Genomic DNA, 56,848 nt, shown 5'->3' with positions numbered 1-56,848 from the left:
TCTTCATGACGCGCCAGGCCTTTCCCGCTGGCGATCAGCAACCGCCCTTTCGCATCCACCAACAACGCCTTGACGCGGCCTCCGGGCAATTGTTTCGCGATGCCCTCTCCAGGCCTGAAGCGCGTGATCTGTTCGGATCGATCGACCCGATACAGATCACCGTTCGTGATGCCCACCCAGACCGAACCGTCGGGTGTAGCGGCCAGCACGGTGCCATCCACCGAGCAACCGCTGTCGCTGACCGGAACATTGACGCGCACGAACTCGTGCCGATCGCGGCCAAGCCGGCTCAGGCTGGAACAACCGGCCACCCAGACCCGATCCAGCGCATCCACCAGCACGGCAACCGTATCGTTTTCCGGCAACGACCCGGGCTGGCCGAGGGTGCGCCGCCACAGTTTGAAATCGACACCGTCGTACCGGGCCAGGCCGTCCGAGGTCGCGATCCACAGATAACCCTGCCGATCCAGCGCGATGTCCCAGGCCGTGAGCGGCAGCCCCTGCTCGGGGCCAAAGCGCCGGAAGCGCGGTGTTTCCGGCAACGCGGCCAAGGCCTGCCCGATCATCGTCAAGGCAAGCAGCAGCACACCGATCGCAACGCGCAGTCTCATTCGTTCCCCTCGCGTTGCCGGAATGCCGGATATCAGCTCGTCTCGACTCGGATCGTCTCGATCGTCGACGATCCGCGCGCGGGCGCGGTGCCCCATCCTGATTCCGGCATCACATTTAAACGGCCGTTCACGAGACATGCTCGCAACACAGCGTTGTCGGTGCAACCATGGCAACGGGCATCCACGCCGGCATGTTCATGCGCGCCGGACTAGACTCGTCCCGTCGCCATCCTCCCGGACACCCACGATGTTCCCTCGCCTGCTCCCGCCACGGTCTCTGCTCGGCCTGCTGGTCCTGGCCGGCGCGCAGACTGCCGTGGCGGCAGAAGCGGACATCGCACACTACCGTCTGGACCCCGTGCATACCCGCGTCATGTTCGCGATTTCACATGCCGGTTTCTCCAACGCGATCGGCACCGTCTCCGGCAGCACCGGCACGCTCGCCTTCGATCCGGAAGATTGGAATACCACAAAACTCGAAGTCAGCGTTCCATTGGACCGCCTCGATCTCGGCGACGAAAAATGGAACCGTGCTGCCCTCGCCTCCAACCTGCTGGATGCCAAGGACCATCCGACCGCGACTTTCACCTCGACCCGGATCGAACCGAAAGCCCCTGATGCCGCCTCTGTCTGTGGCAACCTGCAATTGCGGGGCGTCACTCGGGAGGTCTGTTTGGACGTGAAACTCAACGCCTTGAAGCGGCATCCCCTGCCGCCGTTCCGCCGCACCGCCGGCTTTTCGGCGACGGCGACGCTCAGCCGCAAGGAATTCGGCATCACGGCCTGGCCGAGCGTGATCGGTGACGGCGTCGAACTGCGGATCGAGGCCGAGGCGACGCGCACGCGCGGAACCCGGCATCAGGAAGATGACAACAAGTCGGACGACGCACCTGACACCGAGCAAGACATTCCCAACCCCACGCCCCCATCGAACGAACCCACTACAGAGCCAGAGCCGACGCCATGACCCTGAAGAACACCTCCGATCGCTGGGGCGCGGTCAGCCAGACACTCCATTGGCTGATCGTGCTGCTGATCCTCTGCCTCGCCGTCGTCGGACTGACGATGACCGAGCTGCCGAAGACACCGAAATATTTCTGGGTCTACACCCTGCACAAATCGTTCGGGATCACCGTGCTGACCCTGGTGCTGGTGCGGCTGGGCTGGCGCCTGTACGCAGGTGCGCCCAAGCCCGTGCCGGGTACGCCGCACTGGCAGGAACGCATCGCTTCGCTCACGCACTGGGTGTTGTACGCGCTGATCCTGGCGATGCCGCTGTCCGGCTGGCTGTACGACTCGGCCAGCGGCCTGCGTCCGTTCAAGCTGTTCGGGCTGATCACGATGCCCAAGCTCAGCGGGCCGAACGAATCGATCCGCGACTTGTCTCATGGTGCGCACGTCTGGCTGTTCTGGGTGCTGGTCGCGCTGGTCGTCCTGCACGCGGGCGCCGCGTTCTATCACCACCTGTTCCAGAAAGACGACACGCTGACGCGCATGCTGCCGCGCAGGCGCTCCAGGACTCTCCCGCAAACGCCCTCCCAGGAACCCGATCATGTCCCGTAATTTCAATTCGCCCCTGGCCGTCGCCACCGCTTTGGTCGCGATGATGTCCGCGTCGGTTGGCAGTGCATTCGCCGCCGACTACGTGCAGGCCTCCGGCTCGACGCTCGCCTTCGCCAGCAAGTACGACGGTGAAGTGTTCACCGGCACCTTCCCGGGCTTCGCCACCAAGCTCAGCTTCGATCCCGCCAATCTGGCGACAGCGAAGCTCGACGTGACGATCCCGCTGGCCGGCGCCAAGACCGGCAACAACGATCGCGACAGCACGCTGCAGGGCGCGGACTTCTTCAACGTGGCGAAATTCGCCCAGGCGCGCTACACGGCCAGCAAGTTCCGCAGTCTCGGCGGCAACCAGTACGCCGCCGACGGCACCTTGAGCCTGCGCGGCGTAAGCAAGCCGGTCACCCTCACCTTCACCTGGACGCCCGGCGCCAAGCCGACGCTCAGCGGCAAGGCCACCGTGAAGCGCCTGGATTTCGGCGTCGGTGGCGGCGACTGGACCGATACCGACACGATTCCGAACGAAGTCGCGGTCAGCACCAAGGTGCTGCTGACGCCGGCGAAGTAACGCGGCAACAGCCGCCCATCGCCATCAGGTGATGGGCGGATTTTCACGGCACGGTCTTCGCGGGACTATCTCCGCGCCACTCTCAAGGTAGCGGCTCTGGAGGAAGGGGCTCCGGCGGGTCCTGCGATACGCTGGCGTATTGCCCGCAGAACTGCGAACCGGCAGGCCCGATCAACTTGCCCATGCGATAGCCGAGCGCCCCCAGTACGTCGCCGGTTCTCCGCTGCTTGTGGCATTCCAGGCAGGACGATCGCGCCCGGATCGGCCCCGTCACCCGCACCTCGTCGCCTTCCGACTTCACGATGAGCTGCCATCCTTCCGACAGCATGCGCACGGCCTCGCGCTCCGACGCCGTCAGGTCGCGCGTCTCGCCGCCCGACGGGCTGTCCTCGTTGCGATCGGTGTGCTGGAACCCCGAGAACGGACTGGGCGGATAGACCACCGGCGGATCGTGCTTGGCGATGCCGATCAGCTCGACGCTCATCACGCACAGGCCGGTATCGCCCACGGCCATGCCGCTGTTTTTCATCATCAGCCGCATCATCGGCGGGGATCGGGTCACGCCGAATCCCTCGCTGTCGACAAACGCCTCGACGAACTGCGCATGCATGCGTTGCAACGCCTGTTCGGTCGCCGCAGGCGCGGCCGCCTGGCCCGGCGTGATCCACGCCATGGCCAATATCCACGAAATCACTCGACGCATCCGGCATCCCCCAATCCTGGAGCGCGAGCTTACTCCGGCGATTCCACGGGCTTTGCGACCGCCTCCTCGTTTCGCCCGCGACTCACCCGGCCAGCAGAAAGGCTTGCAACTGGCCTGGATCGAACGGCCAATCCAGTTCCCTGCCCGTTCCCCGATCCTGCAAGACCGGCACGCGCGCTCCGTAGCGCTGTTCGAGATCGGCATCGTCGTCGATGAAGACGCTCTCGAAATCGGGCACGCGCGCCACCGCCAACACCTCGAGCGCCAGATCGCACAGCTGGCAGTCGTCGCGCTGGTAGAGGATGAGAGAGATGCGGCCGTCCGGCATGCGGTGATCCCGTGTGAAAACATCGCGCACCGCAACACGGAGTCCCAGCGCGTGGGATTAGAATAGCGCGATGGCAGTCAGCACCTTCGACCTCTACAAGATCGGCATCGGGCCGAGTTCCTCGCACACCGTCGGGCCGATGCGCGCGGCGGCGCGTTTCGTCGATCGCTGGCTGACCCAACCCGACCGCCTTCAGGACGTCGCCCGCATCCGCGCCGAAGTCTTCGGCTCGCTCGCGCTCACCGGCCGCGGCCACGGCACAGACAAGGCGGTGCTGATGGGCCTGGAAGGACATCTGCCGAACGAGATCGACCCCGACATCATCCCGGACGCGCTCATACGCATCCGTGGCGAGAAGCGCATCCAGCTCGCCGGCACGCAGCCGGTCGCGTTCGACGAGAAACGCGACCTGGTGATGAACAAGCGTCAGAAACTGCCCTACCACACCAACGGCATGCGCTTCTCCGCCTTCGACGGCAACGGCGAACTGATCGCCACGCGCGACTACTACTCCGTCGGCGGCGGTTTCGTGGTCAACCAGGACGAAGCCGCGGAAGACCGCATCGTCGCCGACACCACGCCGTTGCCCTATCCATTCCACACCGGCGAAGAATTGCTAGCGCAGGCGCGTGCAAGCGGACTGAGCATCGCGCAGCTGATGTTCGAGAACGAAAAGTCCTGGCGCAGCGAAACCGAGATCGTTGCCGGATTGCGCGAGCTGTGGGCTGCAATGCAAAGCTGCGTCGCGCGCGGCATCCGCGAAACCGGCACGCTCCCGGGCGGGTTGCACGTCTCGCGCCGCGCGCCGTCACTGCACGCCGAGCTGTCCACCAAACCGGAAGCGGCGATGCGCGATCCGCTCACCGTGCTCGACTGGGTGAACCTCTACGCGCTGGCGGTGAACGAGGAAAACGCCGCCGGCGGCCGCGTCGTCACCGCGCCGACCAATGGTGCCGCCGGCATCCTGCCCTCGGTGTTGCACTATTACGATCGCTTCTGTCCGGCCGCAAACGAGAAGGGCGTGTTCGACTTCCTGCTCACCGCCGCCGCGGTCGGCATTCTCTACAAGGAAAACGCCTCGATCAGCGGCGCGGAAGTCGGCTGCCAGGGCGAAGTCGGCGTGGCCTGCTCGATGGCCGCCGCGGGACTCACCGCCGCGCTCGGCGGCACGTCGAGCCAGATCGAGAATGCCGCCGAGATCGGCATGGAACACAACCTCGGCCTCACCTGCGACCCGATCGGTGGCCTCGTGCAGATCCCCTGCATCGAACGCAACGCGATGGGCGCGGTGAAGGCGATCAACGCCTCGCGCATGGCCCTGCGCGGCGATGGCAAGCACAAGGTCAGCCTCGACAAGGTGATCAAGACCATGCGCGACACCGGCCGCGACATGCAGGACAAGTACAAGGAAACCAGCCGCGGCGGACTGGCGGTGAACGTCATCGAGTGCTGAGCGGATGATCCGCGCGCTGGTCCTGCCGGGCATGGATGGGACCGGCGAACTGCTCTCGGATTTCGTTGCCGGACTCGCGCCGGAAATCGCCGCCGAAGCCGTGTCGTATCCCGTCGACCGCGCGCTCGGCTACGACGCCTTGAGCCGGATCGCCGAGGACGCGCTGCCCGCGCAGGGCAAATGTCTTCTGATCGCGGAGTCGTTTTCCGGACCGGTCGCCGTCCGTCTTGCGCAGACGCATCCGGAAAGATTGCTCGGACTCGTGCTCGCCGCGTCGTTCGCGAAAGCACCGCGGCCGCCAGGCTTGTCCATCCCCAGCGCCGCGCTCGGGCGGATCGTCTCCCATCTGCCCGTCCAGCGGATGCCGCAGGCGCTGCTGTCGTTCTTCATGATGGGACGATGGACGACCCACGAATATCGCGCACGCCTGGACAAGGCCTTGCGCACCGTGGAGCCGCATGTCATCCGCCGGCGCATCCTGGAAGCGACGCGCGTCGATGCGCTCGGCTCACTAAGGAATCTTTCCGTGCCGATGCTGTATCTCCTGGCGAGGCACGACCGGATAATTTCCCGCACGAGCTGGAAAACCATGCGGGCGGCGCTGCCACAAGCAACGCTCACCGAAATCGACGGGCCGCACTGCCTGTTCCTGACCAGACACGATGTTTGCGCCGAGACGATCAAACGCTGGGCAAGGGAAACCATCCGCTAGAGCGGACATCCTGAGCCGCGGTCTCAGTGGGTCGCGTAGTACAGGGCCTTCCCGAACACCTGACCAAAATCGTAGAGGACGTAGATCGCCGCCAGCGCGCAGGCCACCAGCACCGCTCTCATGACTTCGGGACTGAGGCTGTGCTGATGCTGCACCAGCACCGGCGATTCGGCGTCCTGCCGCGCCTGCCCCGGCCGGCTCGTGTCCGCCGCGTCTTCGACCGCATTGAGCTCGACGGGTTCGACGCCGAAGGCGGCGGCCAGCGCCAGCCTGGACTCATGCGACGCCTTCCCGTCCGCTTCCAGGCGCTGGATGGTGCGCGCGCTCAAGCCGGTGACGGCCGCCAGATGCTCCTGCGACCAGGCCCGCTCCTCGCGCAGCTGCTTGATCAGATCCTTGTCGACGTTCATTGCTGGAATCACGATGATCGCTCCCGGCGATGATAAGAAACGTCCGAAAGCTAGTCCACACGGCAGGATGGCACCACGACAGAAGCACGACACGGCGCCGACAAGGCCTTCGTGGCGGTGCCAAAGCCCGTTTGTGGCGATGCGGCGTCAGGTGAAGACCGGGTCAAACCACGCGAGCGTCATCGGAAAACAGCATCGCATCGGCGCATACGTATTCGTGTTCGCGCGATCACGATTCCGGCGTACCATGCTGCAATGCAGCAAAACCCGCTCCTGCAACGCCCCCTGCTCTCGCTCTCGGCCGCCGCCTTTGGCATCGGCACCACCGAATTCGTCATCATGGGCCTGCTCCCCGACGTCGCCGCCGACCTCGACGTGAGCGCGCAAAGCGCCGGCATGCTGGTTTCCGGCTACGCCCTGGGCGTGGCTGTTGGCGCGCCGATCCTGGCCATCCTCACCGCGCGTTGGCCGCGTCGCGCGGCGCTGCTGGCGCTGATCTCGCTGTTCACCCTCGGCAACGCCCTGTGCGCGCTGGCGCCGGGCTACAACACGCTGATGGTGGCGCGCGTGATCACCGCGTTCTGTCACGCCGCCTTCTTCGGCATCGGCGCGGTGGTTGCCGCCCAGTTGGTGCCACCGAACCGCCGCGCGCAAGCGGTCGCGATCATGTTCACCGGCCTCACCCTCGCCAACGTGCTCGGCGTGCCGTTCGGCACCGCGCTCGGGCAATGGCTCGGCTGGCGCGCGACGTTCTGGGCGGTGGTGCTCATCGGCCTGGTCGCGCTGGCCGCGCTGTGGCATTGGCTGCCGCGCACGATCGCGATGACCGCCTCCGGCGGCCTGGTGCGCGAGTTCCGCAGCCTGGTGCGCCCGCAGGTGCAGCTGGCGCTGCTGATCAGCACGCTGTCCTCGGTCAGCCTGTTCAGCGTGTTCACCTACATCGCCTACATCCTGCGCGATGTCAGCGGCTGGCCGACATCCGATCACAGCTGGATCCTGCTGATCTTCGGCACCGGCATTACCGTCGGCGGCCTGCTCGGCGGCCGTCTCGCCGACTGGCGTCTGCTGCCGGCGATCGGCATTTCGCTGGCGGCGGTGATCGTGGTGCTGACGCTGTTCGCCTGGACCAGCCAGTCGCCGATCCCGACCCTGCTCACGTTGTTCGTCTGGGGCGTGGCCTCGTTCTCGGTCGGTCCGGGCACGCAGACGCGCGTGATCGACACGGCGCGCGAGGCGCCCAACGTGGCTTCGACGATCAACCAGGGCGCGTTCAATCTCGGCAACGCCACCGGCGCCTGGCTCGGCGGCATGATGATCGGCGCCGGCGTTTCACTGACGCGTTTGCCCCTGCTCGGCGCGGCGATCGCGGCGGTCGCGTTGCTGGCGCTGCTGCTGTCGATCTTCCTGGAACGGCGTGAAACGCGCCTGACGCTGCAATCCGAAGCGCTCGCCGATCAGGAATGCGCTTCGGGTTAGCATCACGCCTCGCTCCACACGGCCCACTCTGCACGGAGACTGTGATGACCCTGGCTTCGCGCCTCGTACTGGCCGCGCTGTTCGCGCTGCCCTGCAATACCTTCGCCGCCGAACGCATGGATGCCACGCCTCGGTACGGCATGCAGCTGGAAGGGTTCGACTATCCCTACGAAGTGAAGCGTTACGCGTTCGACTCGCAGCGGCAGCCGTTGTCGATGGCCTATCTCGATGTCGCGCCCAGAAAACCCAACGGCCGCGTCGTGGTGCTGCTGCACGGCAAGAACTTCTGCGCGGCGACGTGGCAATCCAGCCTCCAGGCGCTCGCCAAGGCCGGCTATCGCGTGATCGCACCCGACCAGATCGGTTTCTGCAAATCCAGCAAGCCCGAGCGCTATCAGTTCTCACTGGCGCAGCTCGCCGACAGCACGCATGCGCTGCTGCATTCCCTCGGCATCGAGCGCGCGGCCGTGGTCGGCCATTCGATGGGCGGCATGCTGGCGATCCGATACGCGTTGCTCTACCCGAATGCGGTGGAACAGCTGCTGCTGGTCAATCCCATCGGCCTGGAGGACTGGAAGGCGCTTGGCGTGCCCTGGCGCAGTGTCGATACCTGGTATGCGCGCGAAACGAAGACCAGCTTCAACACCATCAAGCAGTACCAGCTGACCACGTACTACGGCGGCAAGTGGAAGCCGGAATATGATCGCTGGGTCGGCATGTTGGCGGGCATGTACGCCGGCCCCGGCGGCGATCGCGTGGCGTGGAACCAGGCGCTGACCTCGGACATGGTGTTCAACCAGCCAGTCATCTACGAACTGCCGAATCTGAAAATTCCCACCACTTTGTTCATCGGGCAACGGGATCGCACCGCGATCGGCAAGGATCTGGCATCGCCCGAGTTGCGCGAGAAGCTCGGCGACTATCCGGCTCTCGGCAAGCGCGCCGCGGCGGCGATCCCAGGCGCGCAATTGATCGAGTTCGACAACCTCGGCCACTCGCCGCAGGTCGAAGCGCCGAAGCGCTTCAATGCCGCGCTGCTCAATGCCTTGCGGACTGTCCACTAGAAACGCCCGCACGACTCCCGTCGGCGCGACGAGGCATGCCATGGATTCCGCGCCAGCATTCCGAATGCGGTTCCGGCCAGATCACGCGCCTCGAAAATTCCACGACAGGATCGATGAAGACAACCGCGTGCCGCTTCACTCCAACAGCAAGCCATCGCCGGGACATGCAGCAGTCATGACCCGCTTCCGCCCTGTCCAAGTGTGCAACGCATCTCGCGATTGACGGGACTGCGCGCGGATTTTTCGTCGCTGCATCCGCACATTTTTACATGCCGCTCCTAACCAACGTTGTCATAGGCAAAACGTGCATTACTTCGCATTAAACGACGAAATCTTCTGACAACGTTGTCACGCACGACGGTTTTCGCCGCCATGCCCTCCGGGGAAGCGCCGCCGCAACCGATGTAGTCGCCGAGGCGACGTGCCCCCGATCAACGCACGCGTTCGTGAACTTGCACGGGAGAGAAAGCTCATGAGACACGCATTACGTTGCACACTGTCATCGTTCCTCTTGTTGATCGCCTCCATTCCAATCGCACACGCGCAAACCGCTTCGTGCAGTGGCGTACCGGCCTGGAACGCCTCGACCATCTACAACCCGGGTGACCGGCTGGTCTACGAGAACCGCCTGTACGAAGCGAAGATCCAGATCTGGAACGCGCCACCGACGCATTGTCCAAGCTGCGGCTGGTATCAGGATCTTGGCGCTTGCGGCACCGGCGGCAACCAACCACCCACGGTGGCGTTGACTGCACCTGCCAACGGCTCCACGCACACCACCGGCAGCAACATCGCCGTCAGCGCCAACGCGTCCGATAGCGACGGCAGCATCGCGCAAGTGGAATTCTTCCGGGGCAGCGCTTCGCTCGGCGTCGATACCACATCGCCGTACAGCGTCACCTGGAACAACGCCAGCGCCGGCAGCCATAGCTTCACCGCCGTCGCCAAGGACAACCAGGGCGCGACGAAGACGTCCACCGCGGTGAGCATCACCGTCAATGCGCCGTCCGGCGATACCACGGCACCGAGCGTGCCCGCGGGCCTGTCGTCGCCGTCGCAGACTTCAAGCAGCATCACGCTGAGCTGGAGCGCCTCCACGGACAACACCGGCGGCAGCGGCGTGGCCGGTTACGACGTCTATCGCAACGGCGGCCTGGTCGGATCGCCGACTTCCACCGGCTACACGGATGCGGGCTTGTCCGCGAACACGACGTACACGTACCGCGTGCGTGCACGCGACAACGCTGGCAACGCGTCCGCGCAAGGCACGCAGATCAGCGCCACCACGAAGACCTCCGGTGGCGGCGGAAGCAAGCGTGTAATCGGATACTTCGTGCAGTGGGGGATCTACGGCCGCAACTATCGGGTGAAGAACATCGACACCAGCGGCTCGGCGGCGAAGCTCACGCACATCAACTACGCCTTCGGCAACGTCCGCAACAATCGTTGCGAAGTCGGCGTGACGCAGCCATCCGATCCAAACACCGGTGCCGGCGGTGATGCGTTCGCCGATTACACGAAGGCCTTCCAGGCCGGTGAAAGCGTCAGTGGCGCCTCCGACACCTGGGATCAGCCGTTGCGTGGCAACTGGAACCAGCTCAAGCAGCTCAAGGCCAAGTATCCAGGCCTGAAGGTGCTGATCTCGCTGGGCGGCTGGACCTGGTCGCGCGGCTTCTCCAGCGCGGCGCGTCCGGAAAATCGCCAGGCCTTCGTCGCTTCGTGCATCGACGCCTACATCCGCGGCAACCTGCCCGTCACCGACGGTGCCGGCGGCACGGGCGCGGCGGCGGGCGTGTTCGACGGCATCGACATCGACTGGGAATATCCGGTCGCCTGCGGCCTGAGCTGTGGCACGCCCGAGGACAACGCGAACTTCACCGCGCTGCTGGCCGAGTTCCGCCGTCAGCTGGATGCGGTGCGTCCGGGCCTGCTGCTCACCATCGCGGCCGGCGCCGGCATCGACAAGATCCGCGTCACCGATCCCGCCGCGTATCAGGCTTCGCTCGACTACATCAACGTGATGACCTACGACTTCCACGGCACGTGGGATCCGCAGACCAATCATCATTCGGCGCTGTTCGATTCGCCGAACGATCCGTCGACCGGCGACCAGCGCCTTTACAACTCCAACGACGCGATCGAAGGCTTCCTCTCGCGCGGCGTGCCGGCGTCGAAGCTCAATCTCGGCATCGGCTTCTACGGCCGTGGCTGGACCAACGTCTCCAGCGCCAACAACGGCCTGTACCAGAACGGCAGTGCCGCGCCGGGCACATACGAGGCCGGTAACGAGGACTACAAGGTGCTCAAGAACCTGCCCGGCACGATATACATCGACGCCAACGCACGTGCGAGCTGGAAGTACAACGGCACGACGTTCTGGAGCTACGACACGCCGGAAATGATCACCGAGAAGATGTCCTACGTGAAAGCGCAGAGCCTTGGCGGCGCGTTCTTCTGGGAGTTCAGTGGTGATGATGCGCAAGGTAGTCTGGCGACTGCCATCAGCAATGGGCTGAAGTAATCCGCGACTGAACTTGTTCAAAAGCGAAAGAGGCGCCGGCTTCAGGCCGGCGCCTCTTCAAGACAACGCAAAAAAACCAATCGCCACCCCGGCGAAAGCCGGGGTCCAGCTTTTCAGTCGTTCACCGAAGAACTGGATTCCGGCTTTCGCCGGAATGACGGCCCAATATCTCAATGTCGCTTCTGATCTCTTTACTGCTGATGCAGGGCTGGGGAAGCAGATCAGACGACTATCCTCAGCACATCATCGATCAACGCGGCTGCCGTCACCTCCGCGCCCGCACCCGGCCCCTGGATCACCAACGGCTGATCGCGATAACGATCGCTGCGGATCGCGACGCGGTTGTCGGTGCCGCTGCCAAGGCACAAGGGATGATCGGCGGGCAACGCCTGCAATCCGACCCTGGCGCGCTCGGCATCGAAACGTCCGATGAAACGCAGCTTCGCGCCCGCGCGCGAGGCTTCCTGGAAATGCCGGAGCAAAGGCGCGTCCAGCGCTTCGAGATTCGCATCCACGGCATCCGCGCTGACCGACGCCAGGGATTCGGGGACCAGCGAGGCCACTTCGACTTCGTGCGCTTCCAGCGCCAGACCGGCGGCGCGCGCCAGGATCAGCAGCTTGCGGCGCACGTCCTCGCCCGACAGGTCCTGCCGCGGATCCGGTTCCGTGTAACCGGCATCGCGCGCCTCGCGCACGAGCCCGGAGAACGCACGCGTACCGTCGTAACGATCGAACAGCCAGGCCAGCGAGCCAGACAACACGCCTTCCACCGCATGGATGTGATCGCCGCCGGCGACCAGTTCGCGGATCGAGCGCAGCAGCGGCAATCCCGCGCCGACCGTGGCTGCGTCGCCGTAGCGCGCGCCGCCCGCACGCGCGGCGCGGACGATCGCCTGCGCACGCAGCAGATCGGCGCCGTTGCCGAGCTTGTTCGCGGTCACCACGTGCACGCCGTGTGACACCCACTCGGCATGGCGCGCGGCGACGGCTTCGCTTGCCGTCGCGTCGACGACGACGTCGCCTTGAACGAGATGCGCATCGCGGACGTTCTGTGGATCACGTCGAGCATCATCCGCATGTGTCGCCAATTCCAACGCATGATGCGGATCATCCTCGCAGGAGAACGCGCCGCGCGAATTGGCCAGCAACGCCAGTCGCGGCAACACTAGGCCACGCGCCGCAAGACGCTGCCAGCGCGAAACGAACGCCGCGCCGACCGTGCCGGTGCCGATCAGCGTCAAGCGAGGCGCGCGCGCGGCGGTTGCCACCACGCTGGATTCGGAACGGACGCCGACGGAGCTCACGCATCCACCCGTTTCAGACGTTTATGGTCGATCGCCGCCTGCGCGCGATCCAGCGCCGCGGCGAGATCCGCCCGCAGATCGTCCAGCGCTTCGATGCCGACCGACAGGCGCAGCAGCCCATCGGAGATGCCGGCTTCGGCGCGTGCTTCCGGCGTCATCGCCGCATGCGTCATCGTGGCCGGATGCGCGATCAGGCTTTCGACACCGCCCAGCGATTCGGCCAGCGTGAAGCATTGCAGGCCTTCGATGAAGGCGCAGACCACATCCTCATCACCATCCAGCTCGACCGACAGCATCGCGCCGAAGCCCTTCTGCTGGCGCGCGGCCAATGCATGGCCCGGATGGTCGGCGAGACCGGGGAAATACACCTTCGCCACCGCCGGATGCGCATCGAGCTGCGCGGCGATCGCCGTGGCGTTTTCCTGATGCACGCGCAGGCGTGCATCGAGCGTGCGCAGGCCGCGCAGCGTGAGGAAGCTGTCGAACGGCGAGCCGGTGATGCCGAGCGCGTTCGCCCACCACACGAACTGCTCGTGCAGGCCCGGATCCTTCGCCACCACCGCGCCACCGACCACGTCGCTGTGGCCGTTGATGTACTTGGTGGTGGAATGCACCACGACATCGGCATCGAAATCGGCGATCGGCCGCTGCAATGCCGGCGACAGGAAGGTGTTGTCAACCACGGCCAGCGCACCGGCCTTGTGCGCGGCGTCGATGACGAAGCGCAGGTCGGTGATGCGCAGCAGTGGGTTGGACGGCGTTTCGATCAACACCAGCGTCGGCGACTGCGCCAGCGCATCGGCCAGCGAGCGGGGATCGGTCAGATCGGCGGTGATCAGCTCGAAATGGCCCTTCTTTGCCAATGCGTTGAACAGGCGCCAGCTGCCACCGTAGGCATCATGCGGCACCACCAGGCGATCGCCGGGCTTGAGCAGCGCATGCAACACAAGTGTGATCGCGCCCATGCCGGTCGCGGTGACCACGCCACCGGCGCCGCCTTCGAGCTCGGCCAGCGCTTCGCCGAGCAGATCGCGCGTGGGATTGCCGCTGCGCGTGTAGTCGTACTGGCGCTTCTGGTTGAAGCCGGTGAAGCTGAAATTGGAGGAGAGCACGATCGGCGGCGTGACCGCGCCGAAGGCGGTATCGCGATCGATGCCGGCGCGCACGGCGCGGGTTGCTTGGGCGGCGCTGTTGGGAGTACGCCCATCGCCCTCGTTGGTATCGCGGCTGTCGTTGTCACGGATGCTCATGCGGAGTCTCCTTTGTTGCGCAGTGCCGCGGCCAGGATGGCGTCGATGCGGTCGGTTTCTTTGAGAAAGGCATCATGGCCGTAAGGCGAGCGCAGCACGCGCAGCTGGCCGTAAGTGCCGAGGCCTTCAACCAGGGCGACGGAGTCGCTCAGGGGGACGAGGCGATCGCCTTCGACGGCGACGACGGTGGTCGGAATGCGCACCTCGGCCGGATCGACGCGATGCAGATCGATCGATTCCGACAGCCGCAGCCACGCCGTCACCGGCGTGCGCGCGACGTACTGCGCACCGGCAGCGTCAAGATAATCCTCCGCGGCCACGCGCACGCGGCCGTTGACCACTTCGGGCGGCGCGTCGAAGCGCTCGGCGAATTCTTCTGGCGTGCGGTAGCTCAGCATCGCGAACTGGCGCGCCAGCGAGAGACCCTGCGCATCCGCGCACTGCAACTGGCCCAGCGCCACGGCCTTGCGCTGCAACGCGCGCCACGCGGCGGCATAGGGATGCGCGCGATGCGCACCGCTCACCGCGATCAGCTTGTGCAGGCGCGAGGCATGGCGCACTGCGAACTGCAATCCGACCAATGCGCCGTAGGAGTAACCAACGAAGGCGCGCAGCCGCTCGATGCCGAGCACGTCGAGCAACGCCGCGATCGCATCGGCCTGATCGACGGTGTCGATCGGTGCGTCGAGTTTGCCGTCGGTCCCGACATAGTCGAAGGCGAGGATGCGGTTGCGCGCCGGATCGAGCGTGCGGCCGGCGCCGGCCAGGCCTTCCGCCCATCCCTTCTCGGCGAAGACGGTGTTGGAGGAGACGTGCTTGTGCGCGGAAATGCCGCCGGCCACGAACGTGACGGGTGCGCCGACGGTGCCCACGAGTTCGTAGGACAGGCGCAGACGCCGCGTTCCGGCATGGCGCATCGACAGTTCGATCTCGACATGACCGCGCACCGCCTGCGCGCCGGCCGTACCGGCGTACGAAATCGCATGCAGGGGCAGCGGCGGGGTATCGAAAGCGAGAGGTTGCGCGGCGGTGTCGACGAAGCTCATGGCGATATCCGGTTTATTGAAAAGTCCGCACAGGGATGTGCGGGCTTTTGCGGAGGGATCCGCATAAACCATCGATGCGCGCGGGGAGACTGGAAGAAGCCGACGCGGAGGTCGGCGGAAGCGGGAACGCGCCTGGGCGACGAATCCGCAACCATCTTCCGGTGGACGCTCAGGTCCCCGCAGGACTTGGCACCGCGACAGAGCGCTGCTTGTTGAGCAGCGGCTCCATCAGGTTGCCCCGGCGTCTTCGGGCCTGTCCCTCAGCCGGTCTCGATGGATGGCGCACAGATTGCCAGCGGATTTTGGCGATGTCAATCTCTTCATCGGCATGAAGCGATATGATTTCGAATGAAACCGCTGGCTACCCATCACCCCCGAGGCGGCGGCGGACGTAGGGTTTCTGCGCCAAAGTGTGTTGATTTACAAAGAGTTTCAGCCGAAAGCTGCTCCTCTCTCCCTTTTGTTCATCCGCCGTGCGAGCGGCGCCCCCAACTCCCGCATAATTCCCCCATGCCGCTCCCCGCCCCCAGCCAAGCCTGGCGCGACCGCGCCGGATCCTTCCGAACCTGCGCCGCGTCCACGGCGACAGGGGCGGAAAACGGCATGCCTCCCCGCCGCTCGAAACGGTTTTCCTTCGCCAGAGCGCGCATCAAACGCGCCTCGGCGCATCGCTTCGCCCTGCTCTGCCTGGCATCGACCGCGCTCGCGGCCTGCACCTCGGTCCAGGTGACCAGGCCCGTTTCGCCCCCCCCACCACCGGCACCATCCGGCGCACTCGTTCCCGAACGCTACATCGCCGCGGGCGATGCGCATGCCCGGTTCGATGCGCTCGCCACCTGGCCCACCGAGAATGGCGGCGCCTGGCTCATCGCGGGTTCGGCCACCGGGCACTCCCTGACGGTGTTCGACGCGGACAGCGGCGCGCGCATCCGCGACATCGACGCGCGCAAGGAGGCGCCCGGGCCCATGCTGGAACCGGCTGCTCTCGCGGTCTTTGGCAACCACTTGTTCGTGACCGAGACGAACGCCCATCGCGTCGGCGTGTTGTCCCTGCCCGACTTCACGCGGATCGGCACCTTCGGCGAAGGCGAATTGGTCAAGCCCGGCGGCATCTGGGTCCGCGAACGCGGCCCGCAGGAACTGGCGGCCTATGTCACCGACGAAAGCATCGGCAAGGCGGGCGGAAGGCGCTACCTCGTCGAATTCGACGACGCAGGACAGCTGCGCGCGCGATCGGAAGCCGCGTTCGACCACATGGGCGCGCCCGACACCGGTGGCGACCTGCCGTGGGACAGTTACCACGACACCGCCAACCGCATCGTCTGGTGGTCGTGCGGTACCGATGTCGGATATTGGATCGCGATTGATCCCGGCACATCGCCGACCCGTTTCCTGCTGCTCGATCGGCACGGGAAGCAACTCGGCGCCTTCCATGGTGAAACCACCTCAGGCGGCAAGGCCATCGCCTTGTACGCCGCGGGCACCATGCAATTCCCGTTCGGCGTGTTGTTCGCCGTGCACGAAGGTGGTTCGGTGGCGGCATTCGATCTCAGCGATGTGGTGCGCGCGCTGCAACTCGATCCGGTGTGTACGCAATGACGATGCGCATCCAGCCAGCGCTGCTCGCGCTCGCCGTGAGCGCGATCATGATCACGCTCGCCCTGCCCGCCTCGGCCGGACAGGTCTATCGCTGGACCGACCGCGACGGCATCGTCCACTACGACGGTGATCGCCCCGACGCGCCCGGCGCGGATGTCACCGTGCTGCCGTTCCAGGCCGAGCCGAGCGCGATCGCGCGGCTCCGGCTCGAAACCGGCGACGGCGTCTATCTCGCCTATGCCGACAACATGCTGGCGGGCCCGATCGAGGTCATGCTGCACAGCGAAGGCGGCAACGCCGCGATCGTCGGCGAACCCGCGCTCCCCGCGCGCGCCACCGTGCCCGCGCGCGGCAGCACGCTGGTGGCGCGCCTGCAGGCGGCGCCGGGAAGCCGCGGCGGCAGCTTCAAGGTGCGGCTCCAGGCCGTTCCCGGCTCGCCGAACGCCAAGCCGCAGGACTACGAATACGCCTACCCACTGCAGACGCGCACGCTGCGCGTGGAACAGGGTTTCGGCGGCGGCTTCAGCCACAACAGCGTGGAAAACCACTACGCCGTCGATTTCGCCGCCGACATCGGCACCACCGTGCTCGCCGCACGCGAAGGCACGGTGATGCAGATCGCCTCGGACTTCGACAAGTCCAGCCTGGATGCCGAACGTTTCGGCGGACGCGCCAACTTCGTCCGCATCCTGCACGACGACGGCAGCATGGCCGTCTACGCGCACCTGTCGATGGAAGGCGTGCTGGTGCGCGCGGGCCAGCGCGTCCGGCGCGGCCAGCCGATCGGCGTCTCCGGCAATACCGGGTTCAGCACCGGCCCGCATCTGCATTTCGTGGTGCAGGTCGATCGCGGCATGCGGCTGGAGTCGATTCCGTTCCGCATGTTCGGGCCGGCGGGGATCCTGCGCTTCAGCGAAGTACGTCCCAGCGAAGCACACCCCGGCAAAACGGCCGGCGCGGGCCGATAACGCGGCCGCAACGCGTATAATCCGCCTCCTTTCCGTGACCGAACCCGCGCCAGCACGGCGCTCCTCGCCATGTCTGACGTTTCCCTTGAGGCTTCCCGCCGCCGCACCTTCGCGATCATCTCGCACCCGGACGCCGGCAAGACCACGCTGACCGAAAAGCTGTTGCTGTTCGGAGGCGCCATCCAGATGGCCGGCTCGGTGAAGGGCCGCAAGGCCGCGCGCCATGCCACTTCCGACTGGATGGCGCTGGAAAAGGAACGCGGCATCTCGGTGACCAGTTCGGTGATGCAGTTCCCCTACGAGGGCCGCATCGTCAATCTGCTCGACACGCCCGGCCACGCCGACTTCGGCGAGGACACCTATCGCGTGCTCACCGCGGTCGACTCCGCGCTGATGGTGATCGACGTCGCAAAGGGCGTCGAAGAACGCACGATCAAGCTGATGGAGGTGTGCCGCATGCGCGACACGCCGATCATGACCTTCATCAATAAGCTCGACCGCGAGGGCCGCGAGCCAATTGAACTGCTCGACGAAGTCGAACGCGTGCTCGGCATCCAGTGCGCGCCCGTCACCTGGCCGATCGGCATGGGCCAGCGGCTGAAGGGCGTGGTGCATCTGGTGACCGGCGAAGTACATCTGTACGAACCCGGGCGCAATTTCACGCGCCAGGACTCGACCATCTTCACCTCGATCGACGATCCGCAGCTCGAAACACGCATCGGCGCCGACATGCTGCGCGAACTGCGCGATGAGCTCGAACTGGTGCAAGGCGCCTCGCACCCGTTCGATGCGGACGCCTATCTCGCGGGCACGCAGACGCCGGTGTTCTTCGGCTCGGCCGTCAACAACTTCGGCGTGCAGCCGCTGCTGGATTTCTTCGTCCAGCACGCGCCGCCGCCGAAATCGCACGAAACCACCACGCGCGACGTGCTGCCGCAGGAAGAGAAGCTCTCCGGCTTCGTCTTCAAGATCCAGGCCAACATGGACCCGCAGCATCGCGACCGCGTCGCCTTCATGCGCGTGTGCTCGGGGAAATTCAGCGCCGGCATGAAAGCCTTCCACGTGCGCAGCGGCAAGGAGACCAAGCTCGCCAACGCGCTGACCTTCATGGCCAGCGACCGCGAGATCGCCGCCGAGGCCTGGCCGGGCGATGTGATCGGCATCCACAACCACGGCACCATCTCGATCGGTGACACTTTCACCGAAGGCGAGGCGCTGGCGTTCACCGGCATTCCCAACTTCGCGCCGGAACTGTTCCGCCGCGCGCGCCTGCGCGATCCGCTCAAGCTCAAGCAATTGCAGAAAGGGCTGGCGCAGCTGTCCGAGGAAGGCGCCACGCAGTTCTTCCGCCCCTTGATGAGCAACGATCTGATCCTGGGCGCGGTCGGCGTGCTGCAGTTCGATGTCGTCGCTTATCGGCTCAAGGATGAATACGGCGTGGATGCCAGTTTCGAGCAGGTGAGCGTCGCCACGGCGCGTTGGATCCGCTGCGACGACGCCAGGAAGCTGGAAGAGTTCCGCGACAAGAACGCGCTGAACCTCGCCATCGACGCCGCCGGCGAGCTGGTTTATCTGGCGCCGACGCGTGTCAACCTGCAGCTGGCGCAGGAACGCGCGCCCGGCGTGCAGTTCAATGCCACTCGCGAACACGCGCAATCAGTCGGCGAAGGCTGAGCGGGCCGCTTGGTAACGACTGAAACGGTCACGTAAAACGAGTATGTAACCGCGTAAGATTTGTTGCGTTCACGCTATCGCCAGCGGCAATGGAGTATTTACTCTGAAATTGCACGGCAAGGTACCTGCATGCGCACCGCGGTTTCGTCCCCACGCTCCCCGGAGGAGTTTTCCCGCGAGGAACTCGCCAGCGCGCTGACGCACGGCGTCGGCGCGGTGACCGCGTTGGCCGCCGGCGCCGTGCTCATCACGCTGGCCGCGCGCGACGGCAATGCCTGGCAACTGTCGGCGGCGATCGTCTTCGGCGTCTGCCTGCTGCTGCTCTACGTGGCCTCCACGCTCTACCACGCCATTCCATACCCGACGGCGAAGACGCGGCTGAAGGTCTTCGACCACTGCGCGATCTATCTGCTGATCGCCGGCACCTATACGCCTTTCACTCTCATCGGCCTGCGCGGCAGCCTGGGCTGGTGGCTGTTCGCGGCAATCTGGACGCTGGCGCTGGCCGGCGTGGTGTTCAAACTGTTCTTCACCGGCCGCTTCAAGCGGCTGTCGACGCTGATCTACGTGGCGATGGGCTGGCTGGTGCTGATCGCGATCAAGCCGGTGATGGCCGCCCTCGACGGCTGGACCTTCGGCTGGCTGCTCGCCGGGGGCGTGTTCTACACCCTGGGCACGGTGTTCTATCACCGCGAGTCGCTGCGCTACTCGCACGCGGTCTGGCATCTGTTCTGTATCGCCGGCAGCGTGTGCCACTACATCGCGGTGATGGCGCAGGTCCTGCCCTACTGAGCGAAGCCGGTCTCGCGCGGGACCATACCGCCATCACATCGCGATCCCCGGCCATCGCATGGGCCGCGGAGATTTTCGCGACTCCCATGATTCGTGAGATGCGTCACGGCGGAATTTCATGGAATTCCCAATCCTGAATCGAGGTCGGGACGCGGTACGGCGCCATTCGCCGCCCGCCCCCCAGCCGCGCAGGCGCAGCCCCCGATGCACCTTCGAACTCTACGGCAATATCGCGAGTCAAGGAGCTCACTGTGAACGATTCACTCCCCTCGGCCGCCGCAAGCCGCCTGCGTATTCACGCCGCGGCGGCGATCGACAGCCGCCGGCCCCAGGCCTTGACGAGCGCCCGCCATGAGTAACGTCCGCATGGAACGATCGGCTGCCGAGGCGGAGCTGGACCGGATGCTGACCGACTATCACCAATCGCTGCCGTTCTTCCTCCGCGTTCGGTTTCTCGGCAAGGAACCCTTGCGCGACGCGATCAACGCCTCTCCCGATCTGAAAAACAGGCTCGTCGAGGCGGTCGGTTCCTATTACCTCACCAAGATCACCAACGCCTCACCGGCGGAGGGCGCGGGCGCCGCGTACCTCGTCAAATCCAAGGAAATATGCGTCCCGGAATCGGCGCTGGCCAACCGCAGCGCGTTGATCTTCACCCTTGGACACGAAACGCAGCATGCGCTCAGCACGAAAGGAGAGAACCACCGGCAAACACTGCTCGCCTCCGGCCTCCAGGAGATCGTCCTAACCTCGCCGACGCCGCACGATTACACCGCCCCGATCAACGACTACGTCAAACACGTTCTCACCGAAGAGGCACAGGCGCATATCGGCGGATTCAACGCCGCTGTCTCGGCCTTGGTTGCAAAGGGCAAAGCGCCAACGCCGGAGAAACTCTTCGCATTTTGCCCCTCCGAGATGCACAGCTTCATCACGACCGAGGGCACCTTTCCCAACCGGACCTATCAACTCAAGCCGAGCCTCACCCAGGAGTTGGACGGCAGCATGGCCATGACTCAGGGCAACACGGAGGCCATGACGCGCTACTACGCGGATCAATTCCCGGGGACATTCGGCAGCAACCAATTTTTGAATTACAGGCAACTGACGATCCTGGATGGCTGGCAGCTGGCCCACGAGTACGAGCGCATCGGAATTGCGACCCTCAACAAGAGTTCCGATCAGGTCTACAAGATCGATTTCAACCAGCTTGGGGCGGATACACGACTTCTCGACGTGCCGCACAACGGAGAAACCATCGCCAGCAACCCGATCCGGACGGGAACGATCCAGAACGTGCAGGATGTCCTGAGCCGCAGGGTCGACCTCGATGTACTGCTCGACGACTTCCCACCCAATGTCGTGGTGAACCGGCAAGCGGCGGTGCAGCGCATCCATGCGGCGGCGGACGCGGCTGCTCCGCAGCCGTCGACGACAACCGCCCCTGATCCCGCGCAAAACCCACTGTATGCGCAGGCGCTGAACGGGCTTCGCTGGACCGGGCATCAGGGCATCGCCTCCTATGAGCAGATGACAAACGTTGCCGCCGCGCTCGCCCTGGAAGCACACCGATCCGGGTTGACCTCGATCGATCGCGTCATGAAGGGCGACAACAACAATATTTTCGCTGTGCAGGGAAGCGATCCAAACGCACCCACGGCGCAGCGCGCCCATGTCGAAGTCTCCACGGCCCGGCAGCAATCCTCGGAAGAGAGCCTGGCAAGCCTGCAAATGTCCCTCGCACTGCAACAGCAGACCAGCGCTCCAATACAACAGGCGCAACTGACCAAGCTCTTCCTCTGACACGACGGGCTCACGACGCCTTCCTCACGATCGAGGCAAGGCCGTTCAATCACACAACCGGTTCCACACTTAATATGAGTAACGTGCGTCTGGACAGGAACACGGCCGAGGCAAGGCTGGAAAAAATGATCGTCGACTATCGCGACTCCTTGCCGCTCTCCTACCGCGTTCCCTTCTTTGGCAGCGATCCGTTGCGCGATGCGATCAATGCTTCTCCCGATCTTAAGGAAAGACTGATCGACGCGGTGAGCAACGGCTATCTCGCCGGCTTCACCAACATCAACGCGCCGGAAGGCGCGTCGGCCGGCTATGCCATCAAGACACGTGCCATGCACCTGCCCGAGTCGGCATTGAAGGACCCCAAGGACCTGATCTTCGTCCTTGGGCACGAGACCCAGCACGCCTGCAGCCAGAAGGGGGTGAATTATGTCTCCGGCACCCTGCAGCCGAGCATTGCCGCAATCGCCATGAAATCGCCGCCGCACGATTACACCGTGCCGATCAAGGAGTACGTCGACCGCACCCTCGCGGAAGAAGCACAAGCGCACATCGGCGGATTCAATGCGGCCGTCTCCGCCCTCACCAAGAAGGGCACGCCTATCACCGCGAAGAATCTCCATGACTTCGAGCCGGGCCGCATGCGCGACTTCATCGACATACACGGCACCTTTCCCAATCAAACCTTCCAGCTCAAGCAGGGGCTGACCCAGAACCAGGACGGAAGCCTGGCCTACGACAAGGGGAACGTCGATGCGATGAAGCAGTACTACGCGGACAAGTTCCCCGGCAGCTTCGGCGACAACGGCCTGCTCAACTACCGTCACGAGAAGGTGATCGAAGGCTGGCACATGGCGCACGAGCACGAACGCATCGGAATGGCTGCGCTGCAGACGCATACCCCACAGAAATACACCATCGACTTCGGACAGCTCGGCACCAACCCGGCGCTGTTAAACACGCCCCAGAACGGCGAGATCACCACACGGAATCCGATCGATACCGGCACGATTCCCGGCATGCATGTCGTAAAGAACCGCACGCTCCAACTCACCACCCTGCTCGACGATTTTCCGGCCAACACGGTGATCGATCGTCAGCAGGCACTGGCAGGCATCCGCCAGGCGACCGTCCCTCAGCAGACGACTACCTCCACCATCCAACAACCGCCGCAAAACGTCGTCACCTCCAGCAACAACCTGGGAAGCAATACAAATTCGAGCGTGACGAACGCGCACAATGCCGGATCGATGCATTCAAACCTGTACATGCAGGCGCTGGAAGGCGTGCGCAACGCCAAGCTCGACGGCGTCAAGGATCGCGAGCAGATGATCAACGTCGCCGGTTCGCTGGCCTTGGAGGCACACAAGGCCGGACTGACCTCGATCGATCATGTGATCAAGGGCGACAAGGGCAACGTCTTCGCGGTGCAGGGAGACAGTCCCCACGCCAGCACCGCGCTACGCGCCAACGTCGATGTCAATACGGCAAAACTGCAGCCGATCGAGCAGAGCAATTCGGAACTCTATGCCTCGCTCTCGCGGCAGAACAGCAATACCACCCAGGTGCAGACCGGCAATCCCTCGCAGCAGCCGCAAGGCATCACCCACTGATTCCGCTCGACCCGGCCAGACTCATTACCGGAGAACAATCATGAACGGTCCGCAATTGCAGACGGCCGCGGACGATATCTCCGCCCGCATCCTGAAGCTGATCGAGAACGCGCACGGCGCGGACGATCTCGCTCCCGACAACGTCGAGCGCGTGACTGGTATCCACGTCGAGCACGACCCCAAGGATGCCAGGATCTACGGCTTCGGCGCATACATGGACAAGGACTGGTGCTACAACCTCATGTCCCTGCCGGATGACGAGGACAGCCAGTCCAGGCGCCTGATCTTTTCCTTCGACGATCAGACCGGCCATTCCTTGCCGCCGCCTGTCGGCGAACTGGACTACGACGCCTATGCACGCGCGCTGGGCGCTTCCGGCTACGCGGGAAGCCTGAGGATCGGCCCACGCGGCGCCTTCGATGGCTTCACCTTCAAGCGCGGCAAGGTTTCGGTGAGTGTCAGTGTTCGCGGCAACGAGGCCGATCCGCAGCACCTGCGTGTATCCAGCTTGATCATCGACGCGCGGTAGCCGGCCATGAGCACCGTCAGGATCTCTCGCAGCGCGGCGGAAGCCCGGCTGGACAAGATGCTGGCCGAGTATCACGACACCCTGTCCTTCTTCCCCTATCGCGTCCCGTTCCGCACATCCGACCCGTTGCGCGATGCGATCGAAGCCTCTCCCGAGCTCAAGGACCGGCTCATCGACTCGATCCAGCAGGGCTACCTGCACAAGTTCACCAATGCCGAACCGGAAGCCGGCGCACGCGCCGAGCACAAGGTCGGTACCCGGGAGATTCTCATCCCGGAAAGAGCACTCGACGACCAGCATGATCTGATCTTCGTCCTGGGCCACGAGAACGCGCATGCGCTGAACGCCAGGGGTGTCAATGCCAGGGATCAGATCAAGAGCGAGATAGAGGCCGTCGCCCGCGGACCGGAGCCGCACGACTACACCGCGCCGATCAAGAAACTGGTCGAGCACACCCTCGCGGACGAAGCACAGGCCCATATCGGCGGCTTCAATGCCGCGGTCTCCGCGCTTCGCAAGGCGAATATCGACCCCACCGAGAGAAACCTCTACGCCTTCGATCCGGCGCGCATGCGCGACTTCATCGAGGTCAAGGGCCAGCATCCCGACATGCAGTTCGTGCTCAAGGACGGACTGACGCGCGACCTGGGGACCAGGATGCTGCCGCGCAACGCGGAAAACATCGAGTCGATGAAAAGCTACTACCCGGACAAGATTCCCGGCACCTTCGGCGAGAACGGACTGCTGAACTACCGGCATACCGCGATCCTGGACGGCTGGACGGCGGCCGATGGCGCCGAACGCAAGGTCAAGATCGAAGCCGCACACGCGAAAATCGAGGAACTCGAGAAAGGCAAGATGCCCGAGCCAGCTTCCGGGCCGGGAGGCCTGCCGGACAAGCTCACGCTCCCCGGTGGCCTCGTGCTCGTCGGCATGGATGTTCCGGATTTCGAGGAACCCGACCTTCCCAAGGTCTTCAGCGATGCCGGCCTCGACCGTGCGCAGTACAAGATCGATTTCAAGCAGCTTGGCGTCAGCCCGCTGCTGCTGGATGTGTCCCGATTCGGCAAGGACGGCATCATCCCGATCCAGATCGACATGGCTCCCGACCAGCCCGAGAAGTCGCGCGCCAAAATCAACAATCACCTGGACTATCTCGACATCGTCGTCTCGACGGGTCTGTTCCATCGGCTGCAACAGGCCGCTCTCGCCGAAAATGTTTCACCGCAGCCGCGCGCTTCCTCCGTCACGACGACAACGACCACACCCGATGCGGCCACATCGCCGTCCCGCACGGAGGCATCGCCGCCACGGCTGTACGAACAGGCGCTCGATGGCATCGGCAGGGCCAGGATCGAGGATCTCAAGGGACAGGACCGCCTGAATGTCGCGGCCGCACTCGCGCTGGAAGCGCACAAGCAAGGCCTGCCATCGATCGACTACGTCGTGGCGGGCGCCAAGGGCAACGTGTTCGCCGTGTCGGGAGACAGCCCCCATTCGGACATCGCATTGCGCGCCAACGTCGACATCGAATCTGCCCGGCAGCAACCCGCCCGGGACAGCAATGCGCAATTGCTGTCCCTGCTCTCGCAGCCGACGCAGGCAACCGACAACCACGGGCAGCAGCACACGCAAAAACTCACGCAATAGCCATCCCCCCTGTTCCCCATTTGCAACGAGATATCCGGAGAGAGCGCCATGAACCAACCGCAACTTCCCACGAGCGCGGACGACATCGCCACGCGCATCCTGCAACTGATCGGAAATGCGCACTCCCCGGCGGATCTCGCGCCGGAGGGCATCGAACGCAGCACCGGCATCCACGTCCAATACGATCCACGCGACCAGCGCGTCTACGGTTTCGGCAACCGCATGGACGACACCTGGTGCTACAACCTGATCGCGATGCCGAAGGACACCGACGACCAACCCACCCGGCTGGTGTTCTCCTTCGACGATCAGACCGGACGCTCCCAGCCCCCGCCCGCGGGCAGGTTCGATTTCGAAGCCTACGCCGAGGCGCTGAAGGCCGCGGGCTACGTCGGACGCATGCGGCTCGGCCCACGCGGCGCCTTCGATGGCTTCACCTTCGAGCGCGATGGCGTCTCGGTCGACGTGCAGGTGCGCGGCAGCGAGGCCGACCCCGGACAACTGCGCGTGTCCAGCCTCGTCATCGACGCGACGGAGGTGGGCCATGGCTAATCTCGTCATGAACCAGCAGCAGGCCACGGCCAGACTGGAAGTGATGCTGAAGGAATACCACGACGCGCTGCCGATCAAGTATCGCGTGCCTGTCTTTGGCAGCGATCCGTTGCGCGAAGCGGTCAATGCCTCGCCCGACCTGAAAGCAAAGCTCATCGATGCCATCAGCGACGGCTACCTCACCAAGTTCACCAACGAGGCGGCCCTTCCCGGCGCAGCCGCGGAATACCGCGTCTCGACCCGAGACATCAAGGTTCCGGAAAGCGCACTCGACAACAAGAACGATCTGATCTTTCTTCTCGGCCACGAGAATCAGCACGCGCGCAGCCTGCAGGGAATCGATTACCGCCAAGCCGTCCTGAAGCCGGATACGCTTGCCATCAGCCAGAGCCCGCCGCCACACGATTACACCGCCCCCATCGCGGCCCTGGTCGAGCGCACACGCGCCGAAGAGGCACAGGCGCACATCGGCGGATTCAACGCCGTCGTCTCCGCCTTGACCGCGGAAGGCAAAGGCACCACGCCGGAGGACATCTATCGCCACAACCCTGGCCGCATGCGTGATTTCATCGACGTCGGGGGCGTCTTCCCCAACCTGACCTACCAGATGAAGGCAGGCCTTACCCAGCAACCCAACGGCAGCCTGGATTGGACTCCGGCCAACGTCACGGCCATGAAGGGTTATTACGCGGACAAGATCCCCGGAAGCTTCGGCGACAACGGCCTGCTCAACTACCGACATGATTCCGTCATGGAAGGATGGCGGCTCGCACACGGCTATGAAAGCGTTTCGCTCGCGGGGACAAACACCAGCCAGAACTACACGATCGATTTCACCGGCATGGGCATCAACCCGGGAATGTTGAATGTACCGAACGGCGGGCCAGGCGGTGTCGGAGTGATCAGCGCGTCCGACCCCATCCCCAATGCCATGAACCCGTTCCACGACTTCCCGACGAACGCGGTCGTTCCCCGACATACCGCTTTGACAGCGCTGGGAATCCCGCATGGACCGCAGCCGGCTGTGGTACCACCTCCACTGCCCACCCCTTCCCTCACGGATTCGATCTCATCGCTGTGGAACAAGGTGACGGGAAATGCGATCGAACGCCTCAGCCCGGAAACGCCGACCACGCCGGCCCCCAAAGAGCCGCCTTTGTTCGCGCAGGCGATCGACGGTCTGGGCAAGCTCGGCAAGGACAGCGGCGTGCAGAACCGCGAGGAATTCCTCAACGCCGCCGCCGCGCTGGCGGTGGCGGCGGAAAAGAACGGCCTGACGTCGATCGATCACGTGGTGAAAGGCGGCAACGGCAATGTGTTCGCGGTGCAGGGACAGGACGTCGCCTCGCCGCTCGCGCAGCGCGCTCACATCGAGATCGGGCAGGCGGTACAGCAGCCTTCTCAGCAGAATCTCTCGCAATTGCAGCCGCCACCGCAGGTTTCGACGCCTGAACTGCAGCCTTCACAGCAGAAACCGCATTCGCTCTGAAAGCCAGGCACGCGTCCGGAGGTGATGCGGAGACAGCCGTGGCGATCAACATCGCTCAATCGCACGACCGCCTCCGCATCCCTCGGGCCCGCTTCGGATCATCAGTGCCACCGCGCAAGGAGACGCTCATGAACGCCCCGCAATTCCCCATCACCGCAGACGGCATCGCCGCCCGCGTCCTGGATCTGATCACCAGGACGCACGATGCGGACGATCTCGCACCCACCGCCGTCGAACGGACCACCTGCATCCAGGGAGCCACGCCATGAGCAACGTTCGCATGGAAAGAGCCCAGGCCGAGGCGGCGCTGGACCAGATGCTGTCCGATTACCGCAAGACGTTGCCGCTCACGACCCGCCTTCCGATCTTCGGCAGCGATCCGCTGCGCGATGCGATCAATGCCTCGCCCGAGCTGAAGGACAAACTCATCCAGTCGGTGCAGGCCGGTTATCTCACCGGATTCAAGAACGAGCCCGCCGAGCCCGGCGCTTTCGCCTCGCATAGCGTGGTCGAACACAAGATCACTGTCCCGCAGACTTCCCTGGACAACAAAAACGAACTGATCTTCGTGCTCGGACACGAGAACGCGCATGCGCTGAACCTGAAAGGCGTCAATTTCCGCGAAGGCCTCAGGCAGGAAATCCAGGGAATCGCCACCGGTCCGCAGCCGCATGACTACACCGCCACGATCAAGAAGCTGGTCGACCACACGATCCAGGACGAAGCCCAGGCCCATATCGGCGGCTTCAATGCCGCGGTCTCCGCCCTGGCGCTGGATGGCAAGCAACCGACGCCCAAGAATCTCTATCAGTTCAGTCCCGGACGCATGCGGGATTTCATCGAGGTCCATGGAGCGCATCCGAACTGCGAGTATCAGATGAAGCCGGGACTGACCGTGAACAATCATGGCTTCCTGCCCCGGACGCCCGAAAACATCGAAGCGATGAAGGGCTACTACCCGGAAAAGATGCCCGGCACCTTCGGCACCAACGGCCTGTTGAACTACAGGCATCAAGCCGTCATGGACGGAGTGACGATGGTGCACAACATCGAACGCGTCGTGCTGACCGAAGCCACCGGGGTCAAGGTCCAGGAATGGGAAGATGCGCAGGAGGCGCAATTCAAATCCGCCATGGCGGCGGCGAGCGCGGCCCAGTCCAACGGGGGCGGACTGGTCGGCGTCGACATGTCCAATTTCCAAGAGGCCGACCCAGCTCAGATCGTCAGGAACGCCAACCTCGAGAGAAGCGAATACAAGATCGATTTCGGACAGCTGGGCGTCCATCCCGCATTGCTGGATGTCTCCAAGCTCGGACAGGATGGGAAGATCACGGTCACCAACCCTGTCACCAACCCGCAAGTGCTCCCCGACATCGTGGTGCAGAGGCATACGGGCCTGGAGCAGCTGAAACAGGAAGCCGAAGCCCGGCAGGCCGCCCTCGCGCAACCACCACAGCCGCAACGGCCGGCGCCGACGGAGAGTCCCGATGAGGCGCAATCCAAGCTGTACCTCCAGGCGATCGGCGGAATGCGCGGCATCAGCGTGACACCCGAACTCAGCCGCGGGCAGATGCTCAATGTCGCCGCGTCACTCGCGCTGGAGGCGCACAAGGAAGGACTGACATCCATCGACAAGGTGATGTCAGGCGAGAAGGGCAACCTGTTCGCCGTGCAGGGAGACGGTGTCACTTCGCTGCGCGCCCATGTCAACGTCGCCGAAGCCAAGCAGCAGCCATCGGAAGACACTCTGGTGAAGCTGCATGCCTCGCTGACGCAACAGCAGCAGGAGTTCAAAGCCGCCACCGTGGAGCATCAGCAGTCGCCCAGGATCGTGCAATAGCCGACTCGCGGGAATCGCGGCACCATGAGACGGTGTCGTGATTCCCTGCCGGGCTCTGACGGCCCGAAGCGTCGCGGACTCCGATACGAGGTATCGGGACGCTTCATCAAAACCCTTCGTCAGGGCGCTTCTTCAGAATCGGAACGCGCCCTTCATCCCAGGTTTACCCGGCGCGAGGAATGGTGACAGGCGGAGAAGAGAATCCGCATGTCCACACCCTCGCCCACGCCACGTGCCAGCAATCCGATCGCCAGGCATCCCTGGTGGAGCGCTTTCGCGGCCCTGCTGGCAACCGTGGCCATCGCGGTGCTGGTACTGGTGCTGATCTGGGATTGGAACTGGTTCAAGGGACCGGTCGAGCGCCAGGTACAGACGCTCACCGGCCGCAGCTTCGTCATCACCGGCAATCTCGATGTCGACCTCGGCCGCGTCACCACGATCCGGGCCGATGGTCTGCAACTGGGCAACGTGGCGTGGTCGAAACAGCCCACGATGGCTTCGCTCGACCGGCTGGAATTGCGCATCGAACCCTGGCCACTGATCACGAAACGCGAAGTACGCATTCCAGAAATCCGCCTGCTGCGTCCTCGCGTCTCGCTGGAAACCGGACCGAAGAAAGGCGAGAACAACTGGACATTCGGCACCTCAGGCGGCGGCGAGGTACCAAAGCTGCAACGCATCTGGATCGACGACGGCCAATTGCGCTACGTCGACGCGCGCGGCAAGACCGACATCGACATCAAGATCGCCAGCGTGCAGCCGCGCCGCGAGGATGCGGCACCGCCCATCACCGTCGAAGGCGGCGGCAAGTGGAGCAACAACCGCTTCACACTGAACGGTCGCGCCGAATCGCCGCTGGAATTGCAGAACACCGAACAGCCGTATTCGATCAACCTGAGCGCCGCGGCCGGCACCACCCGCGCACGGGCGCGCGGGAAGCTGATCAATCCATTCCAGCTGGAAGGCTTCGATCTGCAGTTCGCGCTGGCCGGCAAGAATCTGGCCGATCTCTATCCGCTGATCGGCGTCGCCATTCCGCCGACGCCACCCTATGCGCTCGACGGACGGCTGAAGCACGAGAAGAAGCTGTGGAAGTACGAAGGCTTCACCGGCAAGGTCGGCGACAGTGATCTGTCCGGCTCGGCGAGTGTGGCCACGGGCGGGCCGCGTCCGTTCCTGCGCGCGAACCTGCTGTCGAAGCGGCTGGATTTCGATGACCTCGCCGGCTTCGTCGGCGGCGCGCCACAAGCCAAGGGCAAGGAATCGACCAATCCCGAACTGCAGGCGCTAGCGGCGAAACAGGCCGCTTCCTCGCGCCTGCTTCCCGATACACCCTATCAGCTCGACAAGCTGCGCACGATGGACGCCGACGTCACGCTGAAGGCGCGTCGCATCAACGCGCCGTCGCTGCCGATCGACGACATGGACGCGCACCTGTTCCTCGACGATGGCGTGCTGCGGCTCGATCCGCTGAACTTCGGCGTCGCCGGCGGCGACATCCGCTCGCGCATCCGCATGAACGCGCGCGAGGCCGCGATCCGCACCCGCGCCGACGTCACCGCGCGCGGACTCAACCTGGCCAGCCTGATGCCGGATGCGAAACTGGCCGAGGACGCCGTGGGCAAGGTCGGCGGCAAGTTCGCGCTCGACACGCACGGCAATTCGATCGCGAAGATGCTGGGCAATGCCGATGGCGACATCGCCGTGGGCATGGGTCAGGGCCAGATCAGCAAGCTGCTGATGAAGCTGGCCGGCTTGAACCTGGGCGGCGCGCTGCGCACCAAGCTCTCGGGCGACAAACCAATTCCGATCCGCTGCGCCTACGGCGATTTCGCGGTGCGCGACGGCGTGATGACGACGCGCGCGCTGGCATTCGACACGACGGATACCGTGGTCACCGGTACCGGCAACATCAGCCTGCGCGACGAAACGCTCGATCTGATCATGCGACCGAAGCCGAAGGTGCGCAGCCTGCTGTCGCTGCGTGCGCCGCTTTATGTTCGCGGCACGTTCAAGAATCCGACCTTCAAGCCGGACTACATGCGGATCGGCCTGCGCGGCGCCGCGGCGATCGGGCTGGGTTTGATCGCACCGCCCGCGGCGTTGCTGGCGACCACCGAGCTGGGTGGCGGCAAGGATGTGGATTGCAGCGGGAAGCTGGCGGTGAAGTAGCTGTTCCTTCTCCCTCCGGGAGAAGGTGGCGCGCAGCGCCGGATGAGGGAGGGAGAATTACTTGCCGGGGAACATTTCCTTGGGTCTGAATCCCTCCTCCCTCATCCGCCCCTTCGGGGCACCTTCTCCCGGGGGAGAAGGAAAGGCATTATCCCGCGATGTATCGCTGCAACTGATCCAGCTGCAATTGCTGATCCTCGATCACCGCCTTCACCAGATCGCCGATCGAAATCACGCCGAGCACGCGATCGCCCTCCAGCACCGGCAGATGGCGGATGCGTTTCTCCGTCACCAGACGCATGCAGAAATCTGCGCTGTCGCCGGGGCCGACGGTGATCACGTCCGCGGTCATGATGTCGCGCACCGGCGTGTCCGACGAGGAGCGTCCTTGCAGCACGATCTTGCGCGCGTAATCGCGCTCGGACAGGATGCCGGCCAATCGTCCCTGCCGCAGCACCAGCAACGAGCCGATGCGTTTCTCGGCCATCAGGCGGATCGCGTCGATCACCGGTGCGTCCGGGTCGATCGCGAAGATGTCAGGCGCCTTCGCCTCCAACAGCTGACGTACGGTATGCATGGGATCGCTCCTCCACCGATGGCCTTGCTTCCGAAGAGTCTCCCGCTGCCGGGTGCCAGCGGTCAACCAGATACAGCGGTCGCTGTTTCGATTCTTCGTACAAACGGCCGAGGTACTCGCCGATCATGCCGAGCGCGACCAGTTGCACGCCGCCGAGGAACAGGATCACCGCCATCATCGTCGGCCAGCCCGCGACCCGGTCGCCCCACAGCAGGGCCTTGGCCACGATCCAGATAGCGTAGAGAAAGGCGATCAAGGCCGTGGCCACGCCAAGATACGTCGCCAGACGTAACGGCGCGGTCGAGAAGCTGGTGACGCCCTCGAGCGCGAAGTTCCACAGCCGCCACAGGTTGAACTTGCTGCGCCCGGCCAGGCGCGCCTCGCGCTGGTAGGGGATCGCGACCTGCTCGAAACCGATCCAGCCGAACAGGCCCTTCATGAACCGGTGCCGCTCGCGCAGCTGCCGCAGCGCCGCCAGCGCGCGCGGCGAGAGCAGGCGGAAATCGCCGGTATCAGTGGGAATCGGCGTCTTCGACAGCCGTCCCATCACGCGATAGAAAGCGTGGGCCGTGGCCTTTTTCACCCAGGTCTCGCCCTCGCGCACGGTACGCGTGCCATGCACGTCGTCGTAGCCCTCGCGCCATTTGGCGACGAATTGCGGAATCAGCTCCGGCGGGTCCTGCCCATCGGCGTCGAGGATGATCGCCGCGCCCTCGACGACATGGTCGAGACCGGCGGTCAGCGCCGCCTCCTTGCCGAAGTTGCGTGACAGCCGCAGCAGCGAGACGCGGGCGTCGCCATTGGCGATGCCCTGCAGGATCGTCCACGTCCCGTCGCGGCTGCCGTCATCGATGTACAACACGCGCCCCTCGACCCCCTCCAACGCGTCAAGCGCGGCGGCGATGCGCGGATGCACGACGGGCAGCGCATCGGCCTCGTTGAAGGCGGCGACGACGACGGTGAGCAAGTCTCGGGGCATGCCGCCATCGTACAAGCTGGCGCCTGCTGCCGACCAATCCGCCGGGACGCGACACGCGGAACTTAATCGAGCCCCTTCACATAGCCATTCCCGCCGATCCGCTGCACATTGCGCTGGATCCACACGGCGCGCCGCTGCACATAGGGCCCGGGACGGACGGCGCTGTAGCGCTTCGGGTTCGGCAATACCGCCGCCAGGCGCGCGCTTTCGGCCGGAGTCAGCCGCGACGCGTCCTTGCCCCAGAAGCTGCGCGCCGCCGCCTGCGCGCCATAGATGCCGTCGCCGAACTCGGCCACGTTGGCGTAGACCTCCAGGATCCGCCGCTTCGGCCACAAGGCCTCGATCAGCACCGTGTACCAGGCCTCGACGCCCTTGCGCACCCAGCTGCGCCCGCTCCACAGGAACAGGTTCTTCGCCAGCTGCTGGCTGATCGTGCTGGCGCCGCGCACCTTGCGGCCACGTGCGTTGTTGGCGCGCGCCTTTTCGATCGCCTTGAAATCAAAGCCGTTGTGATTCGCGAAGTTCTGATCCTCCGCCGCCACCAGCGACGCCGGCAGGCTGGGCGCGATCTCGTCGAGATCACGCCAGTCGTAGGCGACGCCGAAGCGGAAATCCCCTTCGCCCCAGGCCTGCAACTGCCGCGCGGCCATGAACATCGAGAACGGTGGATCGATGACGCGCAGCGCCAATACCTGCAGCACGCTGAGCACCAGCAGGATCAGCGGGAGCTTCCACAGCCAATGCAGCCAGCGACGCCGCGGGCGCGCGGCCGCCGCGAATCGGGACGCGCCCTCGTTTACGCTCATGTCCCGCATCGCGCGCGCGCCTTGTCCGGCCTGGACGCCATCCCCATTCTCGTCGCATCCCAAAAATCACCGGACAGCATTATTCTGCGATGCTGGATGCACGACAACGCCTGATGCCTTCGATCTCCGACAACCACACCGCGCCGGCCGACGACGATCGGCTGCTCCGATTCCTGCTCGAACACGCCGGCGTCCGCGGCGTGCACGTCTCGCTCACCGACACCTGGGCGCAGATCCGCAGCCGCGACCACTATCCGCTGGCCGTGGCCGAGCTGCTCGGCGAAGCCACGGCGGCGGCCGCGCTGTTCACCGGGCACGCCAAGGTCGACGGCCGTCTTTCCGTGCAACTGCGCGGAGACGGCCCGTTGCGCACGCTGTTCGCCGAATGCACGGCCGCCGGCACGCTGCGCGGCATCGCCCAGCTGGCCGAAGGTGACAGCAGACCGGTCTCGCGCGACCTGCGCACCTTCGGCCCCGAAGCGGTGCTGGCGATCACCATCGAGAACCATGGCGCCGCCGGGCGCGACCCGATGCGCTATCAGGGCATCGTGGCGCTGTCATCGGACGCGCTATCCGGCGCCTTCGAACAATATTTCGTGCAATCCGAGCAGTTGCCCACCCGCCTGCTGCTCGCCGCCGACCCCGAGCCGCGCCATCCACGCGGCGAGATCCGCGCCGCCGGGCTGATGCTGCAGAAGCTGCCGGGTGATGCCGGCGATGACGATGGCTGGACCCGGGTCGGGGCCCTGTTCGACACGCTCGGCCCCAGCGAACTGCTCTCAGTCCCGGCCGAGACCTTGCTGCGGCGCCTGTTTCACGAGGAAACGCCGGCGCTGCTGGGCGCCAAGCCGCTGCGCTTCGCGTGCTCCTGCTCGCGCGAGCGGGTCGCCTCGATGCTGCAGTCGCTGGGAGCCGAGGAAGCCCGGGCCGCCGTGGTCGACGGCAGGGCCAGCATCCGCTGCGAGTTCTGCGGCCAGACCTACCTGTTCACCCCGGCCGACATCGACGCCCTGTTCACATCCCGCGAGCATCCAATGGAGGCACCGGAACGGCTACAGTAGCTAGACAGGGGCCCCCAAGGGGGATTGTTAAAGAACCATAAATCAAATAGAGTCGGAAGCGCCTGTACGGGGGAACTTCCTGCCTGGGAATGGGGTCGGTTTTTAACCAATGTTTCGCGATTTCGCTCGACTGTCGTGTGCCCTGCTGCTCGCCCTAGGCGTGGCCACGGGCGCATATGCGCAGGAAAAACCGGCGGACCGCAGCGACAAAAGCGCCGTACTGCCGGTCCTGGACCATGCCAGCGGCAAATTGCAGGGCTATCTCCTGCTCGAACCCACCAGCGTTCCCCAGAGCGGCGGCCGCTGGCATTTCGGCGGCAATTCGCTCGATGCCGCATTCGGTCTGAATGCGGGCGATTCGCTCGGATTGCTGTGCGATCGCCGCAGCGGCCTGGCCGCCGCGATCGGCAGCCTCGCCAACAACTGCATGCTTGCCACGCTCAATGACGATGGCACCAGCCATCGCACCAGCGCCACGGCCGCGCTCACCCGCGACGGCAACCGTGTCGGCCTGAGCGCCGGCACCGGCCGCGACACCCTGCCAGCCTGGCTGTCCGGTGGACGCGGCACCGCGCAGGTGGACGTCAACGATCTCACCGTCTTCGCGCAGAAGACCATCGGCGGCGAAGGCGTCGTCGAAATCGCCGGCACGGTCGCGAAGGCCCGCCTGCTCTCGCCGGCGGAAGCTTCCAACTTCGGCATTTCCGACCAGTGGAGCAGCCGCTCGCTGTCGATCGGCGGCGGCTACGGCGCGTTCAGCGCCAACATCATCGGCCGCGTCGTCGACACGCCCGGCCAGCCGAAATGGGAAGGTATCGGCCTCGGCCTGACCTGGCGCACGCCCTGGAGCGGACAGCTCACCGTCGGCGCCGACAACCTGATCACGCGCGGCAAGAATCCATTCTCGCCCAATACCGATGCCAAGCAGGACGAGGGCGCAGTTCCCTACGTGCGCTACGAGCAGGATCTGTAACCAGATCTCCGAGAGACATCACGGTCCTCTGCATCGCCCAACACGCAGCGACGCTTGCTCCCTACCTCGACCCTTCTGTCAGCATGCGTTAAGCAATGCTTACCAGCGTTACAGTGGCGTTACACGTCACATCTGGCCTGATTCCAGAGTTTTTACTCGCAAAAATGTGAAGAAGCGCATGCTTTTCATCGCAGCATGTATTTTTTCGCCTTCATTCACATACATGAAGGTTTCTTTCGAAACATTAACAACACTTTAATTCTCTCCCCCCGGCTTCTACTATCGGCCGGCCATACCGCATTTGGGCGGCTGCTTGTCGCCATCGGCGTGGTTTTTGCATTGGGTTACCCCCTCCACGGAGAGAGAAATGACTTTTAAGACCAACAAGCTGCGCGACGCGATCGCTTATGCGCTCGTCGCGGGTGTCACCGGTTTCGGTGGGATCGGCATTGCTGCCGCCCAGGAAACCACCCCTCCCCCGGCAGAACAGAAACAGCCGACCGAACTCGATCGCATCCAAGTCACGGGTTCGCACATCCGCCAAGCCAGCCTTGAGACTTCCAAACCCGTCATCATGATGACGCGCGAGGATATCCAGAAGCAGGGCTTCACCAGCGTCGGCGACATCCTGCAGAACATCACCACCACCGGCTCGCCGGCGATCAGCCGCGCCAACGCGCTGTCCTCCGGTGAGGAAGTCGGCGGTCAATATGTCGACCTGCGCAACCTCGGTCCCGAGCGCACCCTTGTGCTGCTCGACGGCAAGCGCATGGGCATCACCTCGTCTGGTTTCTCCGATCTCGCCTCGATCCCGACCTCAGTGGTCGAACGCATTGAAGTCCTCACCGACGGCGCCTCCGCCATCTACGGTTCGGACGCCATCGCCGGCGTGATCAACATCATCACCCGCAAAAACTTCGACGGTCTCGAGGCCAGCGGCTACGTCGGCCAATATGGCGAAGGGGACGGCCAGGTCCAGACCTATAACTTCCTTCTGGGCTCCACCGGCGAGCGCAGCTCGATCACCCTGGGTGTCGAGTACACCAAGGAAGATCCTGTCTACGCGCGTGACCGCGAATTCTCCAGGTATCCGAGCGGCCCCTTCCACAAGCTCCCGAACGAGACGGAAGGTTCGAATGGCTGGAGCGGCAATACCGACAAGGGCCGGATCATCCTGCCGAATGGAGATCAGTGGGTCCTCAACCCCGGCGCTGATCCGAGCAATCCCGCCAACTATCATCCCTATGGTGAAGGCGAGAACTTCGATCTGGTCAATCCGAACGAGCAGATGTTCCTGAAAACCGGGATCGAACGTCGATCTGTCTTCGCTTCGGGCAGCTTTGACTTCAGCGACAAATTGCGTCTGAATGCCAATGCGCTGTACACCCATCGCGAAACGCTGCAGCAGATCGCAGGCTACCCCTTCAGCTCGAACAGCTTCAACGAAGGTGGCCCGATCCTATGGTCGGCCGACAACGTCTACAACCCCTTCGGCGAAGACGCGGAATTCATCCGTCGCACCTCGGAAGTACCGCGTCAAACCAATAACGAACTGACTACTTATCGCTTCGGCGCAAGTTTGGAAGGCGTCTTTGATATTGGCGAGAAATCCTGGAACTGGGATGTCGGCTACATCTACAACCAGAACAAGGGCCTCCAGACCGGTACCGGCAACCTGTTCATCCCGAATGCACGCAACGCTTTGGGCGCGAGCTTCATCGATGCGGACGGCACCGCCCGCTGCGGCACTCCGGACGCTGTCATCAGTGGGTGCGTCCCGTGGAATCCCGCCCTGCCATACGGTCAAGCCGGCTCTGGCGGGCTCACCGGCAATCAGGCGCTGCAGAACTACCTCTTCCTGCCGACGCATGACACCTCCGAGACCACAACCCACATCTACAGCCTCAACCTGAGCGGCGCTCTGGCAACCCTGCCCGCTGGTGACCTGGGCATGGCGGCCGGTTACGAGCACCGCAAGGAAGATGCGCGCTTCGAACCCGACGCGCTCAAGCAATCCGGCCTCAGCACCGACCTGGCAGGCGGCGTCACCTCGGGCGGTTACTCGGTTGACGAGTTCTATCTGGAGTTCAACATCCCGATCCTGGCCGACAAGCCGTTCGCCAAGGAATTGTCGGTTGACGTGGCCGGCCGCTACTCGGACTACAGCACCTTCGGCGACACCACCAACGGCAAGTTCGGCGTGAAGTGGCGCCCGATCGAAGACCTGCTGATCCGCGGCACCTATGCCACCGGCTTCCGTGCTCCGACTTTGCAGGACCTTTACGGCGGTAGCTCGCAGACCTTCGCGTTCTACACGGACCCCTGCGATACCAGCTTCGGTTCGGCGGCCAGCAATCCTGAAGTCGCTGCCCGTTGTATCGCTGCCGGCGCTCCTGCGGATTTCCGCCAGATCGCCTCGGGTGGCACGGTCGCATCCGGCCCGAACCAGCAGGCCGACTGGCCCTTCACCGTCACCTCGAACCCGGACCTGCAACCGGAAACCTCGAAGTCCACGACCTTCGGCGTGGTCTACAGCCCGAGCTTCGCAGAAGGTCTCGACGTCAGTCTTGACTGGTGGAAGATCAAGATCGAGGACGTGATCGCCGCCGAGACAATGACGTCGATCCTGAACAGGTGTTACGTGCTGAACATTGCTTCCTCGTGCACCAGCTTCACCCGTGACACCGACGGAACCATCGGTACCAGCCAAGGCGAGATCTACGATGCCACTGTCACTACGGTGAACGGCGGTTATCAGGAAACTGCGGGCTACGATTTCAACGTCCGCTACCGCCTGCCAGAAACCTCGTTCGGTAACTTCACGATCGACTGGAAGACTTCGTACGTCGACTACTGGGAATACAAGCGCGACAGCGAAGCCGTCACCCCGGTCGAGCAGAAGAACAGTTGGAGTGTGGATAGCACTGCCTACTTCCGCACGCGTTCGAACTTGAACGTGGATTGGAGCTATCACGACATCGGCGCCACCTGGGGGGTCCGCTACTACTCCGGACTCAAGGAAGCCTGTGCGTTTGAAGGCGAGTGCAGCGATCCGGATTTCGCCTCACCGTACACCGCGAAACAGGCAGTGAACGAGACCGGCGCCAACACGTTCCACGACGTGCAGTTCCGCTACACCGCACCCTGGAACGCCACGATCTCGATCGGCGCCAATAACGTGTTCGACCATCGAGGCACGTACTTGTACACCAGCCCGAACTCAGACTTCGGCATGTACGGCGGTTTCGACATCGGTCGCTTCGTATACATGAAGTACGCTCAGCGTTTCTGATCGATCGCAACCTGCAATAAAAACTACGGCCCCTCTCGGGGCCGTAGTTTTTTATGGGTCTGATTCCGCACTTAAGAAGGATGCAGCGAGGCGCGCCGCACTGAAGAATCAGCCGAGGCCTTGCAGGATCCTGACCTGCTCCGCATGCAGCGTCCGCGGCATGCGCGTGCCGTAGTCTTCGAGGTACCGGCCAATGCTGACGAGTTCATCGCGCCAGCCTTCGCGATCCATGGCGAAGAGCTTTTCCTTCGCCTCATCGCTCAGCTCGACGCCATCCAGATTGAGATCATTGACAGCCGGCAGCGCGCCGATCGGCGTATCGACCGCACCGGCCTCGCCCTTCACGCGACCGATCATCCACTCCAGCACGCGCAGGTTGTCGCCGAAGCCGGGCCACAGGAACTTGCCGTTGTCGCCCTTGCGGAACCAGTTGACATGGAAGACTTTCGGCAGCTTCGCACCCGGCTTGTCGAACGACAGCCAGTGGGCGAAGTAGTCGGCGAAGTTGTAGCCACAGAAGGGTTTCATCGCCATCGGGTCGCGGCGCATCACGCCGACCTGGCCGGTGGCGGCGGCGGTGGTTTCGGAGCCCATCGAGGCACCGACCAGCACGCCGTGTGTCCAGTCGCGCGCTTCGAAGACCAATGGCACCAGCGAGGCGCGGCGGCCGCCGAAGACGATCGCCGAGATCGGCACGCCTTGCGCGTCCTCGGCATGCGGCGAGTACGACGGGCACTGCTTCGCGCTCACCGTGAAACGTGAGTTGGGATGCGCAGCCGGGCCGTTGTCGGCCTTGTAATCGCGGCCTTGCCAATCCTTGGCGGGAACGCGGTCGTCGAGACCTTCCCACCACGGCTGGTTGTCGGCGGTCGTGGCGACGTTGGTGAAGATGGTGTCGCGCTGGATGCTGGCGAGCGCATTGGGATTGGAGTTGGCACTGGTGCCCGGCGCGACGCCGAAGTAGCCGGCCTCCGGGTTGATCGCGTAGAGACGGCCGTCCGCGCCGGGCCGCATCCAGCAGATGTCGTCGCCGACGGTCCAGACCTTCCAGCCTCGCTCGCGATAGCTCTCCGGCGGAATCAGCATCGCCAGATTGGTCTTGCCGCAGGCACTCGGAAACGCCGCGGCGATGTAATGCACCTCGCCTTGCGGATTCTCGATGCCGACGATCAACATGTGCTCGGCCAGCCAGCCCTCATTGCGCGCCTGGTGCGAGGCGATGCGCAACGCATGGCACTTCTTGCCGAGCAGCGCATTGCCGCCGTAGCCGGAGCCGTAGGACTTGATGGTGAGTTCTTCCGGAAAATGCATGATGTAGCGGCGCTCGGGATCGAGCTCGCCGATCGAATGCAAGCCACGCACGAAAGTTTCTTCCCTTTCAATGCGCGCCAGCGCATCCGCGCCCATGCGCGTCATGATGCGCATGTTGGCGACGACGTAGGGCGAGTCGGTGATCTCCACGCCGCAACGCGCCAGCGGCGAGTCGATCGGGCCCATGCAGTACGGGACCACGTACATGGTGCGGCCGCGCATGCAGCCCTCGAACAGGGCGTCGATCTTGGCGTGGGCTTCGGCCGGCGCCATCCAGTGGTTGTTGGGGCCGGCGTCTTCCTCGTGCTCGGGGCAAACGAAGGTGAGGTGCTCTACGCGCGCCACATCGTCCGGATGCGAACGGTGCAGCCAGCTGCCGGGATGTGTGTCGGCGTTGAGCGGCAGCAGCGTGCCGTCGGCCTGCATTTGCTTCAGAAGCGCGGCATATTCGGCATCGCTGCCGTCACACCAGTGGATGCGATCCGGCTGGGTCAGTCCGGCGACGGACTGGACCCAATCGTTGAGCGCCTCGAGCGAACTGGGGGAGGGAGTCGACGGGGCGATCGCAGCATTCATTACGAGGTCTCAGGTTTGGGATTTCGGGGGAATCACCACGGCCATCATGTGCTCGACATAAGCTTCCAGTTCTTCACGTGGCGGCTTGGCCTGCTGCAACTGTAGTTGCAGTTGTAGAAAGCCCACGTATGCGGCGTAGACCAGGCGCGCCCGATGCTGGGCGTCGCTGCGGGTCAGTCCGGCCTGGCGGAACGAAGCGGTGAGATAGTCCAGGCGCCGTTGCGAGACGCGCTCCATCACCGGTCGCACGATCGGATGATCCAGCGCCTTGAGCAGCGCGCTGAAAATGATGTGGGAGGTGACTTCGTGGGCGACCATCTGGAACAGGTCGCGCAGGCGCTGGCGCGGATCCGGGACGGCTTCGAGCATGCCGAAGACGGACTGCTGCTCGATGCTTTCCCAGCGTTCGAGCGCCGCCTGCAGCAGCGCGTCGCGCGAGGGGAAGTGCCAGTAGAAGCTGCCCTTCGTTACCCCGAGGCGCCGCGCGAGCGGTTCCACCGCCACGGCGGCGACGCCCTGCTCGGCGATCAGGTGGAGAGCCGCCTGGGCCCAGTCCTCGGCGCTGAGGCGCCCTTTTCGTTCCGGTTTTTCGGCAACCGGGGCCGTATCGGTGGCGGTCGTCATCATGGGCAGTTTAACCATACGCAGAGGCATGGAAAAGTATCGTTCATGAATCGGCGTTCATTCCCGGGCTTCACCGGGACTTCGCCAGAACTTCGATTGACAATTCAAAAAATACTGCTCCATACTAGGCCGTATGGTAACCTCAGCGGTCGCGCCACGGTAACCCGACACGGCCTAGTCTCTCCTTCTTAAGTAGTTCCCGGAGTGCACAGATGAGCATCGCGCTTCCCTTCCTCGCCTTTCTTCTCGTTGGCGCCTTCGCCGCCTACCACCGTCTGCGTCTGGCGTACTGGGCCGCGATCACCGCCACGCTGCTGGTGGCCTGCTGGCTGCTCGGCGTCAACCAGACGGCCGTGATCGTGGCCGCCGCCCTGGTCGCGCTGATCGCCGTGCCGCTGCTGCTGCCGCCGATCCGCAAGGCCCTCATCACCGCGCCCCTGCTCAAGGGCTACCGCAAGGTGCTGCCGCCGCTGTCGCAGACCGAGCGCATCGCGCTGGAAACCGGCTCCGTCGGTTTCGAAGGCGAGTTGTTCTCCGGCGACCCGGACTGGAAGCAACTGCTCTCACAGCCAAAGGCGCAGCTCACCGCCGAGGAGCAGGCCTTCCTCGACGGCCCGGTGGAAGAAATCTGCAAGCGCACCAACGATTGGGAAGTCACCCACATCCTGGCCGACCTGCCGCCGGAGACCTGGGAGTTCATCAAGAAGCACAAGTTCTTCGGCATGATCATTCCGAAGGAATACGGCGGCCTCGGCTTCTCGGCGCTGGCGCACCACAAGGTGATCCAGAAGCTGGCCTCGGTGTCGAGCGTGCTCAGCTCCACCGTTGGCGTGCCCAATTCGCTTGGCCCGGGCGAACTGCTGATGCACTACGGCACGAAGGAACAGAAGGACTACTATCTGCCGCGTCTGGCCGACGGCCGTGAAGTGCCCTGCTTCGGCCTGACCGGCCCGTTCGCCGGCTCCGACGCCACCTCCATCCCCGACTACGGCATCGTCTGCAAGGGCGAGTGGAACGGCGCGCAGGTGCTCGGCGTGCGCCTCACCTTCGACAAGCGCTACATCACCCTCGCCCCGGTGGCGACGCTGATCGGCCTGGCCTTCCGCCTGTACGATCCGGACGGCCTGATCGGCGACAAGCGCGACGTCGGCATCTCGCTGGCGCTGGTGCCGCGCGATACCGCCGGCGTTGAAATCGGCCGTCGCCACTTCCCGCTCAACTCCACCTTCCAGAACGGCCCGATCCGCGGCCACGACGTGTTCGTGCCGCTGTCGCAGCTGATCGGCGGCGAAGAGTTCGCCGGCAAGGGCTGGATGATGCTCAACGAGTGTCTGTCGATCGGCCGCTCCATCACCCTGCCCTCCACCGCCAGCGGCGGCGGCAAGATGGGCGCGGTCGTCACCGGCGCCTACGCGCGCATCCGCAAGCAGTTCGGCCTGTCGGTCGGCCGCTTCGAAGGCGTCGAGGAAGCGCTGGCCCGCATCGGCGGCAAGGCCTACACGGCCAGCGCGCTGGCGCAGGCCACGGCGATGGCGGTCGATCGCGGCGAGAAGCCCGCGGTGCCGTCGGCGATCGCCAAGTACCACTGCACCAGCATGGGCCGCGAGTTGTCGTCCGACATCATGGACGTGCTCGGCGGCAAGGGCATCATCCTCGGCCCGCGTAACTTCGCCGGCCGCGCCTGGCAGGCGGCGCCGATCGGGATCACCGTGGAAGGCGCCAACATCATGACGCGCAGCCTGCTGATCTTCGGCCAGGGCGCGATCCTGTGCCATCCGTGGGTGCTGAAGGAAATGAAGGCGGCGCAGAACACCGACGTCAAGGCCGGGCTCGCCGAGTTCGACCGCAGCCTGTTCGGCCATATCGGCTTCGCGATTTCCAACGCCGTGCGTTCGCTCTGGTTCGGTCTCACCGCCGCGAAGATCGGCTCGGCGCCTGGCGACGACTACACGCGCCGCTACTTCCGCAAGCTCGACCGCTATTCCGCCAACCTGGCGCTGATCGCCGACGTGTCGATGCTGCTGCTCGGCGGCAAGCTGAAGTTCAAGGAATCGCTGTCGGGTCGCCTGGGCGATGTGCTCAGCAACCTCTACATCACCAGCGCGATGCTCAAGCGCTACCACGACGAGGGGGCGCCGGTCGCCGACCAGCCGCTGCTGGCGTGGGCCTTCCACGACGCCGTGCACAAGATCGAACTGGCGCTGTCGGGCGCGCTGCGCAACTTCCCGATCCGTCCGGTCGGCTGGCTGCTGTGGGCGCTGGTGTTCCCGTGGGGACGCCGCGCGCAGGCTCCGAGCGATCGTCTCGGCCATCGCGTCGCGGCCCTGCTGATGGCGCCGAACGAAGCGCGCGACCGCCTCGGCAACGGCGTGTTCCTCACCCCGTGCGAGAACAACCCGGCCGGTCGCATCGACAGCTACCTCGCCAAGGCCGTGCTGGCCGAACCGGTGGAGCGCAAGTTCCTCAAGGCGCTGAAGAACAGCGATATCGAGGCGCTGGAATTCACCCAGCAGCTCGACGAGGGCGTGCGCGAAGGCTGGATCACGGCCGAGGAGCGCAAGCAGTTGGAAGAACTGCGCGCGATCACGCTCGACACCATCACGGTCGACGACTTCGATCCGCACGAACTGCGCGCGGCCACCTACTACGACCGCAAGCAGCCGCAGCCTTCGCGCGAAGCGGCATAACTGGCCGCGATCGTTCGATCGCTGGTCTCAGTAAACACCCACAACGGCGAGCCTCGGCTCGCCGTTGTGCTAAGAGGATTCCATGTCCGCATCCGTCCTGTCCTTGTATCGCCGCGTGAGCCGCTGGCCCGCGGGCCATTGGCTGTTCTCGCGGCTGGTCTGCGTGAAGGCGCCCTACTTCAGCAGCATCTCGCCGCGCATGACCGTGCTCGAACCCAACCGCGGCGAGGCGACGATCACGCATCGCCGCCGCGTCACCAACCATCTGGGCACGGTGCATGCGATCGCGCTGTGCAATCTGGCCGAATTCGTCGGCGGCCTGACCACCGACGTCAGCATTCCCGCGTCGATGCGCTGGATTCCCAAGGGCATGACCGTGGAATACCTGAAGAAAGCCGTCGGTACGCAGCGCGCGGTGGCGACACCGGAATTCCCGCCGCGCGAATCGGCGGAGGGCTACGAACTGCCGATGAACGTGGTGGTCACCGATCCGCAAGGCGATGCCGTGTTCAAGGCGCGCATCTCGATGTGGGTGTCACCGAAGCCGGCGCGCGGCTAATGTCGTCATCCCAGCGAAAGCTGGGATGACGATCCTGTAGACAACCGCAGGAGCATCCATGATGTCAAAAGACCTGCTGGTGCAATTGTGCGGCCTGCACAGCTTCGGCTTCGCCGCGTTCCATCTCGCGTTCTGGAAACTGTTCGACTGGAAGCGCGACCTGCAACGCGCCAGCTTCGCCACGCGCGCCGTCACGCAGATCCTCAATCTGCGGCTGATCTACGTCTTCCTCGGCATCGGCGTGCTGTGCTTCGCCTTCACCCGCGAATTGCACGAGACGCCGCTCGGCCGCGCCGTGCTGGTGTTCATGTCACTGTTCTGGGTGGGGCGGACCATCGAGCAGTTCGTGTTCCTGCGCATCAACCGGCCGCTGGTGCACGTGCTGACCGTACTTTTCGTGCTGGGCGCAGTGCTGTTCGCGGCGCCGCTCTTCCTCTGATCGCCGCGCGATCAGGCCGGGTAGCCGGCGCCCAGCCACAACACCGCGGCGATCGCCAACAACGCCGGCCCGCCCTGCACGTAGAAAATGCGCTTGCTAACGCTGTAGGCGCCATACAGGGCCGCCACGACCACGCAGCCCAGGAAGAACAGCTGCACATCGCGCTGCCCGCTGCACAAGCCCCACAACAGGCCAGCCGCCAGGAACCCGTTGTAAAGGCCCTGATTCGCGGCCAGCACGCGCGTGATCTCCGCCTTCTCCGGTGTGTTGCGGAACACTTTCAGCCCGAGCGGCCTGGTCCACAGGAACATTTCCAGCACCAGGAAATACAGGTGCAGCAAGGCGACCAGCACGACCAGTGCGACGGCAATCCACGACATCCCGGCATCTCCCCTGAGCGGAGCGCCCAGCTTACGGTGAAGCGGCCTTGCTGCGTAGTTCCAGCCGCGAAATTTCCGGCGGCACGCCGAGACGGATCGGCATGATGCTCGTCCCGATGCCGGTCGTGACGAACAGCTGGCGATTGCCTTCCACGACCAGACCGCTCACGTAACGATGGTTGGCGGGCACGATCGGCGTGCCGATCCACGGCAGCTTCACCTGCCCGCCGTGGGTGTGGCCGGCGATCGTCAACGATGCCCGCGACGGGATCTGGGGAAAAACGTCTGGATTGTGGGTGAGCACGATCACGGGCGCATCGTCGCGGATGGTCGAGAAAGTCGCGCCGACCTGGGGATGGCCTTCCCAGAAATCACCGATGCCCGCGAGCCAGAACCTGCACTGCCCGAGCTGCAGTTCGCGCGCCTCGTTCTCCAGCACCACCACGCCGGCCGATTCGAGCGCCCTGCGCACCTGGCCGCCATTTTTCCACCAGTCGTGATTGCCGAGCACGGCGTAGACCGGCTTGCGCGCGGTCAGCGGTTTCAGGTGCACTGCGAACTGGTCCGCCGGTACGTAGGTGCCCATGAAGACGCTGAGGATCACGTAGTCGCCGGCCATCAGCACCGCCTGCGAGTCGCTGGCGATCAAACGCTGCACGACGCGATCGAGGTTGTCCACGCCGTTGCGCGGGGAACCGGTGTGCGTGTCCGAAATCACATCGAGGCGCAGGTCGTCGCAGGACGCCGGCCAATGCGATGGCGTCAGCGCGTAATCGCGTTCGACCAGCTGCCCCAGTTCGATCACGAAGCCCCACACGGCGACGCTGCACATCGCCAGCAACAGCACCAGAATCGGATAACGCCAGCGGCGCAGCAGCCGCACTAACTTCTGTCTCATGCTTCTGACGACTTCGCCGCGTCACCGGAAGTTCGTTCGGAAGGCAGCTTCGACTCCTCGCGCAGCAACCGCCATGCTCCGAAGGTCATGCCGCCAGCCACCAGCAGGCCCACGCCGAAGACCACGTTGGAGCCGAATGCGGACAACACTTTGTGCACCCAGACGAAGGTCAGATCGCCGCCGCGATAGATCACCGTGTCGATGGCGGCGCCCGCCTTGTAGCGCCACTCGCGGCCGACACGCGTGTAGATGGTTTCGCGTGCCGGTTTGGCGAGCGAGAACTCGCTGGCGCGCGTGATGATCTGCACGATCGCCACCATCAGCGGCAGCGGAGACGCCGCCAGCGCCGAGAACCCGAGCATGATCGCGAAACCCGGGATCAGCAGTGCCGGCTTGATTCCGAAGCGCGAAAGCAGCCAGCGCGTGAGGAACAGCTGGATCACCAGCGTCAACCCATTCACGACCAGATCGATATTCGCGTAGTAGCCCGTTCTCATCGCCGGATCGGTGAACAGGCGCCGCACGATCGCCGCCTGCTCGTTGTAGAGCAAGGTGCCGATGCCCACGCCGAAGATCGTCAGCACCGCGAGCCAGCGCAGCAGCGGCTCGCGCGCGATCAGCTTCAGGCCGGCGAGCACGTCGCCGCCCATCGGCACCTCGCCGCTGGCCAGTTCGCGTGCCTGTTCGCGCGCCACCGCCGTCCAGCGCAGGCGCAGTACGCACACCACGCAGATGGTGAGGAAACCGGCCGAGACCAGCATCAGGTTGGCGATCCCGATGCGTTGCACCAGCGTGCTGGTCAACAACGGGCCGACCAGCGCGCCCAGCGTGCCAGCCGCGCCGATGTAGCCGTAGTAGCTGCGCGCCTCGACGTTGCTGAAGACATCTGCCATGAAGCTCCAGAACACCGCCACCGCGAACAGATTGAACACGGTGATCCAGAGGAAGAACGCCATGCCCCGCCCCGGCATGCCGGTGTTGAACGCGTAATAGAACAGCAGCAGCGTGACGATGAAGAAACCGTACACCACCGGCAGGAAGACCCGGCGCGGATAACGACTGACCAGCGCGCCGTAGGCCGGCTGCAGCAGCAGCATGATCAGGAAGGTGCAGGTGAACAGCACCTGCAGCGTGAATTCCTTCAGCGGCATGCCGCGCGCGGCGAAGAAATCGATCATCCAGGGCGGGAAGATCGCCTGCACGTCATTGGATGCGCCCATCGCCTCGCGCACCGGACGCAGCACGTAATAGCCGCTCAGCAGGCAGAAGAAGTAGAGGAAAGCCCACGCCAGCGGCGGTGAAGCCGCCAGCGCCGCACGGAAACGTCCGATTCGTTGGGTGGCGCTAGTGGCGTTCAAGCAGGCACCGGGTTCGTGGATCGCATGCTGCGCTGCGGCACGTTAGCCGATGTCGATGACATGCGCCAGTTGTGCATCGCAACAAGAGCATATGCTCTACCTCTGCGGCCTACTTTCCGCCGCATGTCCGAATCTCATACGACCTACGACTACATCATCGTCGGCGCCGGCTCGGCCGGTTGCGTGCTGGCCAACCGTCTCAGCGAGGATCCGGACGTGCGCGTGCTGCTGCTGGAAGCCGGCGGCCGCGACTGGAACCCGTTCATCCACATGCCGGCCGGCCTGGCGAAGCTGGTCGGCCGCAAGGGTATCAACTGGGACTACAACACGGCCCCGGAAGCGCAGCTCGACAACCGCCAGCTGTGGTGGCCGCGCGGCAAGGTGCTGGGCGGCTCCAGTTCGATCAATGCCATGTGCTACATCCGCGGCGCGCATGCCGATTACGACGAGTGGGCGGCGCTCGGCGCCCGGGGCTGGAATTGGGACGCGGTGCTGCCCTACTTCAAGCGCAGCGAAGGCAACAGCCGCGGCGGCGATGCATGGCATGGCGGCAATGGTCCGCTGTCGGTGTCCGACCTGCGCTACGTCAATCCGCTCTCGCAGGTGTTCATCGATGCCGCGCAGCAGGCCGGGTTCTCGCACAACGCCGACTTCAACGGCGCCAGCCAGCTCGGCGTGGGCCTGTACCAGGTGACGCAGCGCGATGGCACGCGCTGCTCCACGGCCGTGGCCTACCTCGAACCGGCCAAGGCACGCGCGAACTTCACACTGGAAACCGGCGCGCTGGTGCAGCGCGTACTGATCGAAGGCGGTCGCGCCGTCGGCGTCGCCTGCCGCCTGCACGGTCGCGATGTGCAGGTGCGCGCCACGCGCGAAGTGTTGCTGTCGGGCGGCGCGATCAATTCGCCGCAGCTGTTGATGCTCTCGGGGATTGGCCCGGCGCAGGAACTGCGCCGGCACGGCATCGACGTCACCGTCGATGTCGCCGGTGTCGGCGCCAACCTGCAGGACCATCTCGACGTCAGCACCTTGCAGCATTGCACGCAAGACCACGTCAGCTACGACCGCGCCAGCGAGGTGGGCACGGCCTACCGCTATTTCCTGCACGGGCACTCCGGCCCCGGCAGCAGCAACCTCGCCGAGGCCGGCGGCTTCGTGCGTTCGCCTCTCGCGCCCGATGCACGGCCGGACATCCAGTTCCACTTCATCCCGGCGATGCTCGACGACCACGGCCGCCACCGCCTCAAGGGCGACGGCTACACCGTGCATGCCTGCTTCCTGCGCCCGCGCAGCCGCGGCCGCATCGCGCTCGCCAGCGCGAACCCCACCGACAAGGCGCGCATCGAGGCCAACTACCTCAGCGACGCCGAAGGCTTCGATCTGAAGATGATGGTGGAATGCGCCAAGGTCTCGCGCGAGGTGTTCGCGCAGAAAGCCTTCGATCCGTATCGCGGCGCGCCGATCTTCCCGGCCCGCAACGATCTCTCTGACGATGAACTGGTCGCCTTCATCCGCGCCAAGGCGGAAACCGTCTACCACCCGGTCGGCAGCTGCCGCATGGGCAGCGACGACGCTTCAGTGGTCGATCCGGAATTGCGCGTGCGCGGCGTCGACGCCCTGCGCGTGATCGACGCCTCGGTGATGCCGACCCTGATCGGCGGCAACACCAATGCGCCGACGATCATGATCGCGGAGCGCGCGTCCGATCTGATCCGCGGCAGGCTGCGGCCGGATGCGGGCCGCTCTTCCGAAGCCAGGCAAGACGCCCGGCCCGTGGCGGACGTAGCGACGGCCTGATGCGTTTCCGCCCCGGACGAACCTCCGAGGCGTCGGCACGGTCTCAGGGAACGGATAGGTAACGTTCCGCCTCGAATTCCTTCAGGAACTGATCAAACTGCTCGGCCGGCATCGAATGGGCTCCGGTTTTGTTGTCGGCAGCCTGTTTCCTGTACTCGTCCGTCTGTTTGTATTTGGCGAACCGCTCGTCGCGAAAACGCTCGAACTCCTCGCGCGAGAGATTGTGGCACTCGGTCTCGATGCCGTCCTTGCACGTACTGCCGGCCGTCGGGGAAGTCACGACCGATCGCATCACTGCGCCGGGATCAGGCTCAGGTCCTCGCGATAGCTCCAGGTTTCGGAATCGACTGCGGCCACCGCGGCCGTCAGGTCTTCGCGCAGCGCTTCGGAGACGATGAGCTGGTCCAGGTTGGCGACATGGTCGTCATAGCTCTTCCAGTCCTGGCGCGCGACCATCAGCATGTATTGCGGCGCGGCACCGCCGACGACTTTTTCGTACCAGGTGTGCGCGGGTGCCTGGTCGTCCTTGCGCAAGGTGTCGCGCGCGGCGAGCAGCGCCCGCTCGAAGCGGGTGCGCGTTCCCGGCCGCAGCGTGTAGTGGAATACCTGCACGCGCTTGCTCGGTTTCCATTGCTCCAGTGGAAAGCCGGTGCTCAACTCGCGACGCACGCGATAGCTCGCGCGGAAAGCCGTATCGGCGTAGGGCGTGACGTTGCGGTCGGCATCCGCGCCATCGCCGGCCGGATCGACGCGCCGGTCGAACGCGGCGAACGGTGCGCCGAAGCTGCCGTCGACGAACAGACCCACACGCGCGCCGTCGCTGACGTACCAGCCGTACCAGACCAGCGGGTCGTGCTTGGCGCGATGCCAGTCCAGATGCGTGCGATAGCCCTCGTCGAAACGCGCCTCCAGGCCCTTCTTCGGGTAATAGGCGAACAGGTGGGCGGCATCGCCGCTGTCGCGCAGCGACTGCGCCTGCACGGCGGGTGCCGCCGCCAGGCAGCACGCCAGCCCCGCCAGGAATCGGATCGAACCTCGCATACGCGCCTCCCGCGTCGATGGCTGGCGGCAGCTTAGTCCCGTCGGCAGGCGGCGACTATTTCAATTCCGCATGCGGGCATTCAAGTTCTTAGAATGGTCCGATGCCGCCGGACTTCAAACGCCTCTCCGTGTTCCGCGCCGTGGTCAACCATGGCGGCGTGATCGCGGCCGCGCGCGTGCTGCACAAATCGCCTTCGGCGGTGACATACGACCTGCAACAGCTTGAGGCCGCGCTCGGCGTGCGCTTGTTTCGCAAGGCCGGCCGCCGTCTGGCACTGACGCCGGAGGGCCGCACGCTCGCGGCGTCCATCGAGCGCGCATACCTGGACCTGCAGCATGCCTGGGAGGGCCTGGCTGGCGACGCGTCGCCCGAGCCGCTGCGCATCGCCTGCGTGTCCGGCTTCGGCCGGTATCGGTTGCTGCCACGGCTGCTGTCGCGCCTGCCGCGACAACGATCGCTGGAAGTGCTGTTCCGCACCGCCAACGAAGTGCTCGCGCTGCTCGAAAGCGGTCGCGTGAGTTTCGGCGTCAGCTATCGGCCACTGGTCACCACCGGCATCGCCTCGGCACCGCTGGCAGAGGAATCGCTGGTGCTGGTCGGGCCGAAGGCATCGCGACGTCCGGCGCCTTCCGACGTGGCCGCACTGCCCTTCGTCACCTACGAGGAGTTCGATTACGTCTTCTTCCGCTGGTTCGAGGCGCACGCGCTGGCCCTGCCGCAGCCGTGGCGACGGGTCGATCATTTCGACGAACTGGAAGAGGCGCTGGAAAGCGTGGCCTGCGGTCGCGGCTGGTCGGTGGTGCCCTTGGATGCCGCGCAAGGACGTGCGTATCGCACGCGGTTGAAGATTCATCCTTTGCAGGGACGGATTTGCCGCAACCAAATCCATCTGGTCGGCAGCGCCGAAGCGCTGCAAAGCGAGGATGCGGCGCTGCTACGGCTGGCGGCGTCCGAGCAGCGGGACCGCGCAATCAAACCGCGCTAGGCCCGCCCCGGCTCGCCCAGCATCGGCGGCAACGGGCAATGCAGCACGGCGCAGATCGTGCGCAGCAGCTCCGCCTCGGTCACGGACACGCGTCCGTCTGCACGGACCGCGGCGGTGATCGCTTCCACCATCACCTGCTTGGCCAGCGGGTCCAGCGCATCGAGCGGCTCCCAGACCGCGTCGAGCGCGCGCACGCCCTCGGCCGGCACCGCGTAAGGCACGTGATCGCGCGGCAGCACGCGCTGCATGCCGGCGAGATAGGCGCGCTGCGCTTCGGCGGGATCGTCATTGCCCGCCTGCGCCACCACGGCCAGCAGCGTGGCGAACTCCTGCTTGACGCTGCCGGGCTTGCGACGCCCGAAACGCGCGTACTGCGAGGGGTCGAGTGCCTCGCGCACCTGCACCTGCAGCAGACGCCCGAGGCAGTATTCGAACAGCGACACCCTGCCATCGGTATGGATGGCGGCGTGCACGGTGTCGAGGAAGGTATCGAGTTCCGGACGCGGCCGCCTGCGCAGCAGCGGGAAGGTCAGCGCGGCCAGCGGCAGGCGTTGCGCGGGGTGCAGTCCGGCGATGAAGCGTTGCCGCAGATCCTGCACCACCTCCACCGTGGCGGTGCCCATGCGCGAGGAGATTTCGCCGAGTTGCTTGTCGCGGACCGTGGCCTCCTCGTCCAGCAACAGTGCCAGCAGCAGCGGCATGGCGGCCTCTCGGCCTTGCGCGAGTTCGCGCAAGGCTTCGGGCAGGGTCGAGACGATGGTGTCGGCGAAGCGGTAATCATCCGACTGCGGATGCGCGACCTGCGCGGCCACCATCGGCGGCGTGACGTTCAAGCGCGCGTTCGCCGCGGGCAGCGGTGGCGGCGCGGCATGGCCGCCGCCGGTCAGGCCCATGCGGACGTCTTCCTGCAGGCCGTCGGGCGGCGCGGACAACCACTGCGCCCGCAACGCGGACAGGTGCTCGTCACGGAAGCCGGGTTCCAGCGCCTGGATGCGCTCGAGGATCGGCGGATGCGTCGCGAAAAGCTTATTGAAAGCGTGTCCGCTGAAGCCGACGCCATCGCCGAACAGCATGTGGCTCGCCTCTTCCGCGTTGCCGCGATCGCTGAGCTTCGAGCCGTCCTGCAATCCGGCGATCTTCTTCAACGCGCCGGCGAGGCCGACGGTCTGGCGCGTGAACTGCACCGCCGAGGCATCGGCCAGCGTTTCGCGCGAGCGGCTCACGCCGGCCTTGATCATGCGGCCGAAGAACAACCCGATGTAGCCGATCGCGAGCGCCGCCAGCGCCGCGCCCAGGACCGCGCCGGCACCGCGTCCACGTCCGCCAACGCCGCTGTGCACGAGGATCTTGCGGCCGATCAGGCCGAGCATGAGGATGCCGAACAGCACGCCGATCAGCCGGATGCTCAGGCGCATGTCGCCGTTCAAGATGTGGCTGAACTCGTGCGCGATCACGCCCTGCAGTTCGTCGCGGTTGAGCCGGTCGAGCGTGCCGCGGGTCACCGCGATCGCGGCGTCGGAGGGCGAATAGCCGGCGGCGAAGGCGTTGATCGCCGATTCCTGCTCCAGCACGTAGAGCTTGGGCATCGGCACGCCGGAGGCGATCGCGATCTCCTCCACCACGTTGCGCAGGCGGCGCAGCTGCAGGTCGCTGGTGTTCTCCGGCACCGGCGTGCCGCCGAACTGCACCGCCACCGCCTCGCCGCCGCCGCGCAGCGAGGTGATGCGGTAGAGCGAACCGAAACCGATGATCGCCAGCGTCAGCAGCGTGACGAAGACCACCACGCCGACCTGATGGTCGCCGCGACCGAACAGCAGCAGCGCGACAAGATCGGCGGCCACCACGATGCCGAGGATGGCCAGCACGAACAGCACCACCAGCCGCGTGGAACTGCGCCGCGCCGCGGCCTGGTGTTCGAAGAAGTTCATCGCATCTATCCGGGATTGAGAGACTTCAAAGGCTTTTGCTCTTCCCTTCTCCCTCCGGGAGAAGGTGCCCGAAGGGCGGATGAGGGCGGGAAAGTTCTGCGCCATGGAACGTTCCCCGGCGAGTGATTTCCCACCCTCATCCGGCGCTTCGCGCCCCCTTCTCCCGGAGGGAGAAGGGAAAGCAGTGCTCTCTACTAAAACTGCACCTTCGGCGCTTCGCGCACCTGCACCTGCTGCTCGGCCGGGATCTCCAGCAGCGCGGCCGGCGCGAAGCCGAACATGCCGGCGACCACGCTGGAGGGGAACACCTCGCGCTTGTTGTTGTAGCCCATCACCGCATCGTTGAAGGCCTGGCGGGCGAAGGCGACCTTGTTCTCGGTACTGGTCAGCTCCTCGGTCAGCTGCATCATGTTCTGGTTGGCCTTCAGGTCGGGATAGGCCTCCGACACCGCCAGCAGGCGTCCGAGCGCGCCGTTGAGCGCACCCTGCGAGGCGGCGAGTTCGGCCATCGCCGCCGGATCGCCGGGGCTGGCCTTGGCCGCCGACAGACCAGCCATGGCGGCGCCGCGCGCGGCGATCACCGCTTCCAGCGTCTCGCGCTCGTGCTTGAGGTAGCCCTTGGCGGTCTCCACCAGGTTCGGGATCAGATCGAAACGGCGCTGCAGCTGCACGTCGATCTGGGCGAAGGCGTTCTTGTAGCCGTTACGCGAGGTGATCAGACCGTTGTAGATTCCCACCGCCCAGAAGGCGAGCGCGATCACGATCACCAACAGGATCAAAGCGATAACCATCGAAGCTCCCCTTGTTCATGCAAATCTGAAATCAGACGGTATGATCCCCTTCAATAAAGCATACGTCAGGGGAGGGCTCCCGATGAAAGACTCCACCAGCCGGCGCCGCCGGCGGACGTTGCGACTCGGCCTGGTCGGCATGCTCCTGCCGATCACGCTCGGCACCGCCGCACAGACACCGCAACGCCTCAACACCCAACCTTCCTCTCCCGCTGCGCTGACCTCCGCGCAGGCGACCAGCGTCTCCACCTATCAGCCGCCCGCCGAGCGCACCCTGCCGCCCGCCGCCGGTTTCGACGTGCGCCTGTTCGAGGCGATGGCGCAGGAACTGGTCGCCAACCAGCGCGTGCCCGGCATGGCGCTGGCGATCGTGCAGGGTGGACAGATCCTCAGCGCGCGCGGCTACGGCATCACCGACGTGCGCAACGCCGAGCCGATCGATTCGCACACCGTGTTCCGCCTGGCGTCGCTGTCCAAGGCCTTCGCCGGCACCGTCACCGGCCTGCTGGTGAACGAAGGCGCGCTGCGCTGGGACACGCACGTCGCCGACTACATGCCCTCGCTGCAGTTCTCCAATCCGAACGCCGCGCGCGAGCTCACCGTGGCCGAGGTGCTCAGCCACCGCGTCGGCCTCACCCACAACACCTACGACCGCGACCTGGAAGGCAACGCCGACTACAACTCGCTGGTGCAGCGCCTGGCCTACGCGCCGATGCAGTGCGCACCGGGCGAGTGCTACGGCTACCAGAACATCGCCTTCAGCCTGATCGGCGACGTGGTGTTCGGCGCCAGCGGGCAGTTCTACAGCGAGGCGGTCAGCCGCCGCATCTTCAAGCCGCTGGGCATGAACGATGCCAGCTACGGCCTCGAAGGCATCGAAGCGAGCCCGCGCTGGGCCAGACCGCATGTGCGCGCCGGCGGCGGCTGGACGTCGCTGACACCCAAGCCGAGCTACTACCGCGTCGCGCCCGCGGCCGGCGTCAACGCCAGCATCAGCGACATGGCACAGTGGCTGCTCGCACAGGGCGGACATCGCCCCGACGTGCTGCCGGCGCCGCTGCTGGCGACGCTGCACGCACCATTGGTCTCCACGCCGACCGAAATGCGCGGCGGCGCCAGCTCGTGGCGGCGCCAGCGCCTCTACGACGCCGGCTACGCGATCGGCTGGCGCGTCTACGACTATGCCGGCCATCGCCTCGTCTTCCACGCCGGCGCCGTGCAGGGATATCGCGGCATGGTGGCGCTGCTGCCCGAGCGCGATCTCGGCGTGGCGATTCTCTGGAACAGCGAAAGCGCCCTGCCCTCCGGCCTGCTGCCGACCATCCTCGATCGCGCGATCGGCCTGCCGGCGCAACGCTGGCTCGACGTCGATACCTCGTTCGAGACGCTGTACGCCAACGGCGCCGCGCCCGCGTCCTCGCCCGACCTGCGCCAGGCGCCCATCCAGGGCGGACCGGAAACCAGCGCCGCCAACGCGCAGCCGGAATAACGGCTCGCTGACGACGACGCGGCCCTGGTCCTCGGGGCCGCTCTCACAAGTGCGTCACGCGCCTCCCGCGGCGCACGGGTGATCGCGGAGATGCCCCCTGCAACTTTCCCGCGGGCAATAAAAAACTCCCTCTCCGCCTGGGCTGCGGAGAGAGAGTTTGATTACGACTAATCGGGTTTTGATTACATCAGCGGAGCGGGTGCAGCGGGGATCGCTACAGACGCGGCTCGCTTGGCCTTCTTTTTGGCAGCCTTTTTCGGGGCTTTCTTGGCCTTCTTTTTGGTGGCCTTCTTAGTGGCCTTCTTGGCGGCCTTCTTCTTGGCTACCTTCTTTTTGGCTACCTTCTTCTTCGCAGCCTTCTTGGCGGTCTTTTTCGCGGCCTTCTTGGCAGGACGCTTCTTGGCAGCCTTCTTCGCGGTCTTCTTCGCAGCCTTCTTAGCGGGCTTGCGGGCAGCCTTCTTCGCTACCTTCTTCACTGCCTTGCGGACAGCTTTCTTAGCGGTTTTCTTCGCCGCCTTTTTGGCGGGGGCTTTCTTCTTTGCAGCTTTCTTCTTTGCGGCCATGTGATGGCTCTCCTCGTCAGTGGAACTATCAGGTACTGCAGCCCAGTGT

The 56,848-nt window shown here is 64.9% G+C and carries 50 protein-coding genes and 1 riboswitch (1 of these 51 cut by a window edge); of the genes, 30 read left to right on the top strand and 20 right to left on the bottom strand.

What is annotated here, in order from left to right; translation table 11 throughout:
* A protein-coding gene (locus AC1RNP_RS04680; RefSeq protein WP_493050081.1) for a sensor histidine kinase crosses the window boundary here: on the bottom strand, positions 1-611 show its start. It extends 2,926 nt beyond the left edge of the window; only the first 611 of its 3,537 coding nucleotides appear in the window; the start codon lies at positions 609-611; its stop codon lies off the left edge, out of view.
* 247 nt (positions 612-858) lie between these two features.
* Between AC1RNP_RS04680 and AC1RNP_RS04675 the strand changes: the two genes are divergently transcribed.
* From AC1RNP_RS04675 to AC1RNP_RS04665, 3 genes are read left to right on the top strand one after another with little or no spacing between them, the layout of a single operon-like run.
* On the top strand, positions 859-1,578 hold the full coding sequence (locus AC1RNP_RS04675; RefSeq protein ID WP_493050080.1) for a YceI family protein: 720 nt from the start codon (positions 859-861) through the stop codon (positions 1,576-1,578).
* Positions 1,575-2,174 carry a cytochrome b gene (locus AC1RNP_RS04670; RefSeq protein ID WP_493050079.1) on the top strand — a complete coding sequence of 200 codons (600 nt, stop codon included), beginning with the start codon at positions 1,575-1,577 and terminating at the stop codon, positions 2,172-2,174. Before AC1RNP_RS04675 ends, AC1RNP_RS04670 begins: the two co-directional genes overlap by 4 nt.
* On the top strand, positions 2,164-2,739 hold the full coding sequence (locus AC1RNP_RS04665; protein WP_493050078.1) for a YceI family protein: 576 nt from the start codon (positions 2,164-2,166) through the stop codon (positions 2,737-2,739). The genes AC1RNP_RS04670 and AC1RNP_RS04665 overlap by 11 nt, the downstream gene beginning before the upstream one ends.
* Before the next feature lie 82 nt (positions 2,740-2,821).
* On the opposite strand, the gene AC1RNP_RS04660 is transcribed toward AC1RNP_RS04665, so the two are convergent.
* Together AC1RNP_RS04660 and AC1RNP_RS04655 are read right to left on the bottom strand one after the other, a co-directional pair.
* The gene (locus AC1RNP_RS04660; protein WP_493050077.1) at positions 2,822-3,412 is read right to left on the bottom strand and encodes a hypothetical protein; all 591 of its coding nucleotides are present in this window, start codon (positions 3,410-3,412) and stop codon (positions 2,822-2,824) included.
* A gap of 112 nt (positions 3,413-3,524) precedes the next feature.
* Positions 3,525-3,755, bottom strand: a complete 231-nt coding sequence (locus AC1RNP_RS04655; protein ID WP_493050290.1) for a glutaredoxin family protein — start codon at positions 3,753-3,755, stop codon at positions 3,525-3,527.
* An 85-nt stretch (positions 3,756-3,840) separates the two neighbouring features.
* Between AC1RNP_RS04655 and AC1RNP_RS04650 the strand changes: the two genes are divergently transcribed.
* Positions 3,841-5,223 carry an L-serine ammonia-lyase gene (locus AC1RNP_RS04650; protein WP_493050076.1) on the top strand — a complete coding sequence of 461 codons (1,383 nt, stop codon included), beginning with the start codon at positions 3,841-3,843 and terminating at the stop codon, positions 5,221-5,223.
* A 4-nt stretch (positions 5,224-5,227) separates the two neighbouring features.
* A complete protein-coding gene (locus AC1RNP_RS04645) occupies positions 5,228-5,935 on the top strand; it encodes an alpha/beta fold hydrolase (protein ID WP_493050075.1) in 708 nt (235 codons plus the stop codon).
* Between the two features lie 23 nt (positions 5,936-5,958).
* On the opposite strand, the gene AC1RNP_RS04640 is transcribed toward AC1RNP_RS04645, so the two are convergent.
* Complete coding sequence (locus AC1RNP_RS04640) at positions 5,959-6,345, bottom strand: helix-turn-helix domain-containing protein (protein ID WP_493050074.1); 387 nt, start codon at positions 6,343-6,345, stop codon at positions 5,959-5,961.
* Positions 6,346-6,600: 255 nt separating this feature from the next.
* Between AC1RNP_RS04640 and AC1RNP_RS04635 the strand changes: the two genes are divergently transcribed.
* From AC1RNP_RS04635 to AC1RNP_RS04625, 3 genes are all read left to right on the top strand, one after another.
* Entirely contained in the window at positions 6,601-7,821 is a 1,221-nt protein-coding gene (locus AC1RNP_RS04635; protein ID WP_493050073.1) for an MFS transporter, read from the top strand.
* Positions 7,822-7,937: 116 nt separating this feature from the next.
* A complete protein-coding gene (locus tag AC1RNP_RS04630) occupies positions 7,938-8,885 on the top strand; it encodes an alpha/beta fold hydrolase (RefSeq protein WP_493050289.1) in 948 nt (315 codons plus the stop codon).
* Positions 8,886-9,357: 472 nt separating this feature from the next.
* On the top strand, positions 9,358-11,406 hold the full coding sequence (locus AC1RNP_RS04625) for a glycosyl hydrolase family 18 protein (protein ID WP_493050072.1): 2,049 nt from the start codon (positions 9,358-9,360) through the stop codon (positions 11,404-11,406).
* Positions 11,407-11,627: 221 nt separating this feature from the next.
* Here AC1RNP_RS04625 and AC1RNP_RS04620 read toward each other — a convergent pair whose 3' ends face one another.
* From AC1RNP_RS04620 to metX, 3 genes are read right to left on the bottom strand one after another with little or no spacing between them, the layout of a single operon-like run.
* On the bottom strand, positions 11,628-12,710 hold the full coding sequence (locus AC1RNP_RS04620; protein ID WP_493050071.1) for a homoserine dehydrogenase family protein: 1,083 nt from the start codon (positions 12,708-12,710) through the stop codon (positions 11,628-11,630).
* Positions 12,707-13,960: an O-succinylhomoserine (thiol)-lyase gene (locus tag AC1RNP_RS04615; RefSeq protein WP_493050070.1), complete on the bottom strand. Its 1,254-nt coding sequence runs from the start codon at positions 13,958-13,960 to the stop codon at positions 12,707-12,709. The genes AC1RNP_RS04620 and AC1RNP_RS04615 overlap by 4 nt, the downstream gene beginning before the upstream one ends.
* A complete protein-coding gene (gene metX, locus AC1RNP_RS04610; protein ID WP_493050069.1) occupies positions 13,957-15,006 on the bottom strand; it encodes a homoserine O-succinyltransferase MetX in 1,050 nt (349 codons plus the stop codon). Before metX ends, AC1RNP_RS04615 begins: the two co-directional genes overlap by 4 nt.
* A gap of 148 nt (positions 15,007-15,154) precedes the next feature.
* A riboswitch (SAM riboswitch) is annotated at positions 15,155-15,286 on the bottom strand.
* 323 nt (positions 15,287-15,609) lie between these two features.
* On the opposite strand from metX, the gene AC1RNP_RS04605 reads away from it, so the two are divergent.
* The 13 genes from AC1RNP_RS04605 to AC1RNP_RS04545 all read left to right on the top strand — a co-directional run bounded on the left by AC1RNP_RS04605 (position 15,610) and on the right by AC1RNP_RS04545 (position 31,684).
* Positions 15,610-16,605 (top strand): YncE family protein, encoded by a 996-nt coding sequence (locus AC1RNP_RS04605; protein WP_493050068.1) that lies wholly within the window; start codon positions 15,610-15,612, stop codon positions 16,603-16,605.
* A complete protein-coding gene (locus AC1RNP_RS04600) occupies positions 16,602-17,573 on the top strand; it encodes a peptidoglycan DD-metalloendopeptidase family protein (RefSeq protein ID WP_493050067.1) in 972 nt (323 codons plus the stop codon). Before AC1RNP_RS04605 ends, AC1RNP_RS04600 begins: the two co-directional genes overlap by 4 nt.
* A 69-nt stretch (positions 17,574-17,642) precedes the next feature.
* The gene (locus AC1RNP_RS04595) at positions 17,643-19,247 is read left to right on the top strand and encodes a peptide chain release factor 3 (protein WP_493050066.1); all 1,605 of its coding nucleotides are present in this window, start codon (positions 17,643-17,645) and stop codon (positions 19,245-19,247) included.
* Between the two features lie 129 nt (positions 19,248-19,376).
* Positions 19,377-20,039, top strand: a complete 663-nt coding sequence (gene trhA / locus AC1RNP_RS04590; RefSeq protein ID WP_493050065.1) for a PAQR family membrane homeostasis protein TrhA — start codon at positions 19,377-19,379, stop codon at positions 20,037-20,039.
* A 351-nt stretch (positions 20,040-20,390) separates the two neighbouring features.
* Positions 20,391-21,842 carry an XVIPCD domain-containing protein gene (locus tag AC1RNP_RS04585; RefSeq protein ID WP_493050064.1) on the top strand — a complete coding sequence of 484 codons (1,452 nt, stop codon included), beginning with the start codon at positions 20,391-20,393 and terminating at the stop codon, positions 21,840-21,842.
* 83 nt (positions 21,843-21,925) lie between these two features.
* Complete coding sequence (locus AC1RNP_RS04580; protein WP_493050063.1) at positions 21,926-23,452, top strand: XVIPCD domain-containing protein; 1,527 nt, start codon at positions 21,926-21,928, stop codon at positions 23,450-23,452.
* Between the two features lie 40 nt (positions 23,453-23,492).
* Positions 23,493-23,981, top strand: a complete 489-nt coding sequence (locus tag AC1RNP_RS04575) for a hypothetical protein (protein WP_493050062.1) — start codon at positions 23,493-23,495, stop codon at positions 23,979-23,981.
* Between the two features lie 6 nt (positions 23,982-23,987).
* Positions 23,988-25,631 carry an XVIPCD domain-containing protein gene (locus tag AC1RNP_RS04570; RefSeq protein WP_493050061.1) on the top strand — a complete coding sequence of 548 codons (1,644 nt, stop codon included), beginning with the start codon at positions 23,988-23,990 and terminating at the stop codon, positions 25,629-25,631.
* A 48-nt stretch (positions 25,632-25,679) separates the two neighbouring features.
* Positions 25,680-26,183: a hypothetical protein gene (locus AC1RNP_RS04565; RefSeq protein ID WP_493050060.1), complete on the top strand. Its 504-nt coding sequence runs from the start codon at positions 25,680-25,682 to the stop codon at positions 26,181-26,183.
* Positions 26,176-27,672, top strand: a complete 1,497-nt coding sequence (locus tag AC1RNP_RS04560; RefSeq protein WP_493050059.1) for an XVIPCD domain-containing protein — start codon at positions 26,176-26,178, stop codon at positions 27,670-27,672. Before AC1RNP_RS04565 ends, AC1RNP_RS04560 begins: the two co-directional genes overlap by 8 nt.
* Positions 27,673-27,800: 128 nt before the next feature.
* Complete coding sequence (locus tag AC1RNP_RS04555) at positions 27,801-27,941, top strand: hypothetical protein (protein WP_493050058.1); 141 nt, start codon at positions 27,801-27,803, stop codon at positions 27,939-27,941.
* On the top strand, positions 27,938-29,512 hold the full coding sequence (locus AC1RNP_RS04550; protein WP_493050057.1) for an XVIPCD domain-containing protein: 1,575 nt from the start codon (positions 27,938-27,940) through the stop codon (positions 29,510-29,512). The genes AC1RNP_RS04555 and AC1RNP_RS04550 overlap by 4 nt, the downstream gene beginning before the upstream one ends.
* Before the next feature lie 207 nt (positions 29,513-29,719).
* Positions 29,720-31,684 (top strand): AsmA family protein, encoded by a 1,965-nt coding sequence (locus AC1RNP_RS04545; protein ID WP_493050056.1) that lies wholly within the window; start codon positions 29,720-29,722, stop codon positions 31,682-31,684.
* Between the two features lie 148 nt (positions 31,685-31,832).
* On the opposite strand, the gene AC1RNP_RS04540 is transcribed toward AC1RNP_RS04545, so the two are convergent.
* The 3 genes from AC1RNP_RS04540 to mtgA all read right to left on the bottom strand — a co-directional run bounded on the left by AC1RNP_RS04540 (position 31,833) and on the right by mtgA (position 34,046).
* On the bottom strand, positions 31,833-32,261 hold the full coding sequence (locus AC1RNP_RS04540; protein WP_226468995.1) for a CBS domain-containing protein: 429 nt from the start codon (positions 32,259-32,261) through the stop codon (positions 31,833-31,835).
* The gene (locus tag AC1RNP_RS04535; protein WP_493050055.1) at positions 32,221-33,240 is read right to left on the bottom strand and encodes a glycosyltransferase family 2 protein; all 1,020 of its coding nucleotides are present in this window, start codon (positions 33,238-33,240) and stop codon (positions 32,221-32,223) included. The genes AC1RNP_RS04540 and AC1RNP_RS04535 overlap by 41 nt, the downstream gene beginning before the upstream one ends.
* A 62-nt stretch (positions 33,241-33,302) precedes the next feature.
* A complete protein-coding gene (mtgA, locus tag AC1RNP_RS04530; RefSeq protein WP_493050054.1) occupies positions 33,303-34,046 on the bottom strand; it encodes a monofunctional biosynthetic peptidoglycan transglycosylase in 744 nt (247 codons plus the stop codon).
* A 113-nt stretch (positions 34,047-34,159) separates the two neighbouring features.
* On the opposite strand from mtgA, the gene hslO reads away from it, so the two are divergent.
* The 3 genes from hslO (at position 34,160) to AC1RNP_RS04515 (ending at position 39,372) form a co-directional block, all read left to right on the top strand.
* Positions 34,160-35,107 (top strand): Hsp33 family molecular chaperone HslO, encoded by a 948-nt coding sequence (gene hslO, locus AC1RNP_RS04525; RefSeq protein WP_493050053.1) that lies wholly within the window; start codon positions 34,160-34,162, stop codon positions 35,105-35,107.
* A 145-nt stretch (positions 35,108-35,252) separates the two neighbouring features.
* Positions 35,253-36,080, top strand: coding sequence for an XOO1806 family protein (locus AC1RNP_RS04520; RefSeq protein ID WP_493050288.1), 828 nt, complete (start codon positions 35,253-35,255; stop codon positions 36,078-36,080).
* Positions 36,081-36,447: 367 nt separating this feature from the next.
* Positions 36,448-39,372, top strand: coding sequence for a TonB-dependent receptor plug domain-containing protein (locus AC1RNP_RS04515; protein ID WP_493050287.1), 2,925 nt, complete (start codon positions 36,448-36,450; stop codon positions 39,370-39,372).
* Between the two features lie 108 nt (positions 39,373-39,480).
* Here AC1RNP_RS04515 and AC1RNP_RS04510 read toward each other — a convergent pair whose 3' ends face one another.
* Both AC1RNP_RS04510 and AC1RNP_RS04505 read right to left on the bottom strand, forming a co-directional pair.
* Positions 39,481-41,259: a phosphoenolpyruvate carboxykinase (GTP) gene (locus tag AC1RNP_RS04510; RefSeq protein WP_493050052.1), complete on the bottom strand. Its 1,779-nt coding sequence runs from the start codon at positions 41,257-41,259 to the stop codon at positions 39,481-39,483.
* A 9-nt stretch (positions 41,260-41,268) separates the two neighbouring features.
* Complete coding sequence (locus tag AC1RNP_RS04505) at positions 41,269-41,883, bottom strand: TetR/AcrR family transcriptional regulator (protein WP_493050051.1); 615 nt, start codon at positions 41,881-41,883, stop codon at positions 41,269-41,271.
* A gap of 212 nt (positions 41,884-42,095) precedes the next feature.
* Between AC1RNP_RS04505 and AC1RNP_RS04500 the strand changes: the two genes are divergently transcribed.
* From AC1RNP_RS04500 to AC1RNP_RS04490, 3 genes are all read left to right on the top strand, one after another.
* A complete protein-coding gene (locus tag AC1RNP_RS04500) occupies positions 42,096-44,570 on the top strand; it encodes an acyl-CoA dehydrogenase (protein WP_493050050.1) in 2,475 nt (824 codons plus the stop codon).
* Positions 44,571-44,652: 82 nt separating this feature from the next.
* Positions 44,653-45,129, top strand: coding sequence for a hotdog fold domain-containing protein (locus tag AC1RNP_RS04495; RefSeq protein WP_493050049.1), 477 nt, complete (start codon positions 44,653-44,655; stop codon positions 45,127-45,129).
* A gap of 58 nt (positions 45,130-45,187) precedes the next feature.
* Positions 45,188-45,568 (top strand): hypothetical protein, encoded by a 381-nt coding sequence (locus AC1RNP_RS04490; RefSeq protein ID WP_493050048.1) that lies wholly within the window; start codon positions 45,188-45,190, stop codon positions 45,566-45,568.
* A gap of 11 nt (positions 45,569-45,579) precedes the next feature.
* On the opposite strand, the gene AC1RNP_RS04485 is transcribed toward AC1RNP_RS04490, so the two are convergent.
* From AC1RNP_RS04485 to AC1RNP_RS04475, 3 genes are read right to left on the bottom strand one after another with little or no spacing between them, the layout of a single operon-like run.
* Entirely contained in the window at positions 45,580-45,948 is a 369-nt protein-coding gene (locus AC1RNP_RS04485; protein ID WP_493050047.1) for a DUF1304 domain-containing protein, read from the bottom strand.
* 31 nt (positions 45,949-45,979) lie between these two features.
* The gene (locus AC1RNP_RS04480) at positions 45,980-46,846 is read right to left on the bottom strand and encodes a metallophosphoesterase (RefSeq protein ID WP_493050046.1); all 867 of its coding nucleotides are present in this window, start codon (positions 46,844-46,846) and stop codon (positions 45,980-45,982) included.
* Complete coding sequence (locus tag AC1RNP_RS04475; RefSeq protein WP_493050045.1) at positions 46,843-48,204, bottom strand: NTP/NDP exchange transporter; 1,362 nt, start codon at positions 48,202-48,204, stop codon at positions 46,843-46,845. The genes AC1RNP_RS04480 and AC1RNP_RS04475 overlap by 4 nt, the downstream gene beginning before the upstream one ends.
* Before the next feature lie 123 nt (positions 48,205-48,327).
* On the opposite strand from AC1RNP_RS04475, the gene AC1RNP_RS04470 reads away from it, so the two are divergent.
* Entirely contained in the window at positions 48,328-50,001 is a 1,674-nt protein-coding gene (locus AC1RNP_RS04470; RefSeq protein WP_493050044.1) for a GMC family oxidoreductase, read from the top strand.
* A gap of 43 nt (positions 50,002-50,044) precedes the next feature.
* Here AC1RNP_RS04470 and AC1RNP_RS04465 read toward each other — a convergent pair whose 3' ends face one another.
* Positions 50,045-50,281 carry a hypothetical protein gene (locus tag AC1RNP_RS04465; RefSeq protein ID WP_493050043.1) on the bottom strand — a complete coding sequence of 79 codons (237 nt, stop codon included), beginning with the start codon at positions 50,279-50,281 and terminating at the stop codon, positions 50,045-50,047.
* Positions 50,282-50,292: 11 nt separating this feature from the next.
* Positions 50,293-51,042 carry a hypothetical protein gene (locus tag AC1RNP_RS04460; RefSeq protein ID WP_493050042.1) on the bottom strand — a complete coding sequence of 250 codons (750 nt, stop codon included), beginning with the start codon at positions 51,040-51,042 and terminating at the stop codon, positions 50,293-50,295.
* 101 nt (positions 51,043-51,143) lie between these two features.
* Between AC1RNP_RS04460 and AC1RNP_RS04455 the strand changes: the two genes are divergently transcribed.
* Positions 51,144-52,028: a LysR family transcriptional regulator gene (locus AC1RNP_RS04455; RefSeq protein WP_493050041.1), complete on the top strand. Its 885-nt coding sequence runs from the start codon at positions 51,144-51,146 to the stop codon at positions 52,026-52,028.
* Here AC1RNP_RS04455 and AC1RNP_RS04450 read toward each other — a convergent pair.
* Positions 52,025-53,956, bottom strand: a complete 1,932-nt coding sequence (locus tag AC1RNP_RS04450) for a M48 family metallopeptidase (RefSeq protein WP_493050040.1) — start codon at positions 53,954-53,956, stop codon at positions 52,025-52,027. The genes AC1RNP_RS04455 and AC1RNP_RS04450 overlap by 4 nt on opposite strands.
* 194 nt (positions 53,957-54,150) lie before the next feature.
* Positions 54,151-54,747, bottom strand: coding sequence for a LemA family protein (locus AC1RNP_RS04445; protein ID WP_493050039.1), 597 nt, complete (start codon positions 54,745-54,747; stop codon positions 54,151-54,153).
* Positions 54,748-54,829: 82 nt separating this feature from the next.
* Between AC1RNP_RS04445 and AC1RNP_RS04440 the strand changes: the two genes are divergently transcribed.
* Entirely contained in the window at positions 54,830-56,236 is a 1,407-nt protein-coding gene (locus AC1RNP_RS04440; protein ID WP_493050038.1) for a serine hydrolase domain-containing protein, read from the top strand.
* Between the two features lie 182 nt (positions 56,237-56,418).
* Here the strand turns inward: AC1RNP_RS04440 and AC1RNP_RS04435 are convergent, their stop codons facing one another.
* A complete protein-coding gene (locus tag AC1RNP_RS04435; protein WP_226469015.1) occupies positions 56,419-56,799 on the bottom strand; it encodes a hypothetical protein in 381 nt (126 codons plus the stop codon).
* Positions 56,800-56,848: the final 49 nt, after the last annotated feature.

The organism is Luteimonas sp. GW821-FHT14E02 (genome assembly GCF_058803905.1).
The sequence above is the reverse complement of the archived record's forward strand: the minus strand, read 5'-3'. Positions and strand labels throughout refer to the sequence as shown.

Excerpts from the sequence above, each read along its gene's own strand:
- AC1RNP_RS04675 (WP_493050080.1), top strand. The coding sequence starts at position 859 with ATGTTCCCTCGCCTGCTCCCGCCACGGTCTCTGCTCGGCCTGCTGGTC.
- AC1RNP_RS04670 (WP_493050079.1), top strand. The coding sequence starts at position 1,575 with ATGACCCTGAAGAACACCTCCGATCGCTGGGGCGCGGTCAGCCAGACA.
- AC1RNP_RS04665 (WP_493050078.1), top strand. The coding sequence starts at position 2,164 with ATGTCCCGTAATTTCAATTCGCCCCTGGCCGTCGCCACCGCTTTGGTC.
- AC1RNP_RS04660 (WP_493050077.1), bottom strand. The coding sequence starts at position 3,412 with ATGGCGTGGATCACGCCGGGCCAGGCGGCCGCGCCTGCGGCGACCGAA.
- AC1RNP_RS04650 (WP_493050076.1), top strand. The coding sequence starts at position 3,841 with ATGGCAGTCAGCACCTTCGACCTCTACAAGATCGGCATCGGGCCGAGT.
- AC1RNP_RS04645 (WP_493050075.1), top strand. The coding sequence starts at position 5,228 with ATGATCCGCGCGCTGGTCCTGCCGGGCATGGATGGGACCGGCGAACTG.
- AC1RNP_RS04640 (WP_493050074.1), bottom strand. The coding sequence starts at position 6,345 with ATGAACGTCGACAAGGATCTGATCAAGCAGCTGCGCGAGGAGCGGGCC.
- AC1RNP_RS04635 (WP_493050073.1), top strand. The coding sequence starts at position 6,601 with ATGCAGCAAAACCCGCTCCTGCAACGCCCCCTGCTCTCGCTCTCGGCC.
- AC1RNP_RS04630 (WP_493050289.1), top strand. The coding sequence starts at position 7,938 with ATGGATGCCACGCCTCGGTACGGCATGCAGCTGGAAGGGTTCGACTAT.
- AC1RNP_RS04625 (WP_493050072.1), top strand. The coding sequence starts at position 9,358 with ATGAGACACGCATTACGTTGCACACTGTCATCGTTCCTCTTGTTGATC.
- AC1RNP_RS04615 (WP_493050070.1), bottom strand. The coding sequence starts at position 13,960 with ATGAGCATCCGTGACAACGACAGCCGCGATACCAACGAGGGCGATGGG.
- metX (WP_493050069.1), bottom strand. The coding sequence starts at position 15,006 with ATGAGCTTCGTCGACACCGCCGCGCAACCTCTCGCTTTCGATACCCCG.
- AC1RNP_RS04605 (WP_493050068.1), top strand. The coding sequence starts at position 15,610 with ATGCCTCCCCGCCGCTCGAAACGGTTTTCCTTCGCCAGAGCGCGCATC.
- AC1RNP_RS04600 (WP_493050067.1), top strand. The coding sequence starts at position 16,602 with ATGACGATGCGCATCCAGCCAGCGCTGCTCGCGCTCGCCGTGAGCGCG.
- AC1RNP_RS04595 (WP_493050066.1), top strand. The coding sequence starts at position 17,643 with ATGTCTGACGTTTCCCTTGAGGCTTCCCGCCGCCGCACCTTCGCGATC.
- trhA (WP_493050065.1), top strand. The coding sequence starts at position 19,377 with ATGCGCACCGCGGTTTCGTCCCCACGCTCCCCGGAGGAGTTTTCCCGC.
- AC1RNP_RS04585 (WP_493050064.1), top strand. The coding sequence starts at position 20,391 with ATGAGTAACGTCCGCATGGAACGATCGGCTGCCGAGGCGGAGCTGGAC.
- AC1RNP_RS04575 (WP_493050062.1), top strand. The coding sequence starts at position 23,493 with ATGAACGGTCCGCAATTGCAGACGGCCGCGGACGATATCTCCGCCCGC.
- AC1RNP_RS04570 (WP_493050061.1), top strand. The coding sequence starts at position 23,988 with ATGAGCACCGTCAGGATCTCTCGCAGCGCGGCGGAAGCCCGGCTGGAC.
- AC1RNP_RS04565 (WP_493050060.1), top strand. The coding sequence starts at position 25,680 with ATGAACCAACCGCAACTTCCCACGAGCGCGGACGACATCGCCACGCGC.
- AC1RNP_RS04560 (WP_493050059.1), top strand. The coding sequence starts at position 26,176 with ATGGCTAATCTCGTCATGAACCAGCAGCAGGCCACGGCCAGACTGGAA.
- AC1RNP_RS04555 (WP_493050058.1), top strand. The coding sequence starts at position 27,801 with ATGAACGCCCCGCAATTCCCCATCACCGCAGACGGCATCGCCGCCCGC.
- AC1RNP_RS04550 (WP_493050057.1), top strand. The coding sequence starts at position 27,938 with ATGAGCAACGTTCGCATGGAAAGAGCCCAGGCCGAGGCGGCGCTGGAC.
- AC1RNP_RS04545 (WP_493050056.1), top strand. The coding sequence starts at position 29,720 with ATGTCCACACCCTCGCCCACGCCACGTGCCAGCAATCCGATCGCCAGG.
- AC1RNP_RS04540 (WP_226468995.1), bottom strand. The coding sequence starts at position 32,261 with ATGCATACCGTACGTCAGCTGTTGGAGGCGAAGGCGCCTGACATCTTC.
- AC1RNP_RS04535 (WP_493050055.1), bottom strand. The coding sequence starts at position 33,240 with ATGCCCCGAGACTTGCTCACCGTCGTCGTCGCCGCCTTCAACGAGGCC.
- mtgA (WP_493050054.1), bottom strand. The coding sequence starts at position 34,046 with ATGAGCGTAAACGAGGGCGCGTCCCGATTCGCGGCGGCCGCGCGCCCG.
- hslO (WP_493050053.1), top strand. The coding sequence starts at position 34,160 with ATGCCTTCGATCTCCGACAACCACACCGCGCCGGCCGACGACGATCGG.
- AC1RNP_RS04515 (WP_493050287.1), top strand. The coding sequence starts at position 36,448 with ATGACTTTTAAGACCAACAAGCTGCGCGACGCGATCGCTTATGCGCTC.
- AC1RNP_RS04510 (WP_493050052.1), bottom strand. The coding sequence starts at position 41,259 with ATGAATGCTGCGATCGCCCCGTCGACTCCCTCCCCCAGTTCGCTCGAG.
- AC1RNP_RS04505 (WP_493050051.1), bottom strand. The coding sequence starts at position 41,883 with ATGACGACCGCCACCGATACGGCCCCGGTTGCCGAAAAACCGGAACGA.
- AC1RNP_RS04500 (WP_493050050.1), top strand. The coding sequence starts at position 42,096 with ATGAGCATCGCGCTTCCCTTCCTCGCCTTTCTTCTCGTTGGCGCCTTC.
- AC1RNP_RS04495 (WP_493050049.1), top strand. The coding sequence starts at position 44,653 with ATGTCCGCATCCGTCCTGTCCTTGTATCGCCGCGTGAGCCGCTGGCCC.
- AC1RNP_RS04490 (WP_493050048.1), top strand. The coding sequence starts at position 45,188 with ATGATGTCAAAAGACCTGCTGGTGCAATTGTGCGGCCTGCACAGCTTC.
- AC1RNP_RS04485 (WP_493050047.1), bottom strand. The coding sequence starts at position 45,948 with ATGTCGTGGATTGCCGTCGCACTGGTCGTGCTGGTCGCCTTGCTGCAC.
- AC1RNP_RS04480 (WP_493050046.1), bottom strand. The coding sequence starts at position 46,846 with ATGAGACAGAAGTTAGTGCGGCTGCTGCGCCGCTGGCGTTATCCGATT.
- AC1RNP_RS04470 (WP_493050044.1), top strand. The coding sequence starts at position 48,328 with ATGTCCGAATCTCATACGACCTACGACTACATCATCGTCGGCGCCGGC.
- AC1RNP_RS04460 (WP_493050042.1), bottom strand. The coding sequence starts at position 51,042 with ATGCGAGGTTCGATCCGATTCCTGGCGGGGCTGGCGTGCTGCCTGGCG.
- AC1RNP_RS04455 (WP_493050041.1), top strand. The coding sequence starts at position 51,144 with ATGCCGCCGGACTTCAAACGCCTCTCCGTGTTCCGCGCCGTGGTCAAC.
- AC1RNP_RS04450 (WP_493050040.1), bottom strand. The coding sequence starts at position 53,956 with ATGAACTTCTTCGAACACCAGGCCGCGGCGCGGCGCAGTTCCACGCGG.
- AC1RNP_RS04445 (WP_493050039.1), bottom strand. The coding sequence starts at position 54,747 with ATGGTTATCGCTTTGATCCTGTTGGTGATCGTGATCGCGCTCGCCTTC.
- AC1RNP_RS04440 (WP_493050038.1), top strand. The coding sequence starts at position 54,830 with ATGAAAGACTCCACCAGCCGGCGCCGCCGGCGGACGTTGCGACTCGGC.
- AC1RNP_RS04435 (WP_226469015.1), bottom strand. The coding sequence starts at position 56,799 with ATGGCCGCAAAGAAGAAAGCTGCAAAGAAGAAAGCCCCCGCCAAAAAG.